Origin of the sequence: Pseudomonas sp. KCJK9016, assembly GCF_046231795.1 — a bacterium.
GTDB classification, from domain to species: Bacteria; Pseudomonadota; Gammaproteobacteria; order Pseudomonadales; family Pseudomonadaceae; genus Aquipseudomonas; species Aquipseudomonas bananamidigenes.
Genome location: NZ_JBJJMM010000019.1, coordinates 55493 through 113163, shown reverse-complemented (window position 1 = coordinate 113163; position 57671 = coordinate 55493). Strand labels below are relative to the sequence as shown.

49 protein-coding genes and 1 tRNA gene (1 of these 50 cut by a window edge) are annotated in these 57671 nt (G+C 61.5%); 18 read left to right on the top strand and 32 right to left on the bottom strand.

What is annotated here, in order from left to right:
- Positions 1–127 precede the first annotated feature (127 nt).
- Positions 128–1558, top strand: a complete 1431-nt coding sequence (ccoG, locus tag ACK6BI_RS19360; protein WP_409318324.1) for a cytochrome c oxidase accessory protein CcoG — start codon at positions 128–130, stop codon at positions 1556–1558.
- A gap of 131 nt (positions 1559–1689) precedes the next feature.
- Entirely contained in the window at positions 1690–3099 is a 1410-nt protein-coding gene (mapR, locus tag ACK6BI_RS19355; protein WP_409318323.1) for a GntR family transcriptional regulator MpaR, read from the top strand.
- A gap of 73 nt (positions 3100–3172) precedes the next feature.
- Here mapR and ACK6BI_RS19350 read toward each other — a convergent pair whose 3' ends face one another.
- The 8 genes from ACK6BI_RS19350 to ACK6BI_RS19315 all read right to left on the bottom strand — a co-directional run bounded on the left by ACK6BI_RS19350 (position 3173) and on the right by ACK6BI_RS19315 (position 16528).
- Complete coding sequence (locus ACK6BI_RS19350; protein ID WP_409318322.1) at positions 3173–3919, bottom strand: SDR family oxidoreductase; 747 nt, start codon at positions 3917–3919, stop codon at positions 3173–3175.
- 83 nt (positions 3920–4002) lie between these two features.
- Positions 4003–6084 (bottom strand): putative bifunctional diguanylate cyclase/phosphodiesterase, encoded by a 2082-nt coding sequence (locus ACK6BI_RS19345; RefSeq protein ID WP_409318321.1) that lies wholly within the window; start codon positions 6082–6084, stop codon positions 4003–4005.
- Between the two features lie 204 nt (positions 6085–6288).
- The gene (locus ACK6BI_RS19340; protein WP_409318320.1) at positions 6289–7758 is read right to left on the bottom strand and encodes an efflux transporter outer membrane subunit; all 1470 of its coding nucleotides are present in this window, start codon (positions 7756–7758) and stop codon (positions 6289–6291) included.
- Positions 7755–10862: an efflux RND transporter permease subunit gene (locus tag ACK6BI_RS19335; protein ID WP_409318319.1), complete on the bottom strand. Its 3108-nt coding sequence runs from the start codon at positions 10860–10862 to the stop codon at positions 7755–7757. The genes ACK6BI_RS19340 and ACK6BI_RS19335 overlap by 4 nt, the downstream gene beginning before the upstream one ends.
- Positions 10859–13963: an MdtB/MuxB family multidrug efflux RND transporter permease subunit gene (locus ACK6BI_RS19330; RefSeq protein WP_409318318.1), complete on the bottom strand. Its 3105-nt coding sequence runs from the start codon at positions 13961–13963 to the stop codon at positions 10859–10861. Before ACK6BI_RS19330 ends, ACK6BI_RS19335 begins: the two co-directional genes overlap by 4 nt.
- Entirely contained in the window at positions 13960–15276 is a 1317-nt protein-coding gene (locus ACK6BI_RS19325) for an MdtA/MuxA family multidrug efflux RND transporter periplasmic adaptor subunit (RefSeq protein ID WP_409318317.1), read from the bottom strand. The genes ACK6BI_RS19330 and ACK6BI_RS19325 overlap by 4 nt, the downstream gene beginning before the upstream one ends.
- 175 nt (positions 15277–15451) lie before the next feature.
- The gene (tpx, locus tag ACK6BI_RS19320; protein WP_409318316.1) at positions 15452–15952 is read right to left on the bottom strand and encodes a thiol peroxidase; all 501 of its coding nucleotides are present in this window, start codon (positions 15950–15952) and stop codon (positions 15452–15454) included.
- Between the two features lie 132 nt (positions 15953–16084).
- The gene (locus ACK6BI_RS19315; RefSeq protein ID WP_409318315.1) at positions 16085–16528 is read right to left on the bottom strand and encodes an SRPBCC family protein; all 444 of its coding nucleotides are present in this window, start codon (positions 16526–16528) and stop codon (positions 16085–16087) included.
- Positions 16529–16661: 133 nt separating this feature from the next.
- On the opposite strand from ACK6BI_RS19315, the gene ACK6BI_RS19310 reads away from it, so the two are divergent.
- On the top strand, positions 16662–17087 hold the full coding sequence (locus ACK6BI_RS19310) for a YciI family protein (protein WP_409318314.1): 426 nt from the start codon (positions 16662–16664) through the stop codon (positions 17085–17087).
- A gap of 60 nt (positions 17088–17147) precedes the next feature.
- Here ACK6BI_RS19310 and ACK6BI_RS19305 read toward each other — a convergent pair whose 3' ends face one another.
- The 4 genes from ACK6BI_RS19305 to ACK6BI_RS19290 form a co-directional block, all read right to left on the bottom strand.
- The gene (locus tag ACK6BI_RS19305) at positions 17148–17819 is read right to left on the bottom strand and encodes a DUF3313 domain-containing protein (RefSeq protein WP_409318313.1); all 672 of its coding nucleotides are present in this window, start codon (positions 17817–17819) and stop codon (positions 17148–17150) included.
- Positions 17820–17934: 115 nt separating this feature from the next.
- Positions 17935–18909 carry a hypothetical protein gene (locus tag ACK6BI_RS19300; RefSeq protein WP_409318312.1) on the bottom strand — a complete coding sequence of 325 codons (975 nt, stop codon included), beginning with the start codon at positions 18907–18909 and terminating at the stop codon, positions 17935–17937.
- A gap of 129 nt (positions 18910–19038) precedes the next feature.
- Positions 19039–19518, bottom strand: coding sequence for a DUF934 domain-containing protein (locus ACK6BI_RS19295; protein ID WP_409318311.1), 480 nt, complete (start codon positions 19516–19518; stop codon positions 19039–19041).
- The gene (locus ACK6BI_RS19290; RefSeq protein WP_409318310.1) at positions 19515–21188 is read right to left on the bottom strand and encodes a nitrite/sulfite reductase; all 1674 of its coding nucleotides are present in this window, start codon (positions 21186–21188) and stop codon (positions 19515–19517) included. Before ACK6BI_RS19290 ends, ACK6BI_RS19295 begins: the two co-directional genes overlap by 4 nt.
- Before the next feature lie 319 nt (positions 21189–21507).
- On the opposite strand from ACK6BI_RS19290, the gene ccoN reads away from it, so the two are divergent.
- A complete protein-coding gene (gene ccoN / locus ACK6BI_RS19285) occupies positions 21508–22935 on the top strand; it encodes a cytochrome-c oxidase, cbb3-type subunit I (RefSeq protein WP_409318309.1) in 1428 nt (475 codons plus the stop codon).
- 15 nt (positions 22936–22950) lie between these two features.
- Positions 22951–23172: a cbb3-type cytochrome c oxidase subunit 3 gene (locus tag ACK6BI_RS19280; protein WP_409318308.1), complete on the top strand. Its 222-nt coding sequence runs from the start codon at positions 22951–22953 to the stop codon at positions 23170–23172.
- Between the two features lie 83 nt (positions 23173–23255).
- Here ACK6BI_RS19280 and ACK6BI_RS19275 read toward each other — a convergent pair whose 3' ends face one another.
- The 13 genes from ACK6BI_RS19275 to ACK6BI_RS19215 all read right to left on the bottom strand — a co-directional run bounded on the left by ACK6BI_RS19275 (position 23256) and on the right by ACK6BI_RS19215 (position 36784).
- On the bottom strand, positions 23256–24233 hold the full coding sequence (locus ACK6BI_RS19275) for a LysR family transcriptional regulator (RefSeq protein WP_409318307.1): 978 nt from the start codon (positions 24231–24233) through the stop codon (positions 23256–23258).
- 159 nt (positions 24234–24392) lie between these two features.
- Positions 24393–25349, bottom strand: a complete 957-nt coding sequence (locus ACK6BI_RS19270) for a peptidylprolyl isomerase (protein ID WP_409318306.1) — start codon at positions 25347–25349, stop codon at positions 24393–24395.
- Positions 25346–25813 (bottom strand): YbjN domain-containing protein, encoded by a 468-nt coding sequence (locus tag ACK6BI_RS19265; RefSeq protein ID WP_409318305.1) that lies wholly within the window; start codon positions 25811–25813, stop codon positions 25346–25348. The genes ACK6BI_RS19270 and ACK6BI_RS19265 overlap by 4 nt, the downstream gene beginning before the upstream one ends.
- 17 nt (positions 25814–25830) lie before the next feature.
- Positions 25831–26460 (bottom strand): DNA repair protein, encoded by a 630-nt coding sequence (locus tag ACK6BI_RS19260; RefSeq protein WP_409318304.1) that lies wholly within the window; start codon positions 26458–26460, stop codon positions 25831–25833.
- Between the two features lie 17 nt (positions 26461–26477).
- Positions 26478–28175 carry a putative porin gene (locus ACK6BI_RS19255; protein WP_409318303.1) on the bottom strand — a complete coding sequence of 566 codons (1698 nt, stop codon included), beginning with the start codon at positions 28173–28175 and terminating at the stop codon, positions 26478–26480.
- Positions 28176–28214: 39 nt separating this feature from the next.
- Positions 28215–28919: an energy transducer TonB gene (locus ACK6BI_RS19250; protein ID WP_409318302.1), complete on the bottom strand. Its 705-nt coding sequence runs from the start codon at positions 28917–28919 to the stop codon at positions 28215–28217.
- Positions 28920–28922: 3 nt separating this feature from the next.
- Positions 28923–29348, bottom strand: coding sequence for a biopolymer transporter ExbD (locus ACK6BI_RS19245; protein WP_007955109.1), 426 nt, complete (start codon positions 29346–29348; stop codon positions 28923–28925).
- An 11-nt stretch (positions 29349–29359) separates the two neighbouring features.
- Complete coding sequence (locus ACK6BI_RS19240) at positions 29360–31159, bottom strand: DUF2341 domain-containing protein (RefSeq protein WP_409318301.1); 1800 nt, start codon at positions 31157–31159, stop codon at positions 29360–29362.
- Positions 31160–31172: 13 nt separating this feature from the next.
- Positions 31173–32768: a ShlB/FhaC/HecB family hemolysin secretion/activation protein gene (locus ACK6BI_RS19235; protein WP_409318300.1), complete on the bottom strand. Its 1596-nt coding sequence runs from the start codon at positions 32766–32768 to the stop codon at positions 31173–31175.
- A 73-nt stretch (positions 32769–32841) separates the two neighbouring features.
- Positions 32842–33453 (bottom strand): transposase, encoded by a 612-nt coding sequence (locus tag ACK6BI_RS19230; RefSeq protein ID WP_409318299.1) that lies wholly within the window; start codon positions 33451–33453, stop codon positions 32842–32844.
- Between the two features lie 289 nt (positions 33454–33742).
- On the bottom strand, positions 33743–34951 hold the full coding sequence (locus ACK6BI_RS19225; protein WP_409318339.1) for a DSD1 family PLP-dependent enzyme: 1209 nt from the start codon (positions 34949–34951) through the stop codon (positions 33743–33745).
- A gap of 74 nt (positions 34952–35025) precedes the next feature.
- Positions 35026–36354, bottom strand: a complete 1329-nt coding sequence (locus ACK6BI_RS19220) for a D-arabinono-1,4-lactone oxidase (protein ID WP_409318338.1) — start codon at positions 36352–36354, stop codon at positions 35026–35028.
- 76 nt (positions 36355–36430) lie between these two features.
- Complete coding sequence (locus ACK6BI_RS19215) at positions 36431–36784, bottom strand: c-type cytochrome (RefSeq protein WP_409318298.1); 354 nt, start codon at positions 36782–36784, stop codon at positions 36431–36433.
- A 265-nt stretch (positions 36785–37049) separates the two neighbouring features.
- Between ACK6BI_RS19215 and ACK6BI_RS19210 the strand changes: the two genes are divergently transcribed.
- On the top strand, positions 37050–38675 hold the full coding sequence (locus tag ACK6BI_RS19210) for an NADP-dependent glyceraldehyde-3-phosphate dehydrogenase (protein WP_409318297.1): 1626 nt from the start codon (positions 37050–37052) through the stop codon (positions 38673–38675).
- 49 nt (positions 38676–38724) lie between these two features.
- A complete protein-coding gene (locus ACK6BI_RS19205; RefSeq protein WP_409318296.1) occupies positions 38725–39762 on the top strand; it encodes an FUSC family protein in 1038 nt (345 codons plus the stop codon).
- A gap of 3 nt (positions 39763–39765) precedes the next feature.
- Here ACK6BI_RS19205 and ACK6BI_RS19200 read toward each other — a convergent pair whose 3' ends face one another.
- The gene (locus ACK6BI_RS19200; RefSeq protein WP_409318337.1) at positions 39766–40659 is read right to left on the bottom strand and encodes a DMT family transporter; all 894 of its coding nucleotides are present in this window, start codon (positions 40657–40659) and stop codon (positions 39766–39768) included.
- A gap of 139 nt (positions 40660–40798) precedes the next feature.
- Here ACK6BI_RS19200 and ACK6BI_RS19195 point away from each other — a divergent pair, with 139 nt between their 5' ends.
- Both ACK6BI_RS19195 and ACK6BI_RS19190 read left to right on the top strand, forming a co-directional pair.
- Positions 40799–41236 (top strand): Lrp/AsnC family transcriptional regulator, encoded by a 438-nt coding sequence (locus tag ACK6BI_RS19195; protein ID WP_064381847.1) that lies wholly within the window; start codon positions 40799–40801, stop codon positions 41234–41236.
- A 40-nt stretch (positions 41237–41276) separates the two neighbouring features.
- Positions 41277–41603: a YceK/YidQ family lipoprotein gene (locus ACK6BI_RS19190; RefSeq protein WP_409318295.1), complete on the top strand. Its 327-nt coding sequence runs from the start codon at positions 41277–41279 to the stop codon at positions 41601–41603.
- A gap of 64 nt (positions 41604–41667) precedes the next feature.
- Here ACK6BI_RS19190 and ACK6BI_RS19185 read toward each other — a convergent pair whose 3' ends face one another.
- A complete protein-coding gene (locus ACK6BI_RS19185; protein ID WP_027613775.1) occupies positions 41668–42339 on the bottom strand; it encodes a Bax inhibitor-1/YccA family protein in 672 nt (223 codons plus the stop codon).
- 123 nt (positions 42340–42462) lie between these two features.
- Between ACK6BI_RS19185 and ACK6BI_RS19180 the strand changes: the two genes are divergently transcribed.
- Positions 42463–42550: transfer RNA gene (locus ACK6BI_RS19180), tRNA-Ser, on the top strand.
- Positions 42551–42745: 195 nt separating this feature from the next.
- Here the strand turns inward: ACK6BI_RS19180 and ACK6BI_RS19175 are convergent.
- Positions 42746–43939 (bottom strand): MFS transporter, encoded by a 1194-nt coding sequence (locus tag ACK6BI_RS19175; protein WP_409318336.1) that lies wholly within the window; start codon positions 43937–43939, stop codon positions 42746–42748.
- A gap of 230 nt (positions 43940–44169) precedes the next feature.
- Here ACK6BI_RS19175 and ACK6BI_RS19170 point away from each other — a divergent pair, with 230 nt between their 5' ends.
- The 5 genes from ACK6BI_RS19170 to ACK6BI_RS19150 all read left to right on the top strand — a co-directional run bounded on the left by ACK6BI_RS19170 (position 44170) and on the right by ACK6BI_RS19150 (position 50319).
- Positions 44170–45102: an AraC family transcriptional regulator N-terminal domain-containing protein gene (locus ACK6BI_RS19170; RefSeq protein WP_409318294.1), complete on the top strand. Its 933-nt coding sequence runs from the start codon at positions 44170–44172 to the stop codon at positions 45100–45102.
- Positions 45103–45189: 87 nt separating this feature from the next.
- Positions 45190–45645 (top strand): (2Fe-2S)-binding protein, encoded by a 456-nt coding sequence (locus ACK6BI_RS19165; protein ID WP_409318293.1) that lies wholly within the window; start codon positions 45190–45192, stop codon positions 45643–45645.
- Positions 45645–47897, top strand: coding sequence for a molybdopterin cofactor-binding domain-containing protein (locus ACK6BI_RS19160; protein ID WP_409318335.1), 2253 nt, complete (start codon positions 45645–45647; stop codon positions 47895–47897). The genes ACK6BI_RS19165 and ACK6BI_RS19160 overlap by 1 nt, the downstream gene beginning before the upstream one ends.
- 17 nt (positions 47898–47914) lie before the next feature.
- A complete protein-coding gene (locus ACK6BI_RS19155; protein WP_409318292.1) occupies positions 47915–49267 on the top strand; it encodes a c-type cytochrome in 1353 nt (450 codons plus the stop codon).
- An 11-nt stretch (positions 49268–49278) separates the two neighbouring features.
- Entirely contained in the window at positions 49279–50319 is a 1041-nt protein-coding gene (locus tag ACK6BI_RS19150) for an XdhC family protein (protein ID WP_409318291.1), read from the top strand.
- Between the two features lie 38 nt (positions 50320–50357).
- Here the strand turns inward: ACK6BI_RS19150 and ACK6BI_RS19145 are convergent, their stop codons facing one another.
- Complete coding sequence (locus ACK6BI_RS19145) at positions 50358–50666, bottom strand: hypothetical protein (RefSeq protein WP_409318290.1); 309 nt, start codon at positions 50664–50666, stop codon at positions 50358–50360.
- Between the two features lie 150 nt (positions 50667–50816).
- The gene (locus ACK6BI_RS19140; protein WP_409318289.1) at positions 50817–51125 is read right to left on the bottom strand and encodes a hypothetical protein; all 309 of its coding nucleotides are present in this window, start codon (positions 51123–51125) and stop codon (positions 50817–50819) included.
- A 427-nt stretch (positions 51126–51552) separates the two neighbouring features.
- On the opposite strand from ACK6BI_RS19140, the gene ACK6BI_RS19135 reads away from it, so the two are divergent.
- The 3 genes from ACK6BI_RS19135 (at position 51553) to ACK6BI_RS19125 (ending at position 55778) form a co-directional block, all read left to right on the top strand.
- Positions 51553–53412 carry an ABC transporter ATP-binding protein gene (locus ACK6BI_RS19135; protein ID WP_409318288.1) on the top strand — a complete coding sequence of 620 codons (1860 nt, stop codon included), beginning with the start codon at positions 51553–51555 and terminating at the stop codon, positions 53410–53412.
- A gap of 254 nt (positions 53413–53666) precedes the next feature.
- Positions 53667–55160, top strand: coding sequence for a basic amino acid/polyamine antiporter (locus ACK6BI_RS19130; RefSeq protein WP_409318287.1), 1494 nt, complete (start codon positions 53667–53669; stop codon positions 55158–55160).
- Between the two features lie 75 nt (positions 55161–55235).
- Positions 55236–55778: an Hsp20 family protein gene (locus ACK6BI_RS19125; RefSeq protein ID WP_409318286.1), complete on the top strand. Its 543-nt coding sequence runs from the start codon at positions 55236–55238 to the stop codon at positions 55776–55778.
- 55 nt (positions 55779–55833) lie between these two features.
- Here the strand turns inward: ACK6BI_RS19125 and ACK6BI_RS19120 are convergent, their stop codons facing one another.
- Complete coding sequence (locus tag ACK6BI_RS19120) at positions 55834–56976, bottom strand: ABC transporter permease (protein ID WP_409318285.1); 1143 nt, start codon at positions 56974–56976, stop codon at positions 55834–55836.
- Positions 56973–57671 carry the final stretch of an efflux transporter outer membrane subunit gene (locus tag ACK6BI_RS19115; protein ID WP_409318284.1) on the bottom strand. Its footprint extends 786 nt past the window's final position, so only the last 699 of its 1485 coding nucleotides appear in the window; its start codon lies beyond the right edge, outside the window; the stop codon is at positions 56973–56975. Before ACK6BI_RS19115 ends, ACK6BI_RS19120 begins: the two co-directional genes overlap by 4 nt.

Sequence of the window (57671 nt, the reverse complement as noted above, 5' to 3'; positions counted from 1 at the left end):
CAAGTTGTCGCAGGGCCGGCTGAAAACGCCATCTGATACGCTTTTTATTGAAAGACCTGAGTCTGTTATGCAAACAGATCGGCGCTCATAGTTCACTGGCCTGATGGAGGCTGATGAGCGAACGACCATGAGCGAACGAATCCCCGTCCGAACCGTAGAAGCATCTCCCCGGATTAAAAAAGTACCGGCGCGCCCAATGAAGGCGAAACACGCCAGCAGCGATAACCAGATTTTCACCCGCAGCTTCACCGGCCTGTTCCGCACCTTGCGCATGAGCGGCGCGGGATTTCTGTTCCTGCTGTTTTTCGGCACGGTGTGGCTGAACTGGGGTGGCCGACAGGCGGTGCTCTGGGATCTTTCCGAAAGCAAATTCCACATCTTTGGCGCGACCTTCTGGCCGCAGGATTTCATCCTGCTGTCGGCGCTGCTGATCATTGCCGCGTTCGGCCTGTTCGCCATTACCGTGTTCGCCGGGCGGGTCTGGTGTGGTTATACCTGTCCGCAGAGTTCGTGGACCTGGATCTTCATGTGGTGCGAAAAAGTCACCGAGGGCGACCGTAACCAGCGCATCAAGCTGCAAGCGGCACCCTGGAGCCTGAACAAACTGGCGCGGCGTGCGGCCAAGCACACCCTATGGCTGGCGATCAGCGTGCTGACCGGCCTGACCTTCGTCGGCTACTTCACCCCGATCCGCCCGTTGGCCGAAGAACTGCTGACCCTGCAGATCGGAGGTGTCAGCCTTTTCTGGGTGCTGTTCTTCACCGCCGCCACCTATATCAACGCCGGCTGGTTGCGCGAGGCGGTGTGCATGCACATGTGCCCGTATGCGCGGTTTCAGAGCGTGATGTTCGACAAGGACACCCTGGCCATTTCCTACGACGCCGCCCGTGGCGAAAACCGTGGCCCGCGCAAGCGCGACGTGAAACCGGCCGACGCCGGTCTCGGCGATTGCATCGACTGTCAGTTGTGCGTACAGGTCTGCCCGACCGGTATCGACATCCGTGACGGCCTGCAAATGGAATGCATCGGCTGTGCGGCGTGCATCGACGCCTGCGATTCGATCATGGACAAGATGAACTATGCGCGGGGCCTGATCCGCTATACCTCGGAGCGTGAGTTGCAGGGAGGCAAGACGCATCTGCTGCGTCCGCGCCTGATCGGCTACGTCACGGTACTGCTCGTGATGATCGGCGCCCTCACCCTGGCCCTGATCGAACGGCCAATGGTGTCGCTGGACGTGACCAAGGACCGTGGCCTGTTCCGCGAGAACGGCCAGGGCCAGATCGAGAACATCTACACCCTCAAGGTCATCAACAAGACCCAGCAACGCCAGGACTACAACCTGAGCCTGGTGGACGGCGACGGCTTCCAACTGCAGGGCAAGACCGAGCTGAGCCTGGCGCCGGGCGAGATCGTCGATGTGCCGGTGTCCGTGGCCATGACCACCGAACGTGCAGCCAGCAGCTCGCAGACCTTGAGTTTCAAGATTGCCGACAGTAATGAGCCAGAGATTTACAGCGTGGCGAAGAGCCGGTTTGTTGCGCCGATGAATCGCTGATCCCTTAGACTGCGGCGCGGCCATTCGCGAGCAGGCTCGCTCCCACAGGGAATGCAGTCAACGGTGGGAGCAAGCCCGCTCGCGAATGAAGGCGACACGGTCTTTCAGAAAGAAATCAATCCGGACCCAAGATGAAACGCTACGAAAAATTCGCCGACGACATCGCTGAACTGATCCGCTCCGGCGTCCTCGGCCCCGGTCAGCGGGTGCCGTCAGTGCGCTACGCGAGCCAGACCTATGGCGTCAGCCCGTCCACGGTGTTCCAGGCTTATTACCTGCTGGAACGTCGCGGCCTGATCCGCGCCCGCCCGCGCTCCGGCTACTTCGTCAACACCCACGCTCCGAGTCCGTTCTCGGAGCCGGTGATCAGCACCCCGGTCAACGAATCCACCCGGGTCGACGTCAGCGAACTGGTGTTCTCGGTGCTGGAATCGATCAAGGACCCGAGCACCGTACCGTTCGGATCGGCGTTTCCCAGCCCCGAGTTGTTCCCGCTGCAACGCCTGTCGCGCTCGCTGGCCAGCGCGGCCCGGGAGATGGATCCGCGCATGGTGGTCACTGACATGTCGCCGGGCAATCCGCAACTGCGCCGCCAGATCGCCCTGCGCTACATGGTCGGCGGGCTGATGCTGCCGATGGAAGAACTGCTGATCACCAACGGCGCTCTGGAGGCGCTGAACCTGTGCCTGCAAGCAGTGACCGAACCCGGCGATCTGGTCGCCATCGAAGCCCCGGCGTTCTACGCCAGCCTGCAAGTGCTGGAGCGTTTGAAACTCAAAGCCGTGGAAATCCCCGTGCACCCGCGCGACGGCATCGATCTTGGCGTGCTCGCCCAAACGCTGGAGCGGCACCCGATAAAGGCCTGCTGGTGCATGACCAGTTTCCAGAACCCGATGGGCGCGACCATGCCCGAGGCCAGGAAACAGGAACTGGTGGAGTTGCTCAAACGGCATCAGGTGCCGCTGATCGAGGACGATGTCTACGCCGAACTCTATTACGGCCAACAGGCGCCGAAACCGGCCAAGGCCTTCGACACCGAAGGTCTGGTGATGCATTGCGGTTCGTTCGCCAAGAGCCTGGCCCCGGGTTATCGCATCGGCTGGGTCGCCGCCGGGCGTTACGCACAAAAGATCGAACGCCTGAAACTGATGACCTCGCTGTGCGCCTCGATGCCGGCTCAGGCAGCCATCGCCGACTACCTGCAACACGGCGGCTATGATCGCCATCTGCGCAAACTGCGCTACGCCCTCGAAGAACAGCAAAACGCCATGCTGGCGGCCATCGCCCGCTACTTCCCGGCGCAGACACGTGTGAGCCAACCGGCCGGCGGCTATTTCCTGTGGCTGGAACTGCCACCGCAGATGGATTCGTTGAAGTTGTTTCAAATGGCGCTGGCGCAAGGCATCAGCATTGCGCCGGGGCCGATCTTCTCGCCGACCCAGCGATTCAGGAACTGCATCCGCTTGAACTATGGCAGCCCGTGGACCGAAGCCTCGGAGAAAGCGATGGAGACGTTGGGGCGGATTGTGCGGTCGTTCTGAAGATTACTTCGTGATCGTTCCCACGCTCTGCGTGAGAACGATCACCCAGAACGGGCAACACAACTTTCAGGAATTAGCGACCGCCACCGAGATCGACGAAAGTCCCGGTAGCATACGAAGCCTTGTCCGACAGCAGCCAGACAATCGCCTCCGCCACTTCATCCGGCCGCCCGCCCCGGGCCATCGGAATCGCCGACTCCAGCTTGCTGACCCGGTCCGGATCGCCGCTCAACGCATGGAAATCGGTGTAGATATAACCCGGACGCACTGCATTGACCCGAATCCCCTCGCCTGCCACTTCCTTGGACAGCCCGATGGTGAAGGTGTCGAGTGCGCCTTTTGACGCGGCGTAATCGACGTACTCGTTGGGCGAACCCAGACGCGCGGCGACCGAGGAGACGTTGACGATGCTGCCACCCTGCCCGCCATGTCTGGGCGACATGCGCAGGATCGCATGCTTGGCGCAGAGGATCGGCGCCAGAACGTTGGTTTTCATGATTTTGAGGATGCGGAACTCCGACATTTCCTCGACCCGGGATTTGTGGCCGACGGTGCCGGCATTGTTCACCAGCGCGGTCACCCGGCCCAGCTCCGTGTCGACCCGGTGAAACAGGCCGATCACCTCGTCCTCGATGCTGACGTCGGCACGGACGGCGATGGCGGTGGCGCCACGCTCACGTACCTGATCGAGCACGTGGTGGGCGGCCTGTTCGTCCGTCTGGTAATTGATGCAGATCCGATAACCTTGCTCGGCAGCCAACAGCGCCGTGGCGGCCCCGATTCCGCGACCGCCACCGGTGATCACAATGACTTTATCCATGCTGGCCTTCCCCCGATGCACACGTAACAGTCGAGGCAAGAATAACCGCCATCGCGGGGTTTTGCATGGCCTGCGTCAGCGGTTCAGCTCACCGCCAGGGGGGTGTCCCGCGCAATGCCTTGCAGAAAGCGATCAGCCGGCATCGGGTGGCCGAGCAGATAGCCTTGCAGCGAATCGCAACCCAGTTGCGTCAGAAAGTCCTGTTGCACGCCGGTTTCGACACCTTCGGCGACGATGCGCAGCCCCAGCGCCTGACCCAGCGCGACAATCGCCGACACGATGGCCGCGTCATCGCTGTCATGCTCCAGATCGCGGACAAAACCTCGGTCGATCTTCAGTTCGTTGGCCGGCAGGCGCTTGAGGTACATCAGGCTCGAATAACCGGTGCCGAAATCGTCGATGGACAGGTCGACGCCCATGTCGGACAGCTCCTGCAGCACCGTCATGCTCGCGTCGGCGTCACTCATGGCGGTGGTTTCAGTGATTTCCAGCGTCAGACTGTTGGCCGGCAAGTGGTGTGTCGCCAGCGCCTTGGCCACGCTTTGCACCAGTCCGGCGTGGCAGAACTGCAAGGCCGACAGGTTGACCGCGATGCGCCAGTCGGTGTGGCCCAGCACATACCATTCGCGCATCTGTCGGCAGGCTTCGTTGAGCACCCATTCGCCAATCGGGATGATCAGCCCGGTTTTCTCCGCCAGTTCGATGAACTTGTCCGGCATCAGCATGCCGTGAGTCGGGTGCTCCCAACGCAGCAGCGCCTCGGCACCGACCGGGCGCCCGTCGACCGCGTGGAATTTGGGTTGGTAATGCAGACAGAATTGATTGTGCTCCAGCGCCGCGCGCAGATCCTGCAGCAACTGAAGTTGCTTGCGTGCGTTGCTGTTCATCGAGGCGTCGAAAAAGCTGTAGCCGTTCTTGCCGCCGCCCTTGGCGTGGTACATCGCTGCGTCGGCGTTCATCAGCAGTTCCTGGGCACTGTGGCCGTTGCCCGGATACACCGCAATGCCGACGCTGGCGGAAATCTGCAGTTCATGTTCTGCCACCCGGAACGACTGCGCGATCAGACCGACCTGGCGCGCTGCCAGCCCCAGTGCATCGTTGGGCTCAGTCAGGCGCACCAGCAGCACGAACTCGTCACCACCGATCCGTGCCAGGGTGTCGAGGCTGCGCAAATCTTCGCGCAGACGCACCGCCACCTCTTTGAGCAACTGATCGCCCATGTGATGGCCGAAGGCATCGTTCACCGGTTTGAAACCATCCAGATCGATGAACATCAGCGCGAAACAGCCGCCCTGCTCGTTGACCTTTTTCATGGCCTGATTGATCCGGTCATCCAGCAGCATGCGGTTCGGCAGACCGGTCAGCGTGTCGTGCAACGCCAGTTGAGTGAGTTCACGGTTGGCAACGGTCAACGAATGGGCCAGATCGGCAGTACGCGCCTCGAGGCGTGCGTCGAGAATCGAGGTCAACAGCGCAATGCTCAGCACCGCCAGCGTGGTGATCAGCACCAGATTGTCCAGGCCATTGCCGTTCAGACCATTGAGCGCCGCACCGCAGAAACTTCCCTCGGGAAAACGCGCCGCCGCCATGCCGGTGTAGTGCATGCCGACAATCGCGATGCCCATGACAATGGCGGCCCCGGCACGGAACAGGCGCACGTAAGGCGATTGCTGACGCAGGCGAAAGGCGATCCACAACGCCGCCGCCGAAGCGCCGACGGCAATCGCCAGCGATGCGCCGAACAGGGTCGGGTCGTAATCGATGCCCGGTTGCATGCGCATCGCGGCCATGCCGGTGTAATGCATGGCGCTGATGCCGGCGCCCATGATCAGTGCGCCGAAGGCCAGTTGCCAGACCGGCAGTTTCGGCTGGCTGACCAGCCACAGAGCGAAGCCGCAGGACAGTACCGCGATCAACAGCGAAAGTGCCGTGAGCGCAGTGTCATACCCCAGGCTGATCGGCAGCTTGAACGCCAGCATACCGATGAAATGCATCGACCAGACGCCGACCCCCATGGCGAACGCGCCACCGGCCGTCCACAAATGCACGGCGCGGCCCTTGGCAGTGGCGATGCGTCCGGTCAGGTCGAGCGCGGTGTATGAAGCCAGGATCGCCACACTCAGCGAAATGAAAACCAGGGTGAAGGAATAACTACCGATGAGCATGGGCATTCTCGCGACCACCCCACCGGACTGCGTCCGTTCGCGGCGGGGACAAATGCGGCGATTGTACTGATTGCGCAGAAGAACGCACTGACAAAGTAATCAAATGGCCATCAAGTCGATGAAACGCTTGTTTGATCACCTGACAAGGCTCTATGCCGGGGTCACGGCGCAGGTCATTCCCGCGCATTGAGCGGGAATCCGGCGTCAGGGATTCTGGCTGGTTTCCAGCTGCCCGTCCCAGCCACCACCCAGCGCCGCGATCAGCTGCACGCTGGCAAGCAGCCGGCTTTGCAGGATGTTGAGCACCGTACGCTCGTTGCTCAGTGCCGTGGCTTGCACCACGACCACGTCGATGTAGGCAATCAGTCCGGCCTTGTACTGGTTCTGGGTCAGACGCAGGGAGTCCCGCGCTGCATCCAGCGCTTCCTGGCGCACCGCCGCCTCGTCCTCGTACACCTTCAACTGCACCAGATAGTTTTCCACCTCGCGGAAGCCGTCGAGCACGGTCTGCCGGTACTTGGCTACAGTCTCGTCGTATTTCGCTTCGGTGCGGTCGACTTCCGCCGAGCGACGACCACCGTCGAACAGCGGCAGGCTCATCTTCGGCCCAACCGACCAGAAGCGGTTCGGCAGGCTGATCAGGTCACGGGAGGTACTGCTGCTGTAACCGCCGCTCATGCTCAGGGTGAAATCCGGGTAATACGCAGCCTTGGCAACACCGATGTTGGCGTTCGCTGCGATGACCGAGCGTTCTGCCGAGGCGATGTCAGGGCGACGTTCCAGCAGTTGCGACGGCAGGCTCAACGGAATCTGCGGCAGCTTCGGGATGTCCTGGGTTTCGGCGATCTTGAACTGCGCCGGTGGTTGACCGGTCAGCACGGCGATGGCGTTTTCGAACTGCGCCCGTTGCCAGATCAGGTCCACCAGATCGCCCTGGGTGGATTTGAGCTGGGTCTGTGCCTGCGCCACCGCATCGCGTCCGGAGATGCCGGCGTTGTACTGGTTACGGGTCATTTTCAGCGAACGCTCGTAAGCCTCCACCGTCGACTCCAGCAAGCGTTTCTGCTGATCGATCACGCGCAATTGCAGGTAGTTCTGCACCAGCTCCGATTGCTGGCTCAGGCGCATGGCCGCCAGATCGGCGTAGCTGGCCTGGGCGCTGGCCTCGTTCGCCTCCAGACCACGACGCAACTTGCCCCAGACATCGGCTTCCCAACTCACGCCCAGTTGCGCGTTGTAGGTATCGCGAATGCCGCTGGCGGAACTGCTCAGGCTCGAACTGCTGCTGCCGGTGCCCTGGCTGGAGCGGGTCTTGCCCGCGCTCAGGTCGAGCGTCGGGTAGAACGCGCCACGGGCATCACGCACCAAGGCCTGGGCCTGACGATACTGCGCCTCGGACTGGGCCACGGTCTGGTTGGAACTGTTGAGTTTTTCCACCAGTTCGTTGAGCTGGCGGTCGCCGTACAGTTCCCACCAGGCGCCGCGGGCCAGAGCGTCCGAAGGGCTGGCCTGACGCCAGCCTTCGGCCTCTTTGTATTGAGCGATTTCGGCAGTCTGCGGGCGCTGGTAGTCCGGGCCGACGGCGCACGCGCTGAGCATCGCCACGCACAGCGACAGGCTCAGCAAACGCGAGCCGCGGATACTGGCCAGTTGGATAAGCGAACGGTCATTCATAGCGGAGTTTCCAGGGCGGCATCGGTACGCACGCCACGCCACTTGTTGAAGCGATGGCGGGCCTTGTCGAGATAGAGGTAAACCACTGGTGTGGTGTAAAGGGTCAGGATCTGGCTGAAGATCAGCCCGCCGATGATGGTCAGGCCGAGTGGCTGGCGCATCTCCGCACCTTCGGCCCGGCTGAGCAGCAACGGCAAGGCGCCGAGGATCGCCGCCAGCGTGGTCATCAGAATCGGACGCAGTCGTTGCAGACAGGCGCTGCGGATCGATTCCAGCGGCGCCATGCCCTGGTGACGCTCCAGTTGCAGCGCCAGGTCGATCATCAGAATCGCGTTCTTCTTCACCACACCGATCAGCAGGAACAACCCGAGCAGCGAGATCAGGCTGAATTCGCCGCCCAGTACATAGATCGACAGCAGCGCACCGACCCCGGCCGACGGCAGTGTCGACAGAATGGTCAGCGGGTGAATGTAGCTTTCATACAGCACACCCAGCACCAGATACACCGCCAGCAGCGCGCCGAGAATCATGAACGGCTGGCTCTTCTGGGTGGCCGCGAAGGCATCGGCGGTGCCGGCCATTTTCGCGATCACTTCTTCGGGCAGGCCGACCTTGGCGATCGCTCGCTCGATGGCCGCGCTGCCCTTCTCCACCGTCACGCCTTCGGCCATGTCGAACGCGATGCTTTCGGAGGCGAACTGGCCTTCGTGGCTGACCCGATCGTCTTCCAGGCTGCTTTCGTAATGGGCAATGGTCGACAACGGAATCCGTGCGCCATCGGCAGTGATGACCTGCACCTGATTGAGAGTGACCGGATCCTGAGCGTATTTCGGATTGACCTCCATCACCACCTGATACTGGTTGAGGCTGTCGTAGATCGTGGAAATCTGCCGCTGGCTGTAGGCGTTGTTCAGCACGGCGGTAACCATGTTCATGTCCACGCCCAGACGCTTGGCCTGATCGCGGTCGACGATCAGCGTCACCTGCTGCGCACCGCGTCCTTCACGGGCGTCGATGGCCGTCAATTCCGGCAAGGCCCGCAACGCGGTCACCACTTTCGGGTACCACTCGCGCAAGGCGCCCAGATCGCCACTCTGTAGGATGTAGCTGTACTGCGACGTGGTCTGTTCACGACCGCCACCGAATTGCAGGTCCTGGTCGGCCATCAGCATCAATTGCGCGCCGGGCACCTTGGGCATTTCCTTGCGCAGACGCTCGATGACCTTCTGCGCCGAAATGTTGCGCTCCTTGATCGGCTTCAGGCGCACCAGCATGAAAGCATTGTTGGTGCCGTTGTTGCCGCCGATGAACCCGGCAACACTCTCGACGGCTTCATCCTTGAGCACGGCGCGGCGGAAGGTTTCCATTTTCGGCTGCATCACGCTGAACGACAGACCGTCGTCACCGCGCACGAAACCGATCAACTGGCCGGTGTCCTGTTGCGGCATGAACGTCTTCGGCACCACCACGTACAGCGCGACGTTGACCCCGACCGTGATGATCAGGCTCAGCAGCGTCAGACGTCGGTGACGCAACACCCAGTCGAGGCTGGTGGCGTATTTGCCCACCATCCAGTCGTTGGTACGCCGGCTCCAGCGTTGCAGTCGGTTTTCCTGCCCCTTTGTATGCGGTTTCAGCCAGCGGGCGCAAAGCATCGGCGTCAGGGTCAGCGACACCACCAGCGACACCACGATGGCCGCGGCCAAGGTGATGGAGAACTCACGGAACAGGCTCTCGATGATCCCGCCCATGAACAGGATCGACAGGAAGACCGCCACCAGCGACACGTTCATCGACAACAGTGTGAACCCGACTTCCCTGGCCCCCAGATACGCGGCCTTCATCGGTTTGACGCCTTCGTCGATGTGCCGGGAAATGTTCTCCAGCACCACGATGGCGTCGTCCACCACGAGCCCGGTGGCGAGAATCAGCGCCATCAGCGACAGGTTGTTCAGGGAAAACCCGTACAGGTACATCACCGCAAAGGTGCCGACCAGCGACACCGGCACCGCCAGTGTCGGAATCAGGGACGCCCGGAAATTGCCGAGGAACAGGAACACCACCAGGATCACCAGCGCCACGGCGATCAGCAGGGTCATCTCCGCTTCGTGCAGGGTAGCCTTGATCACCGGCGAACGGTCCATCGCCAGATTCAGTTTGACGCTGGCCGGGAGCACCGCCTGCAACGCCGGCAACTGGGCCTTGATCTCGTTGACCGTCTCGATGATGTTGGCGCCGGCCTGCCGGTTGATCACCAGCAGCACCGCCGCATCGTCGTTGAAGAAACCGCTGTTGTAACGGTCTTCCACGCCATCGCTGACCTTGGCCACATCCTTCAGACGCAGGGCCGCTCCACCGTTGTAGTGGATGATCAACGATTCATAGTCCTTGGCTTTCTCCAGCTGGTCGTTGGCCTGAATCTGCCACAACCGCTGGTCATCCTCGACCGAGCCCTTGGGCCGGCGGACGTTGGCGCCGGCGATGGTCTTGCGCACATCGTCCAGCGCCACGCCGTACTGGTTCAACGCCTGGGGTTCGAGTTCGATGCGCACCGCCGGCAGGGAGCTGCCACCGATCTGCACTTCGCCGACGCCCTGCACCTGGGACAGGCTCTGGGACAGGATGGTCGAAGCCAGGTCGTAGAGCTGGCCTTTCTCCAGTACATCCGAAGTCAGCGACAACACCATGATCGGTGCCTGCGACGGGTTGACCTTCTTGTAGGTCGGCATGCTGCGCATCCCGCTCGGCAACAGATTGCGCGAAGCGTTGATCGCCGCCTGCACCTCGCGCGCTGCGCCATTGATGTCGCGGTCGAGGTCGAACTGCAGAATGACCCGGGTCGAGCCCTGGCTGGAGCGGCTGCTCATGGTGTTGACGCCAGCGATGGCGCCGAACGAACGCTCCAGCGGCGTGGCCACGGTGGAGGCCATGACCTCCGGGCTCGCGCCGGGCAGGCTCGCCTGCACCACGATCACCGGGAAGTCCATTTGTGGCAGGGGCGACACCGGCAGCAGACCGAAGCTCACACCGCCCAGCAGCATGATCGCCAACGAAAGCAGCATGGTTGCCACGGGGCGTTTGATGAATGGACCGGACAGGTTCATGGCTGCTCTACCGGCTCCACGGCCGAAGGTGCACGGCCCCAGCGCCGACCGAAGCGGTCGAAGTACAGGTAGATCACCGGCGTGGTGAAGAGCGTCAGAATCTGGCTCACCAGCAAGCCGCCGACCATCACCAGACCCAGCGGTTGACGCAACTCAGCGCCGGACCCGGTGGCCAGCATCAGCGGCACCGCACCGAACAGCGCCGCCAGCGTGGTCATCAGGATCGGGCGGAAACGCAGCAGCGCCGCCTGATAGATCGCCTGCTCCGGCGCCATGCCCTGGTTGCGCTCGGCGTCGAGGGCGAAGTCGATCATCATGATCGCGTTCTTCTTCACGATACCGATCAGCAGGATGATGCCGATGATCGCGATCATGCCCAGGTCATTGCCGCTGAGCAGCAGCGCCAGCAACGCGCCGACCGCCGCCGAAGGCAAGGTCGAGAGAATGGTGATCGGGTGAATGTAGCTCTCGTAGAGCACGCCCAGCACGATGTACATGGTCACCACCGCCGCGAGTATCAGCAGCAAGGTGCTCGACAGCGAAGCCTGGAACGCTTCAGCCGCACCCTGGAACTGGGTCTGCACGCCGATCGGCATGCCGATGTCTTTCTGCACCTGCTCGATGATGTCTACCGCATGCCCCAGCGCCACGCCGTGCGCCAGGTTGAACGACATCATCACCGCCGGGAACTGGCCGATGTGGGTGATCGCCAGCTGTGCCTGACGCTCTTCGACATGGGCCAGGCTGGACAACCGCACCTGGCCGCCATCGGTGGTCTTGACGTGGATCTGGTCCAGCGCCTGCGGACCGATCTTCTCCCCGGCCTGAGCCTGCAGCACCACGCGGTACTGGCTGGCCTGGGTATAAATGGTCGAGATCTGCCGCTGGCCGAAGGCGTCGTAAAGCGCGTCGGTGATATTCGCCACCGAAACGCCAAGGCGCGAGGCCGCATCGCGGTCGATCACCAGGAACACCTGCAAACCCTTGTCCTGCAAATCACTGGCAACGTCAGTCAGCTCGGGACGCTGAGCCAGAGCCTCGACCAGACGCCCGCTCCACAGGCTGAGCAGTTCGGCGTCCGGCGAAGACATGCTGAACTGGTACTGGGTGCGGCTGACGCGGTCTTCGATGGTCAGGTCCTGCACCGGCTGCATGAACAGACGGATGCCCACCAGTTTGTCCAGCTGCGGTTGCAGGCGGGTGATCACCTCGGTAGCCGTCAGATCACGCTGGCCGTGAGGCTTGAGGTTGATCAGCAGGCGACCGCTGTTGAGCGTGGCGTTGTCGCCGTCGACGCCGATGTAGGACGACAGGCTTTCCACAGCAGGGTCTTCGAGTATCACCTTGGCCAGCGCCTGTTGACGCTCGCCCATGGCGGCAAAGGAAATCGACTGCGGCGCCTCGGAAATGCCCTGGATCACCCCGGTGTCCTGCACCGGGAAGAAGCCCTTGGGCACCACCATGTAAAGGAACACGGTCAGCGCCAGGGTGCCGATGGCCACCAGCAGCGTCAGCGGCTGGTGCTTGAGCACCCACTGCAGCTTGCGCCCGTAGGCGGCGATCATCCAGTCGATGAACGCGCCGCTGGCCCGGTAGAAACGGCCCTGCTCATGTTCCTCGGGCTCACGTTTGAGCAGACGTGCGCACATCATTGGCGTCAGGGTCAGCGAGACCACCAGGGAAATCAGGATCGCCACCGCGAGCGTGATGGCGAATTCGCGGAACAGGCGCCCCACCACGTCAGCCATGAACAGCAGCGGAATGAGTACCGCAATCAGCGACAGGGTGAGGGAAATCAGGGTGAAACCGATCTGCTTCGCGCCCTTGAGCGCGGCCTGCATCGGACTGTCGCCTTCCTCGATGAAACGGGCGATGTTTTCCAGCATCACGATCGCATCGTCGACCACGAAGCCGGTGGCGATGGTCAGTGCCATCAGCGTCAGGTTGTTGACCGAGAACCCGGCCAGGTACATCACGCCGAACGTACCGATCAGCGACAGCGGCACAGCCACTGACGGAATGATCGTGGCACTGGCGCGACGCAGGAACAGGAACGTCACCATCACCACCAGTGCGATGGCGATCAGCAGTTCATGTTGCACGTCGGTGACCGAGGCGCGGATGGTCTGGGTGCGGTCGGTCAGCACGGTCACGTCGAGGCCGGCCGGCAGGTTGTCGGTGATGCTCGGCAGCAGCGCCTTGATCCGGTCGACCACCTCGATCACGTTGGCGCCCGGCTGACGCTGAATGTTCAGCAGCACCGCCTGATTCTGGTTGGCCCACGCTGCCAGACGCTCGTTTTCGGCGCCATCGACGATCTGCGCGACATCCTTGAGTCGCAGCGGCGCACCGTTCTTGTAGGCCAGGATCAGGTTGGCGTAGTCATTGGGCGAAGTCAGCTGGTCGTTGGCATCGAGCATCGACACCCGGGTCGGGCCGTCGAAGTTGCCCTTGGGCTGGTTGACGTTGGACGCACCGATGAGCGTGCGCACATCCGACAGGTTCAGACCATTGGCGGCCAGCGCCTCCGGGTTGACCTTGATCCTGACCGCCTGCCGCTGACCGCCGGCGATGCTGACCATGCCGACGCCGCTGATCTGGGCGATCTTCTGCGCCATGCGCGTATCGACCAGATCGTTGAGTTTGGGCAGCAACATGGTTTTCGAGGTGATGGCCAGGGTCAGTACCGGGGTATCCGCCGGGTTGACCTTGTTGTAGACCGGCGGCGCCGGCAGATCCGTCGGCAGCAGGTTGGTCGCCGCATTGATCGCCGCCTGCACCTGCTGCTCGGCGACGTCCATGTTGATGTCGAGGCTGAAACGCAGGGTCAGCACCGAGGCACCGCCGGAACTGGTCGAGGCCATTTGCGTGAGGCCCGGCATCTGCCCGAACTGACGTTCGAGCGGCGCGGTGACGGCGCTGGTCATCACGTCCGGGCTGGCGCCCGGGTACAGGGTCATGACCCGGATGGTCGGATAGTCCACTTGCGGCAAAGCCGAAACCGGCAGCAGGCGATAGGCGATCAGACCGGCCAGCACGATGGCCAGCATGCTCAGCGTGGTGGCGACCGGACGGAGGATGAACAGACGCGAAATGTTCATGCGCCCTTCTTGGCCTTGTCGGTGACGGCAGCATCAGGTGCGCTGGCGGCGGATTTGCCTTGCAGGTGGCCGGTCGGGGTGGTCGGCACATCCTGACTGTCGTTGACCACTTCCACTTCACTGCCTTCCTTCAAACGGTCGGTGCCTTCCAGCACCACGCGGTCGCCGGCGGCCAGGCCCTCGGTGATCACGGTGTTCTGCCCGTCACTGGCGCCGATCTTCAACTGGCGGATGGTGACTTTCTTGTCGCCGTCCATCGCATAGACGAACGTACCGTTGGTGCCGAACTGGATCGCGGCCGACGGTGCCAGCACCACACCCTTGAGGGTGTCGGCCAGCAGGTGGACGTTGACGAACTGGTTGGGGAACAGGGTCTGGTCGCGGTTTTCGTAGCGCGCCTTGAACTTCAGGGTGCCGGTGGTCACGTCGATCTGGTTGTCGAGGCTTTGCAGTACACCGGTGGCCTGAATTTTCGTGTCGCCACGGTCCCAGGCTTCGGCCGGCAGTCTGGCACCGCTGTGGTAGCGGGTGAGCACGGTTTCGAGGAAGCTTTCCGGTAGCGTGAAGACCACGCTGATCGGCTGGGTCTGGGTGATGACGGCGAGGAACGTGGTGTCATTGGCCGCCACCAGGTTGCCGACGTCGAGCTGGCGCAGGCCGATGCGACCGGCAATCGGTGCGCGGATCTTGGTGAATTCGAGGTTGAGCCTGGCGTCGTTGACCGCCGCCTGATTGGTCTTCACGGTTCCGAGAAACTGGCCGACCTGGGCTTCGGCGGTGTCCAGCGTCTGCTTGGCGATGCTGTCTTCCTTATACAAGCCGCGATAACGCTCGACATCCACCTGAGCGTTTTTCAGCTGCGCCTGGTTCTGCAGCAAGGTGCCTTCGGCCTGGAGCAAGGCGTTCTGGTACGGACGTGGATCGATTTCCGCCAGCAGGTCGCCGGCCTTGACCATCTGCCCTTCTTCGAAATAGATCTTCACCAGCTCGCCGCCGACCCGACTGCGCACGTTGATGGTGTTGAGCGCGGTCACGGTGCCCAGTGCCTTGTAATACAGCGGGAAGTCACCGGTCACTGCCGGCGCCACGCGCACCGGGATCGGACCTGAAGCCCCGCCGAACCCCGGACGCATCATCCCCGAACGCCCGGTGTGGCCGGCCTGCGCCTTCTCGGCGCCCTCCTTGTGGGCCGATCCGGCGGGCCAGAATTTCCAGCACAGGCCGGCAATGACCAGCAGGACCAGCAGGACCAGCAGGCTGAGCAGCCAGCGACGAGAGTTTCGGGACGACGATTGCATGGAATGATTGACCATTGGACGCGTGGGTTTCTATGACGGGAGGCTGAACGATAAGCACTGGTGGGGGTAAAGCAAAGCAGCTTTACCGGCAATTTACCTTCAACTTACGTTTCAAGGTGTGAGCCAAAACACTGATACACAAATGAAAACGGCCTGGACAGGGCCAGGCCGTTAACAATTGTAAAAGCGCTTATTTCAATACGGCGAGGGCCGCGTCGTAGTTCGGCTCTTCAGCGATTTCCTTGACCAGTTCGCTGTGCAGCACAACGTCGTTTTCGTCCAGAACAACCACCGCACGGGCAGTCAGGCCTTTGAGCGGGCCGTCAGCAATGGCCACGCCGTAGTTCTGAATGAACTCGGCGCCACGCAGGGTCGACAGGTTCTGTACGTTTTCCAGGCCTTCTGCGCCGCAGAAACGCGCCTGGGCGAACGGCAGGTCAGCCGAGATGCACAGAACCACGGTGTTGGCCAGTTCGTTGGCCTGGGCATTGAATTTGCGCACGGAAGTCGCGCAGGTCGGGGTGTCGACGCTCGGGAAGATGTTCAACACTTTGCGCTTGCCGGCGAAGTCTTCCAGGGTGACGTCGGACAGATTGCCGGCTACCAGGGAAAAGGCTGGCGCCTTGAAACCGGTCTGTGGCAGTTGGCCGTTGACTTGAACCGGGTTGCCTTTGAGAGTGACTTGAGCCATGAACGGTGTCCTTCTTAACGTTGTTGGGAAAGCATGCAAGAGGCGGAAGTTAACCACGAAATTGTCCGACGACCTATGCCTGAACTGAAATTGTCATGGGTAACCCCGCAGGATTGGATACAACCCTGAGCCCTAACCGAGCAATTGCAGCATGTTGCGATGCCGGGCCTCGAAGATGTGGCGCATGTAACCGTTCACCAGCAGTCTTTCGCTGAACGCCCCGCCAATCGCCGAATAGGTGACGCGGTCGGTGTACAGGGTACCGCCCTCGCCCGCTGCCACCCGATGTTCATGACGAAAGGCACGCAAAGGTCCCTTGAGCATTTCATCGACGAAATGTGTGTCGCCGACTTCGCGGATCGTCACCGTCCAGTTCGACGGGATCAGGTTGAACATCCAGTGCCGGAAACGAAATTGCCGGCCGGCTTCGATGCGCAGATTGTTCAGGTCGATATCCCCCAGCGGCGTCACGCGCTCGGGGAAGATCTTCGGGAAATTGACGCCCTCCAGACAGAAATCGAGCACTTCTTTCGGGGTGCGATCGGGGATCAGCGTGGTGAGTTCCAGGGTGGGCATGGCGGACACATTCCGTATGAAAGGCGATGCTTGTTAAAACGCGAGTCTGCATCTTTTATTTAACGACCTGTCGATTCAAGCCCTGGTCGTTCGACAAAGCTGTGAATCCCCCTACTTCTCACGGAGAAACACCATGCGCTTCATGATCATTGTCAAAGCCAGCCAGGACTCCGAAGCCGGCGTGATGCCCAGCGAACAGTTGCTGACCGACATGGGCAACTACAACGAAGAATTGTCCAAGGCCGGCATCCTGGTTTCCGCCGATGGCCTGCACCCGAGCAGCAAGGGCGCCCGCGTACGTTTCAGCGGCGAGAAACGCAGTGTGATCGACGGTCCGTTCGCCGAAACCAAGGAGCTGATCGCCGGATACTGGATCTGGGACGTGAAATCGAAGGAAGAAGCCATCGAGTGGGTCAAGCGCTGTCCCAATCCGATGCCGGGCACCGAATCCGAGATCGAGATTCGCCAGGTTTTCAGCGCAGAAGACTTCGGTGCCGAGTTCACCCCGGAACTGCGCGAGCAGGAGGAGCGGATTCGCGAACAGGCCAAAAAGCACTGACAGCCCCGCTCTCGCCAACCGGCCTCCACGACTCACGCCGTGGAGGCCACCAGGCCCGTTTTATTTGGACTTCATTTTCAGATAGGACTGGTGCATGTCAGACGCCCAGCCATCGATCACGGCTTTCACGTCATCGGCTTTCATGACCTGAGAGTCGTTTTCCAGAGGCTTGCCGGTGCCCTTGCGCACGACCTGCGCCACCACCTTGTTGTTGCCACCATCGAGGAACACGGCTTCGGTGGCCAGGGTGGTTTCCTGATCGCGACTGCCGCTGGCGGTCGTGACCGCTGCCGCCACCAGGGCAATCGGGATCACTTCATAGGCATGCAGCCCCTCGGTCTTGCTGCTGACCGCCGTAATGGCCGCCCGCACCACGATCACACCCGGGCCAGGCCCGGCGGCCAGCGGCAAGGACTTGCCCACTTCGCGCTTTAGTGCCTGGTCGTAGTACGCCGTGATGCCATTGAGGGTCTGTTGCGGGATTTTTACCGTTGGCTGAGGCTTGGGATAGAGCTGGGTCGGTTCGATATAGACGCTGGTGAACTTGTTGATATCGAGCTTGGGATCGACCCAGCGCATGACCTCGGCACCGGACGGTGATTTGGCCTCCTTCAGCTGGCTATAGTCCTTGAGGAAGCCTGAATACTCATCCGGAGCGACGGTTTTGCTGGAGCAGCCCACGACTCCAAGCGTGGCAATGCACAGGGTGCTCATCATTACGGCTAGCTTCATGCTGTAACTCCTGTCAGAAGGCCTGATTTGTTGCATCGAGGAGTTACAGGTATAGCTAAATCCACAGGCTTTGCCCTGGCCGAAATCATAATTCACGCCAGGGTGCGGATCCGCCTCACCAGGTCGACGTCTCCCCGCTGCGCAACGCCATCTCCCGCCGGCTATTGAGCCGCATCGCCTTGACCAGCGAGACCGTACCCACCAGCAGAATCGCCGCGCCGAACAGAAAGTCGATGTTGTACAGCTGGAAATCCTGCACCGGCCCCACCAGCACCGTGCGCACCACGCCGATCCCCACCAGCGTGGCGAGGAAGTCGATGCCCGGCTCGTCGCGGTAGAACACCAGCAACAACGGCAGGCACAGCACCAGCAGCATCAGCAGCACCACAACCTTGAACGAGCCTTTGCGTTCGACACTGAACGCACATTCATGGGCGCCATACGCCTTGTAGTCTTCGTCGCGGACCACCGAGCCTTTCTCGTTGATGTAATCGGCGCGGTTGTACTTCTGGATCGGCGTGAAGGTATTGGACATCTCCATCAGCGTGGTGATGTTCTTGAAACGCAGGTCGATGCGCTCGTTACCCTTGAGGTAATACAGCACCGGTTTGTAGCCGTAGCGATAGGTGTCGAAAGGGAATTCGGTGACCTGGCCCTGAACGCCGATCGGTCGCGATTCGAGCTGGGCAAAGGCACTTTTATCCGTCGAGGCCAGGTTGCGGCTCAACGGCAGCACTTTCACCTGTTCCAGGAAGATCGGCGTGACGCCGTAGGACCACTGTAACGGTTCCAGGCGCAGACGCAATTCGTTGCGGCCCAGGTCATAGCGGTTGAAGGTGCGCTCTGAAACCACCACCGCACCGCTGAGCATGAACTCGCCGCGCAGGTTGTTGGTGATGCGCAGGGTCAGTTGATCCTTGCCCTGCAGCGCTGCATCCGGGGACGGCGGCGTGCCGCACCACGCGGTGCTTTCGCCGACACCGCCGAGCTGGCCACCGCGGTTTTCATTGAATACGTAGATGTAGCCGGCCCACAGCGTCAGCATCAACAGCAACGCGGTGAGGCCCAGAATCTTTTTGCCCGGACTCACTGATCAGACTCCCTTCTTCGTTCCGTCGTCCAGCCGAAAACCCGCTGGCGACGGGGACTCTACCAAAAGGCCAGCATCGACCCAAGGAAAAATCCCCGATTCATCAGGGTTCTAAGGGTTTCCCCTGCCTCACCTGCGCCGGAACAACGGCCGCGGCTCGATCACCGAGCGCCCGTACAACACGCTCATTCCCGCCAGCCCCTTGAGCGCATCCTCGGCGGATTTGTCCTCGCGCACGGCGAAGCTGTCGAACCCGCACTGGCGCATGTGGCTCAGTTGATCACGCAACACATCGCCAATGGCCCGCAACTCGCCTATCCAGCCGAAACGGCTGCGCAGCAGATAGGCCTGGCTGTAGGCACGGCCGTCGCGAAAGCTCGGGAAATCCAGGGCGATCAACGGCAGCGAGGCCAGCCATGGCAGCAGACTTTCGACGCTATCGTCGGGTCCCAGCCAGACTGCGTGGGTCGAGGGTGATTCGAGCCAGTGGGCCAGCGGCAGAATCAGCATCCCGGAACCGGACGCTGTTTCAGGTGAACGGATCAGCGTCCACGGATCGTCGAGCACGATCCGCGCCCCGCCCGCCTCCATCCGCAGCAGATTGTTCATGCCGACACCTCCAGGGCTTTCGGGTAGACCCGCTCCTTGAAAGGCTCCAGGCCGATGCGTGCCACGGTATCGACGAACAGTTCTTCGGCCTCGCGGTAACGGACGAAGGTGCCGATGATCCGTTCGATCACCTGCGGCACTTCGGCGGCGCTGAACGACGGGCCGATGACCTTGCCCAGCGCGCTGTTCTTGCCCTGTGCCCCGCCAAGCGTGATCTGATACCACTCGCTGCCGTTTTTATCGACGCCGAGAATTCCGATGTTGCCGATGTGGTGATGGCCGCAGGCGTTCATGCAGCCGGAGATGTTCAGGCTGATGTCACCGAGGTCATGCAGGTAATCGAGGTCGTCGAAGCGCGCCTGAATCGCCTGGGCGATGGGGATCGACTTGGCATTGGCCAGCGCACAGAAATCACCGCCGGGGCAGGCGATGATATCGGTCAGCAATCCGGCGTTGGCGGCGCCCAGCCCCTGTTCCTGCGCCAGTTGCCACAACGCATACAGCTCGGATTTTGGCACGTCGGGCAGCACGATGTTCTGTTCGTGGGCGATGCGGATTTCGCCGAAGCCGAAGCGCTCGGACCAGTCGGCCACGGCCAGCATCTGCAAACCCGTGACATCCCCCGGTGGCGAGGCCGGACCCGGCTTGGTCGACAACACCACGCTGGTGTAGCCCGAAACCTTGTGCGGTTGCACATTGCGCGCAACCCAACGGGCGAACGCCGGGTTGTCGGCCAGGTGCGTGCCAAACTCCAGGTCGGTCCCGGCCAGCGTGCGATAGTCCGGCGGCACAAAGGCGCCGGCGACCCGCCGGTATTCATCGTCGGTCAGTTGTGCCGGGCCGTCCCTGAGGTGTTGCCATTCTTCCTCGACCTCTTTGGCGAACGCCTCGATACCCAGCGCCTTGACCAGAATCTTGATCCGCGCCTTGTACTTGTTGTCGCGCCGGCCGTGACGGTTGTAGACCCGCAGCACCGCCTCGACGTAGGACAGCAGGTGTTGCCACGGCAAGCCGTCGCGGATCTGCAGACCGAGAATCGGCGTGCGCCCCAGACCGCCACCGACGATCACTCGCAACAGCATCTGCCCGTCGCGACCGGGGTAAAGGTACAAGCCGATGTCATGCATCATGATCGCCGCGCGATCCTGTTTCGCCGAGCAGATGGCGATCTTGAATTTGCGTGGCAGGAACAAAAACTCCGGGTTGATCGTCGACCACTGCCGCAGGATCTCCGCCAGCGGACGCGGATCGATCAACTCGTCCGCCGCGACCCCGGCGAAGGCTTCGGTGGTGATGTTGCGCACGCAGTTGCCCGAGGTCTGGATCGCATGCATGTTGACTTGCGCCAGGCGTTCGAGAATGTCCGGCACCTCGTGCAGTTCGATCCAGTTGAACTGCAGGTTCTGCCGCGTGGTGAAGTGGCCGTAGCCCCGGTCGTAGTCACTGGCGATGCTCGCCAACGTGCGCATCTGCCCGGCGCTCAGCGTGCCGTAAGGAATCGCCACCCGCAGCATGTAGGCGTGCTTTTGCATGTAGAGGCCGTTCTGCAGGCGCAGCGGCAGGAACTCTTCTTCGCTCAATTCCCCGGCCATGAAGCGCTCGACCTGGTCGCGAAACTGCGCAACTCGCTCGAACACCAGCGCCCGGTCGTAATCATCGTATTGATACATCGGCTACCTCATCAGCACTCAGCACAACTCCTGTGGGAACGAGGTATCTAGAGATTGCGCCAGATCGCGCAATCTCTAGATACCTCGTTCCCACAGATTCCTGAAAGCACTATGACGTTGCAGCGCAGCCCGTTACAGATTCACCTGAACGCATAAAAACCGTATCAGGGCGCGGCAGATGGCCGCAGGTAAAGCCTTGATCTGATCCGCATAAATGAACAATTCCTGAGCCTGTTTTGTTTCTGGCGGGGTTTCTACAGTGCAGCTCGTGCCAGACCGGGTGGCCTGGCAAGACTTTGCAACCGTGGAAGAATTGACCATGAGCACAGCAACAATCGGACAGGCTTATAACTACAAGGTCGTCCGCCAATTCGTTATCGCGACGGTTTTCTGGGGTGTGGTCGGGATGGCGATGGGGGTATGGATTGCCTCACAACTGGTATGGCCGGAGATGAATCTGGACTTGCCGTGGACCACCTTCGGGCGCTTGCGGCCGTTGCACACCAGCCTGGTGATTTTCGGTTTCGCCGGCAGCGCGCAATTCGCCGCCAGTTACTACGCGGTGCAACGTACCTGCCAGGTGCGACTGTACTCGGACAGACTCGCCGCGTTCACTTTCTGGGGCTGGCAAGCGGTGATCGTGATCATGCTGATCAGCCTGCCGATGGGCTACACCACCACCAAGGAATACGCCGAGATCGAATTCTCCGGCGCGGTGTGGATGGCCGTGGTCTGGGTGGCTTACGCCATCGTGTTCTTCACCACCGTGGTGCGGCGCAAGACCAAACACATCTACGTCGGCAACTGGTTCTTTGGTGCGTTCATCCTGGTGATCGCCATGCTGCACGTGGTCAATCACCTGTCGATCCCGGTGGACTGGTTCAAGTCCTATCCGGTGTATTCCGGCGCCACCGACGCCATGGTGCAGTGGTGGTACGGGCACAACGCGGTGGGCTTCTTCCTGACCACCGGGTTCCTCGGGATGATGTATTACTTCGTGCCGAAACAGGTCAATCGGCCGGTGTATTCGTACCGGTTGTCGATCGTGCATTTCTGGGCGCTGATCACCCTGTACATCTGGGCCGGCCCCCACCATTTGCACTACACCGCGCTGCCGGACTGGGCGCAATCCCTCGGCATGGCGATGTCGCTGATTCTGCTGGCACCGAGCTGGGGTGGCATGATCAACGGGATGATGACGCTGTCCGGCGCCTGGCATCAGTTGCGCACCGACCCGATCCTGCGTTTCCTCGTTCTGTCGCTGGCGTTCTACGGCATGTCGACTTTCGAAGGTCCGATGATGGCGATCAAGACCGTCAACGCCCTCTCCCACTACACCGACTGGACCATCGGCCACGTACACGCCGGTGCCCTCGGCTGGGTGGCGATGATCACCTTCGGTGCGACCTATCACATGGTGCCCAAAGTCTTCGGTCGCGAGCGCATGCACAGCACACCGCTGATCAACCTGCACTTCTGGCTGGCGACCATCGGCACCGTGTTGTACATCGCCTCGATGTGGGTCAACGGCATCACCCAGGGCCTGATGTGGCGGGCGATCAACGAGGACGGCACGCTGACCTACTCGTTCGTCGAAGCGCTGCAGGCCAGTCATCCGGGGTTCGTCGTACGGTTTGCCGGCGGGGTGTTTTTCCTGACGGGCATGTTGCTGATGGCCTACAACGTGTGGCGCACGGTGCGGGTTGCGGATGTTGCGATTGCCCACCGGCAAGCGCAGATCGCCTGATCAGGGGAGCCGGTCATGTTCGAGGTTTTTTTGAATGTGTTGGGCGTGCTGTTTCTGTGGCTGTCGGTGGAGTACTGCTTGCGCCATGAAACGGCTGAAAGCCTGGATGATGCGAGTCTGACGCCGTTTGCCGATGATCCGGAGGTGGCGCGGCGAGTGGAGCTGGCCACCGGCAAGACCGTGAAAGCGGTGGCGCCGGAGGTGGCCAGACCGGGGTGGATCAATCTCGAAATGTGATTGTATCTGGGACAGCTCCATCACCCTTGATCGTTCCCACGTCGAGGCGTCGAACCGTCTGCGTGGGAACGATCGAAGAAAAACTACTCAAACCACTCCTGTCGCTCATTGAACGTGCGTTGAATCAACTCCACCAAGGTCTGCACCTCCCCGACCTCCTGCGATTCACTGTTCACCGCCAACCACGCCTGCAACCGCATCGCCTCGTCAAACACCCCCGGCAACGCCACCAAACCGCGATCAAACCGGCTCATGTACATCGGCAACAACCCGATGCACGCACTGCAACGAATCATCTCCAGCATCAGTTCATAAGACTGCATCTGCACCACGCCAGCCAAGCGCTGTTCGACCAGTTCATTCCACGGCCGGAAGCTGTCGATCTGTCGGTCATGCTGCCATTGCACCAGCATGAAATCGGCAAGGTCGTCCGGGCTTTCGGGGCGTGCAGTTACGCGGGAGTAACGTTTGGCAATGTGCGGCTGGTATTCCAGTTGCGCCAGACGTTGCGGTTCGCTGGTGGCGAAGGTCGGGCCGGGATGCGGGGTTTCGCCATGGGCGAGCCACAACACGATGTCCGCACTGACGGCGCGCAGGGCCAATTCGCTGTCGAGGGCGATGATTTCGAGACGAACGCTGGCGTTGCGGCGCAGCAGTGCGATGAGGTCGCGGCCGAGGATGTCGTGCAGGATCGATTCGGCGACGGCCAACCTGATCAGGGGTTGCTCGATCACCGGCAATTTGCGTTCGTGGGCCAGCGCGACCAGTTGCGCCTGCAATTGCTGGCCTTCGCGGGTCAGGGTCAAGGCGCTGCCCTGGAAGCTGAACAGCGCGCATTGCAGTTGCTGTTCAAGCTGCGCCAGCTGTTTGCGCAACAGGGTCGAACGCACGTTGAGGCTGCGGGCGGCCTGCATGAAGCAGCCGCAACGGGCGCTGACCAGAAAGTATTGCGCGATGTCGCCCTCGATTTTCGCGACCTGCGCCAGCCAGGGTTCGGCCTTTTCCTGCGGCCAGCGAAAATCGGGACTGCCCTGTCGTCCTGCGGGTTCGGTGAATGACATCGATGACTCCCTGTCGATCTTTGTTTGTTCGAATCCATCACTCAGTGGTGAGTTTCATCGTGGCGAGGGAGCTTGCTCCCGCCGGTGCGCGCAGCGGCCCCCAAGGAAGGCCTGCTTCGCAGACCAGCGGGAGCAAGCTCCCTCGCCACTACGCCCTCATCACTGCGGTATCTGCTTGCCTTCCAGCACCTTGTTGAGTTCGGCCCCGTCGATGCTCAGCGTCGCGGTATTGAGCATGCCGTCCAGATACGCCTGGGCGATCTGTTCCTGACGCTGCGCACGCAAGGCCTGGGTCAGTTGATCACGCAGTTCATCAAGGGTCGCGGTGCGGGCCGGTTGTTGTTCGGTGAGTTTGATCACGTGAAACCCGGCGCTGCTTTGCACCGGCTCGGAGACCGCGCCGACCTTGAGTCGCGCCACGGCACCACGGACTTCCGGCACCAGTTGCTGCAACGGTTGCAGACCGGTATCGCCGCCGCGTTCGGCAGTGAGCCTATCCTGGGAAAATTCCTTGGCCAGTGCCGCGAACTCCGCCGGGGTTGCCTGGGCTTTCTTGCTCAACTCCACCGCCTGCTTGCGCACGGCCTCAAGATTCTGCGGCTCGTTCACCCCGAGGAAAATCTGGCTGACCCGATACAGCGCCGGTGTCTGCCAGTTGGCCTTGCCTGCGTCATAGGCCTGCTGCAACTCGGCGGCGCTGGGGTAATCCGCCGGGACTTTACTCACCGACTGCAAATAGTCGCGAAACACTATTTGCTCAGTGGCGGCACGAGTCTGCCGAACCACGTCCGGACGCTGCGCCCAGCCCTGGGCATCGGCCTGTTCCAGCACGGCTTTTTCAGCCAGACGTGAACGTATCCAGCGCTCCAGCGCCTCGCGATTGCCGCGCAGTTGCTCGCGAGTCTGCGGTGGAACAGCCGCCAGCAACGCCTGCAATTCCTCCGGCGTGACCTGCTGATTGCCCAGTCGCGCCACCGCCGGCCCGGCACTGGCGCCCACGACCGGCGCCGGTTGCTGGGCGGCGACCGGGTCATTGCCCGGCCGCACCACCAGCGCCACGGCCACCACCAACAGCGCCACCGCAGCGGCGCTGATCACCATGGCAGGTCTGGTCACAGCGCAACTTCCTCTGACTCGGCTACTTTGGCGGCTTGCGCGTTGCTGTTCTGAGTGAAGTCACGCAGATACACGATGAACTCCTGCAACAGGCGATCCCACAGTTCCAGATTGCCGCGCAGGTAATCGCTGCTGACGCCAGCGGCCACCACCACGTCCATTTCCATCACCAGAAACTCGCCCTGCAACGACAACCGGGCAAAGCGGCGGGTCGCGTTCCACTGCTCGGCCACACCCGCCGGCAGCTCACCCTGTACGCGCAATGCGCAGCTGAAGGTGAAGTCGACGTAGCTGCCCTGCTCCACCACCGCCGGGTTGCCGAAACGCACGGCGTAACCGATGCCCTGGCTGGCGCTGAGCAACTGGACGATGCCGTTCTGTTCGGTCTGGTTGACGCGATAACCGGCGGTTTGCAGCACTTCGGTCAGGGATTGCGGGGATACGTGACTGATCAATTGAGTCATGACTTCTTCCTTGTTCATCAGTGTGCGAGCGCCGCTTGTGGCGCATCGAATTGGGTCTTGTACAGTTCATCGCCAAAGCCCTGGGCCAGTTCATCGAACTTGACCCGGGCACTGCCGGCAAAGGGCTGGCGGATCTTCATCACCTCGGCCACATCGATGTTTTCGTAGGCGGTGAGGATCTGCTTGGCCACGCCGTACATTTGCTGATTCTTGACCGAACATTGCTGCACTTGTGTGTCACGTTCGGCCAATTGCGCCTGAAGCTTAGACCGTTCTGCCTCTTTGGCACGGGCCATGACCAACAGCTCGTCATAGGCCTTCTTGAACTTGCCGACCTGCTCGTTGCTGGCCGCCACCTGGGCCCGGGCCTGACTGTGCAGGCTTTGCTGCTGCCCCGCCAGTTGCTCGGCGAGGCCTTTGGCCTTGGCCAGTTCGGCGGTCAATTGCTTGATTTGCGCCTGCGCTGCCTTGGCTTCGTTCTGCGCTGCCAGTTGCGCGGCGCTGGCCTGTGCCTGCTGGCTTTGCAGGGTTTGCAGTTGCTGGGTGGTACTGCGCAACTGGGTGCGCAGGCGCTCTTCCATGCCTTCGGCGCTCGCCCCGGCGGCAATCAACATCCCCAGTCCAAGCCATAAAAAGCGGATTTTCATAACCCTCTCCCGGCGCCCTAGAAGCGCGTGTTGATCTCGAGCTGCAGGACGTCGATGTCGAACGGCGCGCCATACACCGCCTCGGTGCTCATCCAGCGACCGGTGGCGTAAACGTTCTTCGCCAGACCGTAGTTGCCGCCGAGGATGTAGCCCTTGGCGTTGGTGCCGCCGAGGTGGAACGACGAGTCGTTGAAACCGTCCGGCAAGGCATCCGGCTGGATGTACTTGTAGCCGGCGAATAGGTTCCAGTCGCCCTGCTTCTTCAGGTCCAGCGCGTTGCCCAGGGTGAACTGCACCATCCACGCATTGGCGCCACTCTCGATGTTGCCGTTGCTGTCGAGGTTGTTGACCAGTTGCCCCGCCGAGCGCTTGCGCATGTCGCCTTCGTCGTAACCAAGGTTGTGGATGTAGTTGCCCTGGCTGCGCAGTTTGAAGTCGGCAGGCAGGTCGGCGTCCCAGACCAGGTTCAGGTCCAGCAGGTTGAACTCCGAGGCCAGACCGACGAATTGCGGCTGCGGCGTGGTGGTCGGGTTGAGCGGATTCGGCGTGATGTCACGCAGCAGGAATACGCTGTTGCCCTTCTGCATGAACGCCGCACGGGTGCCGTCACTGTCGCAGCCCGGCGCTCCGGCCCAGGGTTCGCAAGGGCTGGAGCGCTGGCCTTCGATGTCATCGAAACGGTAATAGGCCAGCGCGCCTTTCAAGCGGTGGTTGCTGTTGATCGCCCACTTGGCGCCGATCTGCGCGCCGTACAGCCACTTGTTGTCGCTTTCTTCCTTGTCGAAGCCGTTGCTGGTGGTGGTGTCGTTGGTGTAGTCCACCGGGAATGCGCCGACGGTGCCGAACACACTCCAGTCGCGGCTGAGCTTGTGGTCGAAAATCGCCGCCACACCGTCGAAGTTCAGGTCGTTGGAATACAGCATGTCGGTGGACATGAACGGGTTGGCGAAGCGGCCACCGGTCAGGGTCAGTTGATCCGACGGCTTCCAGGTCAGGTAACCCTGATCGAGCCAGATGTCCTTTTTGGCAAAACCGCCGCCGAGGTTCTGGGTGGTCGACACCGGGTTGTTGTCGGATCCTGTGCCGATGCGGATGCCGGCGGTCCATTGCGGCGAAATCTCCGCTTTCATGCCCAGACGCGCACGCAGGCGGAACACGTTGGTACGGTCTTCACGGGTATTGAGCAACGGCGGCAACGCGGTGCTGCTGTTGGGGTTCACGTCGTACGGGCCGTTGTTGTTGAGCTTGGCGAAGTCGACGATTTCGTTGCTGTTGCTGCCCGAGTAATAGCGCGATTCGTCCCGCAGACGAATGTCGCCGTCGAAGCTGATGCGTGATGCCCAGTCCGGAAACGTGTTGGGCGCCGCCCAGTTTTCCTGCCTGGCGGTGGCCATGACTTCAGCCTTGACCTGATCGCGGATCTGCTCGCGCACCGCCGCCGGCACGTATTGCACCCGCACATCGCCCGGTGCGGCGACCGGCCCGGCTGCCACGGCAGTAGACGCCGCAGCCTGTCTGGCCTGGGCCGCTTCGTTCTGGGCCTGGGCGATCAGCGCGTCGGCCTTGTCCTGTTTCAGAATGCCCTGCTCGACCAGCAAGCGGATCAGATTGATCGTGGCGTTCTCCGAGGGCGCAGGCGCTGCCGCGGCCTGACCGACCAGGGTCGCGATGACCATGCCGACCGCCAGGGACAATCGATTCACGTTGGAAATCATCTGCACACAACTCCTTTTCATACAGCTTTATGAATTCGGTTAACCCGGACGTCGCCCTTGCAGGGACATGCGCACGGGCAAGGTGATGGAGGCCGGTGGCCGTTCGCTCAAAGCAGGCGCATTGCGCAGCGCGGCCAGAACCTGCGTATCGATGTCCGGATGGCCGCTGGACTTGACCAGTTCGACCCGGGTGATTTCACCCACGCTGCTGAGCCACACATCGGCCTGCAGCGAAAACGCGAGGCTGCGCAGGTCCGGGTTCTCCCGCAGCAGCTTCTGAAAGGTGAACGCGAGGAACTGGCTGTAGGTGCCGTTGCCCACACGTCCACCACCCGCACCGGCCATGCCGCCGCCCTTGCCCGCGCCGATGTTGAAAGCGTCGTTGCCACTCTGGGCGTCGCCGTCCATTTGCATCGGGTTGGCCAGGTCGTCCGCCGGCGATGGCGGCGCTTCTTCTTCGGGTTTCACTTCCTGTGGCTCGGGCGTCGGTTCGGGCTCGACGACTTTTTCTTCCACCGGGGTTTCCGGCTCCGGCGGTTTCTCCGGCGGCGGAGGTGGCGGTGGCGGCAACGGAATGATCGTCGGCACCTTCGGCGCTTCGCGGCGGATGCCGCTCATGTCGTTGGCCCACTGCCACAGGAACCACGCAGCGAGTGCGCCGAGGATCAACCCGGCGCCCCACTTCAGGTAGCGCACGGGCGATTTCTTCACCGGCAGCGGTTCGATCGGCATCTGTGCAGTCATGACTCAGCCCTGCGTCGGTTTGCCGGTGACGAGACCGACCTGGGACAGTTCGAGCCGGCGCAGCAGATCCAGCACTTCGATGACTTTCTGGTATTGCACCGTGGCATCGCCACGCACGATCACCGGAAAGTCCGGGTTTTGCGCCTTCTCGATGCGCAGGCGTTCTTCCAGCTCCGGCAGTGTCACCGGGTAGGCGTCGAGGAACACCTGGCCGCCGTCGTTGACCGAAATCGCCTTGGTCTTGGCCTCGGACAGCGACACCGCGGCGCTGGCCTTGGGCAGGTTGATCTGGATCCCGGAGACCTGCGCGGTGGCGGTGAGGATGAACATCACCAGCACCACCATCAGCACGTCCACCAGCGGGGTGATGTTGATGCTGTCCACCGCTGCATCTTCATCATCGTCGTGGGAGGCATTTACGGACGCCATGTCAGTGCTCCTCAGGCCGGTACGGAGTGGTTGACGTGATGGCCGCGCTGATGCGCTGCTTCACTGGACTGACCTTCGCCGTGCATCTCCGCCAGGCGGGTGATGAACTCGTCGACGAACACCCGCATGTCGGCGCTGACTTCCTTGTTGCGGGTGATCAGGCGGTTGTAGCCAAACAGCGCCGGGATCGCGACGAACAGTCCCATGGCCGTGGCGAGCAACGCAGCCGCCATACCCGGCGCGATGGCGTTGATGTTGACGTCACCGGCCATGGCCGTGCCGAGAAACACCACCATGATCCCCAGCACGGTGCCGAGCAGACCGATGTACGGGCCGCCGGCGATGGCGTTGGACAGGGTCGAGAGTTTCGAACTCAGTTGCTGGTTTTCCCGGGTGCGCACACCGTCCATGGAGCAGCGGATGGCTTCGATGGTCGCCGCCGAAACCGACGAGGTATCGGCGCCTTGCTCGCGGCGGGTGCGGATTTCTTTCACCGCCACCTGATACAGGCGCCACAGCGGCGAGTGCTGCAAGCGCTGGGCGAGTTGCGCGTCGTCGGCGAACATTTCCAGGCGCGTGCCGACCTTGGCGAATTGCTCGCGAAACGCTTCGTTGGCGGCGGTGACACGGCTGAGGGTGCGGTTCTTGCGCAGCATGATGAACCACGACTGGAACATCATCAGTACCAGCACCGCGATGATCACCCACGCATCCACCGGCACGGCATTGAGCAGGAAACCGAGGCTGCCGAAACCGAAGCCGGACTGTTCTTCATCGACCCCGTAGGCCACCAGTTTCGACTCGGCGCCCTGGGAAGTGGCGTCGGCCAGCAACAATGGCGCCGGACGGGCGACTTTCGACAGGCGCAGTTCATCGATGGCGCCCACGAACGGCTGGAACGCGCCCGGTGAAAGGTCCGCACCAATGGCCATGACCGAATTGAACGCCGGCATCGCTTGAGCGAGCGCTGCGCTTTCGCGGCCGTTGATGTACAGCGTCACTTTCGAACCTTCGGCGGTCAGCGCGACATGCTGCCATTGACCGGGATTCAGCGGTTGCGTGGCGACAGCCCGCTGACCACTGATCTCAACGAACGGCACACCCTGATTCACACCGATCAGCAGGCTGTTGACGCCTTCGCGACGGGCCAGGATCAGTTGCTCGCCACTGGCCTGATCCAGACGCAGCCACGCGCTGAAGGTGAAGGCGCTACCGGCGTTGTGCTGCAGCGACGGACTGGCCGGCAGCAACAACGGTTGGCCGCTGAACTGCAAGGCCCGCCCCACTACGCCGTCGATGGCGGCGCCGGTCGCGCTCTGCGCGGTGTTGCCGTAAGCAGTGGTGTCTTTGGCCGGGGTGCCGGTGGCGCCGTCGAAGTGATAGAGCGCGGTGTAATTCGGATCGAATGTCAGTTGGCCGTTGCCGGTGGCCGGGGCTTTCGGGTTGCCGTAGTACATCCAGATGTCCTGGCGCTGACCGCCCTCGACATTCGGCACATCGACCCAGATCAGCGCCATGCCCATCAGCGCGTCGAAGCTTTCGATCTGGTGGTTGAGCACGGTCTTGTCGTCGGCTGCGACAAAACGCAGGTCCGAGCCGTCCTCTTTCACGCCATCAAAGGTGAAGTTGCCGGTGTGCAGGCGCACCAGCAGCGCGGTGCGGCCCAGGGCCTGATTGATCCCGGCACCTTGTGGCGTGGTGTCGACGGCGATCTGTTTACGGTAATGCCAGTCGTCCTGCCACCAGGCCTGAGCCGTGGCCGGGAGCACGAAGCCCAGGCAGATCAACAACGAAAGAATGAGGCGCTGCATGGAACGTGCTCCTTTAGAAAGTGGCTTGAAGGTTGAAGTGCAGGCGCGATTCCTGTTTCGAGGTGTTCGGCCCTTCGAGTAGCGGATAGCCCCAGTCGACGCTGCCGGACAGCCATTTGCTCAGGCTGGCGCGGGTGCCGAGGCCGACACTGGCCAGGGCGTAACTGGCGTCCTGATCCGGCAATTCGTCGCGCAGATACAGTTGCGCGCCTTCGGCGAAGGCGTAGAAGCGCCAGTCCTGCATCCAGTTGCCGGCGTACCTGGCCAGCGAAGGCGTGCGGACTTCCTGACTGAGCAACACGCCGTCATCGCCAGTGCGTTCGGCAGCCAGATAACCGCGTACCGAGGTCGCGCCGCCAGCGGAGAATTGTTCGTTGGAAACCAGTGGGCCCGACGCCAGCTGGAACGCGGCTTTGCTCGCGCTTTGCCAGTCGTTGTCGAAGGTCCAGGTGAAACTGGTGTCGCCCTTGAGCACGGCAAAACTCGGCTTGGCGCGGTAGCGCTTGTAGTCGAACTCTTCGTCGGAGCTGCCGTAGCCGAAAATGCTGCGGGTAGCCGCAACGAGGCTCAGGCCGAGACCCAGCTGGCTCTTTTCGGTGTAGCGGTAGCCGTTGTAGGCGAAGGTGAACGGCGCGTATTTCAGCGGCACCTTGTCGCTCTCGCCGGACAGGGTCAGGCGTTCGTCGAAGTCCTTGAAGTCGATGCCGGCCGACAGCGAGTTCGACCAGCTGCCGCTGGACGGAATCGTGTAGATCGCCGACACGCCGTAGGAATGGCCCTTGCCGAGCACATTGCTGCCGCCGATGGTGGCGACGTTACTGTCGGACTGGTAACCGGAGAACTGCACGCTCCAGCGGTCGGTCAGCGGCGCGGTGTACGAGCCGGACCAGACCTTGGCGTTGTCGGTGTCCTGCGGTGCGGTGAAGTAAGTCAGGTTGAGGCTGTGGCCGAGTTGCCAGAGGTTGTTGTAGCCGAGGCTGGTCACGGCGCGGAGCTTTTCGGTGTCGGCGCTGTAGTCGTTGTTCAGCCCCACGCTGGCGGTCCACGGGTTCTGGTCTTCGACCTGCAGATCGACGTCCATGGTGCCGGGGCGCTGACCTTCGCGAACCAGCGGCATCACCTGCCGGCCCGGGGTCTTGTTGAGTTGCGCCAGTTCGCCCTGGACCTTGGCGAAGTCCGGCACCTCGCCTTCCTTCAGCGCCGGGACGTTGTCGCGGATGTCCAGCGGCGAATAGTGTTTGGCGCCGACCACCCGCACCCGGCCGACCTTGGTTTCGCTGACTTGCAGGTAGACGATGCCGTCGGCCACCGCCTGCTCCGGCAGTTCGACGAACACCGATTGGTAGCCGCGTTCCTGATAGACCTTCTGCAAGGCATCCCGCGCGCCTTCGATGTCACTCAGGGCTTTTTGCGGGCCGAGGAACGGGTACACCGCTTCTTCGATGGCCCGGGCATCGAGCACGGTGTTGCCGCGCACGAAGTATTCGTTGACGTCCACCAGACGCTGCGCACCTGCGTTTGCGGCCTCCTCGGCGAACGCCGGCTGCACGCCGGCCGTCACCAGCAGCCAGCTCCACAGCGCCAGCCGTGACGTGAAAATCTGCTCCACACTACCCCCTGAAATTCGCGATGACCTGTTGGCGTCTCGGCGCCCTGTGTATTGCGTCGGTTGCTGGCCGCCGTCAGTTGCTGACGTGCGGGGCGCAGGCGTGCTTGCCCAGCCAGGTGTGCAGCAGCGCGAAATTCAAGGAGAACTCGGGCATTTGCAGCAAGGCACCGCAGAACACTTCGCCGATGATTTTCTGAATGAGCAGCACCGCACGGGGCTCGTTGAGCAGCGTGGCGATGTCGCGACTGAGGACGTTGTAGCTCCAGACTTTCTGGTTCAGGCCCAGGCCGACGAACCAGCGAAACAGCAGGTTGTAATTGAGTTGCTCGAACAGCTGCTGCTCGCTCGGCACCGAATACAACAGTTGCAGGAGCAGGATGTGCATGACCGTTTGCGCCGGGATCAGCATGCCGGGCTGGGCGTTGAGTTCGTGCAGAAGATCGGCGTGGGCGTCGAACAGGTCGTCGATCTGCGGGCGCAGCAGCACCAGCGAATGCCCCGACGGAATGTAGCTGGAAACCTCTTTCAAGGCGCCCTGCCAGTCATCCTGCGACACGATCCAGACCCACGGCGCGCCGTAGCGATACACCGAAACCGGCTTCTTGCGCGCCGCTTCGACGATCTTCGACAGGCGTTGATCGAGTTCCTGCATGCCCACTTTCGAGTAGCGTTCCATAGTCCCCATTGCCTCACTCCCGGCGTCCCGCCTCGGCTTGTGAAAAGTGCCCCAAGGGCCCCTCAAGCGCGTTACATAGGCATGACCGGACTGGCGATGTGCTACCGAACTTTTGTCATAAAAGCTTCATTACAGAAATCAATCGGGATTTGGCAGACAACACAAAATCCTGTGGGAGCGAGCCTGCTCGCGAATGCGGTGTGCCAGTCGAATAGATGCTGACTGACAGGACGCCTTCGTCGGAACGCCGCCCGGAGCAAGCTCGCTCCCACAGGGGGGGATTTGTGGTGGTTTTGAGTCAGGTGTAGACGGGCCAGGTCTCGACGATCTTGCCGCCACGCATCGCCAGCAAGTCACCGAATTGCAGAAGGACAGCCTCGGTCTGCGTCGGCCGCAGAAAGACCTGATCCTCCACCGTCAGCCCCACAGCATTCGAACCATTGACCATCTCCTGATTCGAGCTGCGACCGTAAACACCATTGCTCTGAAGCCCCGGCGGCGATTCGAACTCGGCCATCCAGTTACCGCCGTAAATGAAGAAAGTCTGGCGCTGGTTGGTGTCCCACCACGAAAACAGCTTCGACTTGTCGTCCAGCGCCGGAATATTCACCGCCCCGGTGCTTTTCAGCACCGGCGTGGCGATGTACGCGGCGGGTTCGTGTTCAACCAGTGACGGCAGATCGTAATGAGTCGGCTTGAGCATCGCCGTCCCCACCGACACTTCACTGCTCAGGGTTTCGTTTTCATGCATGCGATAACTCGGGCTGCCGGCGGTGTTCAGGCACAGGCCGTCATGCCACAGCGCCGCATATTGCTGCCGGGTAAAGTCCACGCAGCGCTGATAAATCACCATCACCTTGGCGAACAGTTCTTCGGGCGACCCGAGAATCCCCGGCACGCCCATGCCCACGAACGGGTCGTAGCCCATGAACCCCGCGAATTCCAGATGCTGCGGGTTGGCGGCGATCAGCGCGAGCATCTGCCCGAGCACGTTCAGATCGCTGACGCCGCCCCGGTGCAGGCCGACGTCCAGCTCGATGTTGATCCGCATCCGCGTGCCAAGACCTTGAGCCAGTGCGAGGTATTGCTGCAGACGTTCGGGGTTGTCGAGCAGCCATTGCAGCTGCTTCGCCGGGTCGAACGGGCCTTTGTGGGTCTGATAGAACAACTCGGCCGAGCGCACCGGCAGTGGCTTGCCGAGCAGAATGTCGGAGTGCGGGTAAACCTGCGCGTCGTGATTGAGAAACGGCTGATGAAACGACATCAATCGCTGCGTCCCGGCCCGTTGCCCGATGTAGCTGAGCAGTCCCGGCGACGGTAACGATTTCTCTACCAGTCGCAGGTGCTTGCCGCTGCGTTTGACCGAGCCCATGACCACGTCAATGTTGTGATCGAGGCGATCCAGATCGATCAACAACACAGGGCGCATCGGGCCTTTTGCTTTCAGCTCGTTGTTCAGTGCGCGGAAATACTCGCTGTAAGGGCCGCCGCGATCCCCCGGCCGCAGCCACGCACCCACACCCAGCAGCAGAGCGCCGACACCCAGGGTGCCGAGCACGAAATTACGTCGATTGACCGCCATCAGCTCACCCCCAGAATCGACGACAGATGCGCGTTGAGGAACTTGCCGCTCGGGTCCAGCGCCTCGCGCACCTGAATGAATTCCCTCCAGCGCGGGTACAGCGCCTGCAAGGTCCGGGCGTTGAGCGTGTGCAACTTGCCCCAGTGCGGGCGGCCGTTGTACCTCCAGAAGATCGGCTCTATGGCGGCGAAGAAGTTGTGGTGGTCCATCTGGTAGTGCTGGTGGACCGAGATCGAACAGCTGTCGCGCCCCTCGAACATGCTCAGCGGTATGTCGTCGGCCTTGACGTAGCGGTACTCGATGGGAAACCAGGTGCGCAGATCCTTGTCGCGGATCAGCTTGAGAATCTCGCGCAGGCACGCCGGGCCGTGTTCGGCGGGCACCGAATACTCCATCTCGTTGAAACGCACGATGCGCACGTTGGCGTAGATGTCGAACGAGTCGCCGACCCGATCCTCGAAACTCGCCAGATGTCGCATGCTGTTGAGCAGCGAAGTGCGCAGGCCCGGGAAATCGCTGCCGTACTTGTCGAGCTTCTCGATCAGGGTCACGAACTCGTTGCCGCCCTCCTCTTCAGGGGGAGTCGGTGGCGTGGCCGGGTCAGTGGTTTCGTTGAGGGCAATCGACAAGGCGTAGTCGGAGTGAGTGACGACGAGCATTTCCCAATGCTGGTTTTCGCTTGTGTTCTTGTCGAGGTCTTCCAGCAGCTCTTCGGTTTTGGCGATCCACTGACGTTCGCGCAGGCGATAGGCCGGGCGGTTTTGCAGGCGGATCTTCGTCGCCACGCCCAGCGCACCGAGGGACACCCGCGCAGCATTGAACACCTCGGGATGACGCTGGCTGTCGCAGTCCAGCACCTCGCCGCTGGCCGTCACCAGTTGCAGGCCGCAGACCTGGGCGGAATAGGACTGGAAAGTCTTGCCGGTGCCGTGGGTCGACGTGGAGATGGCCCCGGCGAGGGTCTGATAGTCGATGTCGGCCATGTTCTTCAGGGCCTGACCGACGTCCTTGAGCGGCACGCCCATGCGCGACATCGGCGTGCCGGCGGCGAACTCCGCTTGCAGGGTCTTCGGGTCGTGATCAAGCAGACCGTTGAAATAACTCAACGAAAGCAGCGTGCCGTCGGTAGGCACCAGCGCGCTGAAGGAATGCGCCGAGCCGACCGGGCGGATCTTGCCCGGTGCCTGCTGGATCACCGCCATCAGTTCATCCAGATTCTTTGGCGCCACTCGTGCCGCCGGCAGGCAACTCTGCCCGCCCGACCAGTTGCGCCACGGGATCAACCGGGGCGCGCGCATCAATTGGCCCAAGGCCGGATTCGTCGCCAGCGCACTGAACGCGCCGACGATGCTTGCCCGTTGCAACAGCTGACGTCGAGTCAGATCCATCGTCATGCTCGCACCTTTATTGTGGCAGCGGCTGATCGGCCATGAAGCCGATCAACTGGAGGAATTGTTCTTCTGAGCATTCGACGCACTGGCCCATCGGCGGCATGCCGTTGTAGCCGTTTATCGCGTGGTCGAGCAGCGTGTCGGCACCTTGCTGGATGCGTGGTTCCCAAGCCTTGCGGTCACCGGTCAGCGGCGCGTTGGCGGCGGGGTTGGCGTGACAGAGCTGGCAGCTGTTGGCGTAGATCTGCGCCAGCGCCGGATCTTTGGGAATGGCGTTATTCGTGCTGACCGGGGGTTTGGGGTCTTCGCCGCAGCCGACCAGAGCAGCGACCAGCATCAGCAGCAACATGATTCGGGATGCCCGCATAACGATCCTCGCGTGGGGTGTCACTTATTGTTGTGATCACACCTTAAGGCCGCGGCGACAAGGCGTTGAGGGCATTGCGGGCCAGTGAAGGGGGCAAACGGGGACAGCCGGAATGCGGCTCGGTATCGGCTAAACGACGGGCGTCTTGCCGAGCCCTCTGCCTTGCACCTCTGCGTGACATTCGCGTGACATTTGCGGGTTTAAATTTCGGCGCATTCAGGCGTATAACCGTTACAGACTTTTTCAATGACACGCGGGTAGCGACATGACCACAGCAAACATCCTTGGCAATCTGTTCCCTTCTGTCAGCGACATCCCGGAAAAATACCGCCTCGACGGCCAGGTCGAACAACGCGAATACCTGGTCGACGGCCAGTTGCGCCGCTGGGACGGCCCGCTCGCCACCGTGCGCAGCCCGGTCTATCTGCAAGGCGACAACGGCGACGAACAAGTGATCCTCGGCAGCACACCGCTGCTGGACGCCGACACCGCCCTCACCGCCCTCGACGCTGCGGTACGCGCCTACGACCGTGGTCAGGGCCTGTGGCCGACCCTGCGCGTAGCGGAACGCATCCAGCACGTCGAAGCCTTTCTCGGGCGCATGCGCCAGCAGCGCGACGCCGTGGTGAAACTGCTGATGTGGGAAATCGGCAAGAACCTCAAGGACTCGGAAAAAGAGTTCGACCGCACCTGCGACTACATCGTCGACACCATCAATGCCCTGAAAGAACTCGACCGTCGCTCCAGCCGTTTTGAACTGGAACAGGACACCCTCGGCCAGATCCGCCGCGTTCCGCTTGGCGTGGCGCTATGCATGGGCCCTTACAACTATCCGCTGAACGAGACGTTCACCACGCTGATTCCGGCGTTGATCATGGGCAACACCGTGGTGTTCAAACCTGCCAAGCTCGGCGTGCTGCTGATCCGTCCGCTGCTCGAAGCCTTCCGCGACAGTTTCCCGACCGGCGTGATCAACGTGATCTACGGCAGCGGCCGCGAGACCGTCAGTGCGCTGATGGCCAGCGGCAAGATCGACATCTTCGCGTTCATCGGCACCAACAAGGCCGCCAGCGACCTGAAGAAGCTGCACCCGAAACCGCACCGTTTGCGCGCCGCGCTGGGGCTGGATGCGAAGAACCCCGGCATCGTCCTGCCGGAAGTCGATCTGGATAACGCGGTGAGTGAAGCGGTTACCGGCTCACTGTCGTTCAACGGGCAGCGCTGCACCGCACTGAAAATCCTGTTTGTGCATGAGGATGTGGTCGAAAGCTTCATCGAAAAATTCAACGCCAAACTGGCCAGCCTCAAACCGGGCATGCCGTGGGACAGCGGCGTATCACTGACCCCGCTGCCGGAGTCGGGCAAAGTCGATTACCTGCACGGGCTGGTGGCCGATGCGAAAAGCAAAGGTGCGAAGGTGGTCAACCCGAATGGCGGCGAATCGCGGGAATCGTTCTTCCATCCGGCGGTGCTGTACCCGGTGACGCCGCAGATGCGCGTGTATCAGGAAGAACAGTTCGGCCCGGTGGTGCCGATCGTGCCGTATCGCCATCTCGATACCGTGATCGACTATGTTCTGGAATCGGACTTCGGCCAGCAACTGAGCATCTTCGGCACCAACCCGGTGGCGGTCGGTCGCCTGGTGGACACCTTCGCCAACCAGGTCGGACGGATCAACCTCAATGCCCAGTGCCAGCGCGGCCCGGACACCTACCCGTTCAACGGGCGCAAGAACTCCGCCGAAGGCACGCTGTCGGTACACGATGCGTTGCGGGTGTTTTCGATCCGGACGCTGGTGGCGACCAAGTTCCAGGAGCCCAACAAGGATCTGATCAGCGAAATCATTCGCGGGCGGGATTCGAATTTCATCGCCACCGATTACATCTTCTGAGGAGGGATCACCGCTGAGCACTTTCAGCCCCCACCGCTGGCCGCCGCTATTGCGGCGGATCCTGCGGCCGCTGCTGGATCCGTACCGTCGCTACCGGCATGCGCGGTTGATTCATGCGGTGCGGGTAGCACTGGGACTGCTCGCGACGATCCTGCTGACCACCGGCATCAACCTGCCCCACGGCGAGTGGGCGTCGGTGACCATGCTGGTGGTGATCGGAGGTTTGCAGCACCACGGCAACATCGGCAAGAAAGCCGCCGAACGCGCCACCGGCACCTTGATCGGTGCCGGCGTCGGTCTGTTATTAGTGGCGCAACAGGCCTGGCTGGGGGTGCCGTGGCTGACTTATTTTGCGATGGCGGTGGTGTGCGGATTCTTCTCGTATCACGCCATCGGCAAGGGCGGCTACACCGCCCTGCTCTCGGCCATCACCGTTTTCATTGTCGCCGGGCATGGCGACAACCCGATCACCGACGGGCTGTGGCGCGGGGTCGATATCCTGATCGGTATCGCTCTGGCCCTGGCCTTTTCCTTCGCCCTGCCGCTGTACGCGGTGTATTCGTGGCGCTACAACCTGGCCGACGCGTTGCGCGATTGCGCCACGGTGTACGGGCGGATCATCGGCGGCGAGCCGATTTCCGCCGACGAACACCTGAAACTGATGGGCCGGCTGAACACGGTGATGGTACAACTGCGCTCGTTGATGCCGTCGGTGTCCAAGGAAGTGAAGGTCTCGATGACCGAACTGGATGCGATCCAGCGCAACCTGCGCATGTGCATCAGCACCCTGGAAATCCTCGGCAACACCCGTCCTGACTCCAATGACCCTGAAGCCATGGCGCACCTGCAATCGGCGTTGAAGGCCGAGCACCGGCAGATCCGCGTTCAACTGATCGGCATGGCCCGAGCCCTGAAAACCGGTGCGACCCAGCGCCTTGGGCGTCCGCTGGATTTGCCGGACGCCAGCCTCGACGCGCCGGTCTACAGCCCGCTGGACGGTTATCGTCTGCTGACCCGGCAACTGGCGTTCAACATCGGCGAGATGCGCCAGCGCCTGGCGAAAACCGCGCCGCGCTGGAACATCTGAGGATTACTGCGCCGCCAGACGCCGCGACCTGAAGCCCCAGCCCTGTTGCATGCCGGCAGCGGCCAGCAGAATCGCCGCCACGCCGATCCATTGCAGGATCTGCAACTGATGCCCGAAGGCAAACCAGTCGACGAAAATCGCCGCGATCGGATAGATGAACGACAGTGCGCCAGTCAGTGCCGTCGGCAATTTCTGGATCGCGCCGTAAAGCAGCACATACATCAAACCGGTGTGTACGATGCCCAGCGTCACCAGACTGGCCCAGGCACTCGGCGCCTGCGGCAGCGCTGAAAGATGCGCGAACGGTGCGAGCAGCAGCACACCGGTGCAGACCTGGATCAGCGCAATCAGGTGCGGCGGCGTGCCGGTCAGGCGCTTGATGATCAACGCGGCGATGGCGTACAGAAACGCGGCCCCCAGCGCCAGTGCGATTCCCATCAGGTAATCATTGCCGCCCTCGCCCTGCCCGCCGTGGGCACTGACGATGGCCAGCATCCCCATAAATGAAATCGCCAGCCAGAACAGCTTTTGCAGGGTGATCTTCTCGCCCAGAAACAGCGCCGCCAATCCCACCAGCATGAACGGCTGCACGTTGTACACCGCCGTGCCGATGGCAATCGAGGCCCGTGAATACGAAGCGAACAGCAATACCCAGTTGCCGACGATTGCCACACCGCTGAGCACCGCCAACAGGAATGTGGTGCGGGTCAGAATGCCAGGGCGCAGAAAACCGAAAGCGGCGCAAATCAGCAAGAGCGTTCCGGAGCCGAATACGCAGCGCCAGAACACCACGTCGAGCACCGGCTGCCCGGACACCAGCACAAACCAGCCGATCGTCCCGGATATCAGCATGGCGGCGGTCATTTCAAATGAGCCGCGACGGATTGTTTTGTCCATCATCAATCTCCTTAATGTGTGGCAAAAGTATGCCAAGCGAGACCAAGGCTTCTCCAGCGCAAAAAGCAGGCTAAACTCGATTTCTGCCTTTTTTATCATGGGTGGTTTGCGTCATTCACCTAATGCGGGAGTTATTTATATGACCGATGATATAGACCAGATCCTGATCGGGGCCTTGATGGAAGACTCCCGGCGTTCGCTCAAGGCCCTGGCACAAATCAGCGGGTTGTCATCACCGAGCGTGGCCGAGCGCTTGCGCCGCCTGGAAGAACGCGGTGTGCTCAAGGGCTACACCGTGGAGATCGACCCGAAGTGCTTCGGTTATCAGTTGCAGGCGATTGTCCGTGTACGGCCATTGCCGGGGCAGTTGCAGGAGGTGGAGCGGCAGATCCTGTCGATTCCCGAATTCACCGAGTGTGACAAGGTTACTGGCGAGGATTGTTTTATCGCTCGACTGCATGTGCGTTCGATGGAGCAGCTCGACACCCTGCTCGACCGATTGAATACGCTGGCGGAAACCAATACCGCCATCGTCAAGAAGACCCCGGTCAAGCGGCGATTGCCGCCGATGGCGTGAGCGGCGTAGATTGGAGCTTTTCCGGCGAAGGATTCGCGGCATGAAAATTCAGGCGGTGATACTGGCGGCATTGATGCTGGCGGGTTGCGGGACCATACAGACCGTAGCGCTCAACGATAAAACGAACGTCGATCAGTTGAAGGCGAAAAAAACCTACTGCGGCGCCGTACCGCGCATCTACAGCGGCGTGACGTACGACTTCTGCATGCTGCACGCCGAAAAACCGGATGACGTCGATGCGTTCAACTACAAGAACCCGTCCCTCGGTCTGGTGGTTGACGGAGCCGTTTCCGGGGTGCTGGATACGTTTCTGCTGCCCTACACGATTTACAAGCAGCACGCCGACGGCAGCATGATCATCAACTGATCACGTTTTTGCAGACAACAAAAAACCCGCTCTCGCGGGTTTCTTGTTTATAGCGGTGTAGCGATCAGTCATCGCGGCTCATGATGCCGAAGATCTGCAACAGGCTGATGAACAGGTTGTAGATCGATACATACAGGCTGATGGTCGCCATGATGTAGTTGCGCTCGCCGCCGTGGATGATGGCGCTGGTCTGGAACAGGATGCAGACCGACGAGAACAGTACGAAACCTGCGCTGATTGCCAGTTGCAGGCCGCTGATCTGGAAGAACATGCTCGCCAGCGTTGCACCCAGCAACACGAAGAAACCGGCGGTGATGAAACCACCGAGGAAGCTCATGTCCTTGCGGGTGATCAGCACGTAGGCCGACAGACCACCGAACACCAGTGCGGTCATCGCGAACGCGGAGCTGACCACTTCAGCACCGCCCTGCATGCCCAGGTAACGGTTGAGGATCGGGCCGAGCAGGAAGCCCATGAAACCGGTCAGGGCAAATGCCGACACCAGGCCCCAGGCAGAATCACGAAGCTTGTTGGTAAGGAAGAACAGCCCGTAGAAGCCGATCAGCACCACGAAAATGTTCGGGTAGCCGACGCGCATCTGCTGGGCCACGAAAGCCATCACACCGCTGAATGCGAGGGTGAGCGCCAGCAAGCCGTATGTGTTGCGCAGGACGCGGCTAACCTCTAGCTGCTCTGCCTGCACGCTGTTGTGAACTGCGTAATCCTGTTCGCGCATGGCGACACTCCTGTTGGTTTGAAACGTTCAGTCGCAAAGATCATAACAGACGCTCTGTAACAAGCCATGCACAGAGTTTGACAGTGTGTTTCATTCAGGTATTATGGCGCCCGCAACGCAAACGGAGGTGTGGCCGAGTGGTTTAAGGCAACGGTCTTGAAAACCGTCGACTGTAACAGGTCCATGAGTTCGAATCCCATCGCCTCCGCCATCTTATGTACGACAAAGCCCTGATATTCAGGGCTTTGTCGTTTCTGGCGTTCTGAAAAATCTTCGCACCTAAGGATGCGTTCCATAACTAACCTCTTTTCATCCCCTCCCCGCCGTTCTGCCAATCAAACAGCAATCCAAAATCCTGCGACGCGCCGCCACCTGGTGGCTAATCGTCGTCAAACTCCTGATTTCGTCAGACAGCCACGTTCGATTCGGATAGATGAACGTCAACGACACTGCGGCCTGCCAGCGAGGCCAGCACGGACGCGACGACCAACACGGCGGCGCTGAGCCCGAAGGTGGCTTTGTAACCGCTCAGGTCCAAGGCCAAACCGCCCGTGACAGCGCCTGCGGCAATCGCCAGTTGAACAATTGCTACCAGCAAGCCGCCTCCCGCTTCCGCATCTTCCGGGAGCGTGCGCGCCAGCCATGTCCACCAGCCGACCGGCGCGGCCGTGGCAACCAGCCCCCAAAGTCCGAGCAACACCGCAGTCAGCGTCGGTGATCGACCGAAGCTGACCAGTGCCAGCGCGATAGCCGCCATGATCAGCGGGATGACGGTCAACGTGCGGTAGAGACCACCGCCAATAAACCTTTCAATCACAAAGGTGCCGATAAAACCTGCCACTCCCAGCCCAAGCAGCATGAAGGACAAGGTTGAAACACCGACGCCGGTCACCCCCTCAAGAAAGGGTCGCAGGTAGGTGAACAGCATGAACTGGCCCATGAAAAACAGGCTGACAGCAAGCATGCCCAATGCCACTGGCAAGCGTTTCATCAGACGAAGGACGTTGCCATTACCCGCTTGACGCTCGATCTTGAAGGACGGAAGGCTGATCAGCAGCCACACGGCTGCCAGCGCTGCGACGGGTACCACACAGAAGAATGCCCCGCGCCAGCCGATCAGCGAGCCAAGAAGGCTTCCCGCCGGGGCGGCGATGACCGTCGCCAGAGCGTTACCACCATTGACGATGGCCAGCGCTCGGGAAACCTGATCAGGTTGTACCAGGCGCATTGCAGTCGCTGCCGACAACGACCAGAAACCGCCGATCGCAATCCCGATCAAGGCACGTCCAAACATGAATGACGGATAGCCGGGGGCGAACGCGACGACCGTACCGGAGACGATCATCAGCAAGGTCAGGCCCAACAACAATTTTTTCCGTTCGATGCGAGCGGCGACCGAAGCAATCAGCAGGCTGGTGATCAATGCAAAGGTACCGGATACGGAGATGCCCTGGCCTGCCTGGCCTTCGGTGATGTGCAAGTCTGCGGCGATGGGTGTCAGCAGGCTGACGGGCATGAACTCTGAAGCGACCAGAGCGAATGCGGCCAACGACATGGCCAGCACTGCGCTCCAGCCACGTTTTGTAGAAAGCAAGGTCATGAAAAGTACCTGTGATGCGAAAGACGTGTGGAGGTGAGGCGCAGGGATATGCAGCTTTTCTCGCCTCCGGGCACCGCCCCCTGTAACAGATAGACACATTCTCCCGGTCAATCCGGCCCTTCCCTAGTGCATTCCTCTTGAATGCTTGCCTGATCCTCTGAGGATGCAGGGTGACGGATAGGAAACGTCTCGGGCGCGGATTAGAGTCAGGTCAACAGGAGTAAGCCCACATGACCCTTATCCCCTTGCCCCAGGAATCGTCCTGGGCATCGAGTGTTGACCCGCGAGTGAGCGCACCGGGAGATTTCTCCACGGCCATACCCGGCCTGTCGCTGTTTCGTCGCGATCATCCGGCGCCACCCGTCGTATGCATGATTGAGCCAAGCCTGATTCTGGTGGGGCGCGGCGAGAAGCGTTTGTGGGTCGGTGGTGAGGGCTACAGCTATGACCCTTCGCGTTTTCTGGTCACATCACTGGACCTGCCCGCCAACTCTGAAGTGGTCCACGCCAGTGCCGAACAGCCTTGTGTCGGCGTGGTACTGAAGCTGGATATCAGCATGCTTGCCGAAGTCATCTCCAGGAGCGGCTTGCCCACAAAACGCCAGCCATCAATGGGTACGGGCGCCGCGATCGGCAGCCTGTCGCCTGCCCTGGAAGACGCGCTCGCTCGCCTGCTGGCATTGCTGGACGAACCCGAGGCGATCCAGGTGCTGGCACCGCTGATCCTGCGTGAAATCCACTATCGGCTGCTGCATACCGACCAGGGGGCCCGCCTGCGGCAGATCACTGCCGTCGATGGCCAGGGTTATCGCATCGCCAAGGCCATCGACTGGCTCAAGGTCAATTACACCGAGGTTCTGCGCATTGACGACCTGGCCGCGCGGGTGCAGATGAGTGCTCCGACCTTTCACCATCATTTCCGCCAACTCACCGGCATGAGTCCGCTGCAGTACCAGAAATGGTTGCGGCTCAACGAGGCCCGGCGGCTGATGCTGGTAGAACGTCTCGATGTGTCACGCGCAGCGTTTGCGGTCGGCTATGAAAGTCCTTCGCAATTCAGCCGCGAATACGGCCGGCTGTTCGGCACCGCGCCAAGTCGGGACATGGCCCTTCTGCGCGGACAACCGTTCGAGACAGAAGCGCTCGGCAGCGTAGCGAACTGAACCAACAACCGGCTTCACCGGTGATGCGCCTTGCCGCGTGTCACCGCTCATAACAATGCACGTCAACCGATGATCAGCGGGTGAACCATGGAACTACGAATCAACCATAAGACCTATCAGGTCGATGCCGACGCCGATACGCCCTTGCTATGGGTGATCCGCGATGATCTGGGCATGACCGGGACCAAGTACGGCTGCGGACTGGCGCAGTGCGGCGCCTGTTCGGTGCTGGTGGACGGCAATGTGGTGCGCTCCTGCGTCACGCCGGTCGCCGGGGTCGTCGGTCGCGAGGTCACCACCATTGAAGCCATAGAAACCGATGAAGTGGGCAAGCGGGTTGTTTCGACCTGGGTCGATCTGCAGGTCGCCCAGTGCGGCTACTGTCAGTCCGGGCAGGTGATGGCCGCCACCGCGCTGCTCAAACAAAACCCCAGGCCGAGTGATGCGCAGATTGAGGCCGCAATGGTCAACCTGTGCCGCTGCGGTACTTACAACGCCATTCATGCCGCCGTGCATGAGCTTGCCGGCAAGGGGGAAGCATGATGAACGTTCGAATCGACCCTGCCCTGCAAGCCTCGGCACCGGACCTGCACGAACCGATCAATGTTTCGCGCAGACGTTTTCTCACCGGCACCGCTGTCGGCGCACTGGTCCTCGGCTTTGGCCTGCCGCTGGGTGTGACACGCGTACAAGCGGCTGCAGCAACCGCAACCGCCGAGCGTGGCACGCAGGTGCCGGCGTTCCTCGAGATCCGCCCGGACAACCGCGTGCGTCTGCTTTGCCCGTTCATGGAAGGCGGGCAAGGAACGTTTACCGCCATGGCACAGATCATCGGTGAAGAACTGGATGCCGACCCGGCGACGTTCATGGTCGAAGCGGCGCCGCCCGGCGAAGCCTATGTGGTGATGGAAAACGACATGCGCATCACCGGCGGCAGTATGTCGGTGCGCATGAGTTACCCGGTCATGCGCCGCCTCGGCGCCCTCGCCCGCGCCATGCTGCTGCAAGCGGGCGCGCAACAGCTTGGAGTACCGGAGAGCGAGTTGAGTACTGAGCCCGGCAAGGTCGTGCATGCCAAATCCGGGCGTTCGCTGGCCTACGGTGAACTGGCCGGACGCGCAATGGATCTGCCGGTTCCCGATCCGGCCTCCGTGCAACTGCGTGATCCGGGCCGGTTCCGCTGGATCGGCAAACCGGTGAAGCGCCTCGATGCCTATGACAAGTCCACGGGCAAGGCGCTGTACAGCATCGATCTGAAGGTCGACGACATGCTCCATGCCGCGGTTCAACATGCCCCGCGCCTGGGGATGACAGTGGGCAACCTGCGCAACGAAGACCAGGTCAAGGCGATGAAAGGCGTGCATTCCGTGCACCGCCTACCGGGCGCCGTGGCCATGGTCGCCGAGCGCTGGTGGCACGCCAGACGGGCCGTCGAGGCGATTCAGGTCAACTGGCAAGAGCCGACAGCCGACAGCAACGTGCGGCCGATGCCCGCCGACTTTTCCAGCGATGCCTGGCTCAAGCGCCTCGCTGAAGACAGAGGCCCCGCCCGGGATGATGAACTTGAAGGCGATGTGGCTTCGATTCTCGCGGGGAGCAAGACCCGGATCGAGGCCACTTACCACAACCAATACCTGAATCACGGGCAACTGGAGCCGCCTTCGGCACTGGCCAGATTCAATGCCGACGGTTCGCTGGACGTCTGGCTGCCCAATCAGGCGCCGGATATGTTCCGTGCCGACATCGCCAAACGCACAGGACTGGATCCGTCGCGCATCAACTTGCATTCGCCGCTGCTGGGCGGCTTCTTCGGCCGGCATTTCCTCTACGATTCGGCCAACCCCTACCCTCAGGCAATCGCGCTGTCCAAGGCGGTTGGCCGGCCGGTCAAACTGATCTGGAGTCGCGAGGAAGAGTTCCTGCGCGATGTGCTGCGCCCGGTTGCCGCCGTGAATTTCCGTGCGGCACTGGACGAAGACGGCTGGCCACTGGCAATCGAAGCGATCAGTGCCACCGAAGGGCCCACCGAGGCACTCGCCGGCAAGCAGGGTGAGAAGCTCGATCCGACAGCGCTCGAAGGGTTGTCCGGCAAATCCTATGCGATTCCCAACAAACGCATCGCGCAGATTTACGTCAAAGGCCCGGCAATGCTGGGTTACTGGCGCTCGGTAGGCAATTCACTCAACGATTTTTTCTATGAATCGTTCCTCGATGAACTGGCCGACAAGGGCGGCAAGGACCCGTTCGACCTGCGCCTGCACTTGCTGCGCGACAACAAACGGTTGACCACACTGCTGCAGGCCGCGGGTGAGCTGTCGGGTGGCTGGAAGCGCGGCCCGTTCACCGCCGAAGACGGCAGCCGACGTGCGCGCGGAGTGGCCATGGCGTCGCCGTTCGGTACGCAGACGGCGGTGATCGCCGAGGTATCCATCGAAAACGGCCAGGTCAAGGTACATGACATCTGGCAAGCGATAGACCCCGGCAACATCGTCAATCCGGCGATTGTCGAGGCTCAGGTGAATGGCGCGGTGGCGTTGGGACTGTCGCAGACACTGGTGGAAGAGTCCGTCTGGGTGGACGGCAGGCCTCGAGCGCGCAACTACGATTTGTACCCGATCCTGCCGCCTGCACGAATGGCCCGGGTCCACGTGCGAGTGGTCGAGAGCGGGGAAAAAATGGGTGGCATCGGTGAGCCGCCATTGCCCGCCGTCGCGCCCGCCGTCGTCAATGCGGTGGCTGCGCTGACCGGGCAGCGGATACGCAGCCTGCCCCTGAGCCGACACACCTTCACCTGATCAGCACCGGAGCGTTCATGAATAACAGCCGATTCGCAAGAACCGCTGGCTGGCTGGCCGTGCCGTGCCTGGTCGCGGCAGGCCTGCTGGCCTGGTATGTCACCCGCGAGCCCGTCTCGCGCCTGGAAAACCATCAGATCGCCGAGGCCGACATCGGCCCGGCATTGGTCGCTCGGGGCGAATACGTCGCCAGGCTGAGTGATTGCGTGGCCTGTCACAGCGTGCCGGGCGGTGCACCGTTCGCCGGTGGGCTGGAAATGGCCACACCGCTGGGCGCAATCCACGCAACCAATATCACTCCGGACATGGAAACCGGTATCGGCCACTACAGTCTGACCGACTTCGACCGCGCCGTACGCCACGGCGTGGCTCCCGGAAGTCGCCGGTTATACCCGGCGATGCCCTACCCGTCCTACGCCAAGCTCAGTGACGATGACGTGCGTGCGCTGTATGCGTTCTTCATGAAAGACGTGGCGCCGGTCAAACAGGCGAACATCCCGAGTGCGATTCCATTTCCGCTGAACCTGCGCTGGCCGATTGCATTGTGGAACGGTGTGTTCGTCGACTCCGGTCCTTATGTGGCCAGACCGTCGCAGGATGAACAATGGAACCGTGGCGCGTATCTCGTTCAGGGCGCCGGGCACTGTGGCAGTTGCCACACACCGCGTGGTCTGGCGTTCAACGAGAAAGCACTGGATGAATCCGGCGCGCCGTTCCTCGCCGGCGCGTTGCTCGATGGCTGGTATGCACCGAGCCTGCGCGATGATCACAACACAGGTCTGGGCCGTTGGAGCGAGTCTGAAATCGTGCAGTTCCTCAAGACCGGACGCAACCAACATGCGGTGGTCTATGGCTCGATGACCGAGGCGTTCAACAACTCCACGCAGTTCATGAGCGATGACGATCTGACGGCCATTGCCCGTTATCTGAAGTCGTTGCCTGGCGACCGCCACCGCGACGGGCAACCCTGGCAGTATCAACCGGTTTCGGCAGCGCAACGTCCGGACTCCCCGGGTGCTCACACCTATGTGACGCGCTGCGCGTCGTGCCACGGTCTGGACGGCAAGGGTCAATCGCAATGGATGCCGCCGCTGGCCGGCGCCACCTCGGCGCTGGCCGGGGAAAGCGCCTCGGCGATCAACATCACCTTGAATGGTTCACAGCGCGTCGTGGCAGCCGGCGTACCGGATGCCTATCGCATGCCGGCCTTCCGCGAGCAGTTGTCGGATCAGCAGGTTGCCGAGGTGCTGACCTTCATGCGCAGCACCTGGGGCAATCAGGGCACTGCCGTTGATGCGCAGACGGTGGCCAAACTGCGTGAACACACGGATCCGGCCAGCAGCAGCCCGATTATCCTGCACATGCGCTAGAGGAGAATCTGATGGAAAGCATCGACGTGCTGGTCTTGCGCACCGCACGGGACTGGCTCGCCACCGGCGAGCGTGTGCTGCTCGCCACGGTGGCGCGCACCTGGGGTTCATCACCGCGCCCGACGGGTTCGATGATGGCCCTGCGTGACGATGGTCGCGTGGTGGGCAGCGTCTCCGGCGGCTGCATCGAAGACGATCTGATCCATCGCTATACCACGGCGCATGGCGGCAGTGCTTTTAACGACAGCACCCCGCAAGTGGTGCGCTATGGCGTCAGCGCCGATGAGGCCCATCGCTTCGGCTTGCCTTGCGGTGGCACGCTTGAGTTGATCCTGGAATTCAACCCGGCATGGCAGTCACTTGACGAGTTGCTGGTGCAACTGGACGCCGGACGACTGGTGAATCGTCGCCTGACGCTGGAGTCCGGTGAGGTCATGCTCGAAGCGACCGCGATGCCGGAACGATTCCGCTTCGATGGCGCGCAGATGGTCAACACCCTGGGGCCGGGTTATCGGATGCTGATGATCGGTGCCGGTGCGCTGGCCGAGTATCTGGCCACCATGGCGTTGTTCAACGGTTTCAAGGTGGCGGTGTGCGATCCGCGTCCCGAGTACATCGAGACCTGGGCGGTGGATGGCGTGGAGCGGATCGTCGGCATGCCGGACGACGTGGTCCGCGACTTCGCGGTCGACCTGCGCACCTGTATCGTCGCCCTGAGTCATGACCCCAGACTCGACGATCTGGCCCTGCTCGAAGCGCTTCACAGTCCGGCGTTTTACATCGGCGCCATCGGCTCGCGGCGCAACAGCCAGCGGCGTCGCGAACGCCTGATCGAGCATTTCGGTGAGACCACGGCGTCGCTTGAGCGCCTGCACGGACCGATCGGCCTTTACATTGGCAGCAAGACACCCGCCGAAATCGCCGTCAGCGTCATGGCCGAGATCCTGGCGGCCAAGAATGGTGCGAGCCTGCCGGGCAGGCTCAGCATCGCCCAGGCTAAACAGTCGATTGAAGATGACCGTTTGCTACAGGCCAACACCGTCGCCCGGTAACGGCGGACGGCTGTCGGTGAGTCGCTGTCCCGGCCGCTTCAGGCTCCCGATTCAGGATCGCTGGCAGGCATGCCGCGAGGCTCTTTTACATCGACGTCCTGGCTGTAAGACGCGTCAGACTCCCCAGGCTTGCGGGCTCTTTCCCCGCTTCCGGGCTCCGGGTGTTCTGTAGAGACAGCGTTCGTCGCTGCCACGTCCGTCATGTCTTCATCAAGCGGTGCTTCATCATCGGGCGGCAACGGCACTTCGGCCTTTTTGTACCTGGGGTCATGCCCGGTTTCGTTGTCGGTGGTGCGTGTCACGGCCTGCTGCGACTGGTTGCCTGGTGCATTTTCGTCAATGTCCATGATGCCTCTCCGTGTCGGTGCGCGCGATTGCGTGCGTGAACGTGAGAGAACCTGAGTACCTGTGAGTGCCTTCCATTGGACGAATGGCAGGCAATAAAGAACCCGGCTCTTCGGCCGGGTTTCGTTTATCACGCCTGTATACGTAAAAATTTACGCAGCCGCCCGCTCATGCTCGCTCTCATGGACGTAGATCCACGAAATACCCGATGGGGAATGTTCATCAAGACGCATGAGGGCCGAATCGACCTTCTTCTTGGTGATTCCGTCCTTGACCAGATCGAAAACCGTCAGGAAAAAACCGCCCGGAAGCGGCGTGATCGAGAGATTGGTGATGTGCGATTCCGGGCTTCCGGCACGCTGGCCGTGCAGTCCCCAAAGTCGCTCCCAGTAGTCCGCCCGTCCCATGATCTGACCGTTCGTGAGTACCACCCGGAAATCTTCCGCCAGTGCATCGTACAAGGGTTTTATGGCGCCCTCGGATTGAGAAGCGACGCCACGGGACCAGGGAAAAAAGAGGTTGTACCAACGGTCACCTCGGCTTCGACAAGCGCAGTATCAGCCGATGTTGCGAGTCCTTCGCTGACCATCTGTGTTCTCCTTCACAAGAAAAAAGGCGCATGTGCTCCGTTATGCATCGTACGGACGATGCTCCACGCCTTGATCAAGATCCATCCTGAAATCCGGGTGACCGGGGTTTGCTCAACTGATCGATTGTGAAAAACGCGGGTCAATTGGCAGACACGGTCACGACAAGTGGGTTCTGACCTGACGGATAGTATTGAGAACGGCCACAGGGTCAAACGTGTCGAGCGATCGTTGTCCTCCTATCCGGGGGCAACGGTGAAAATGGCATACTCCCCCTGACCAGATCATTTCGGAGACCACTATGCTTCGCGTGTTCGAACGCAGGCTCGACCCTTTTCCGCCTGATGAAGCGCCGCCCCCGCCCGTGGGACTGATGCGTTTTCTGTGGGCCTGCACCCGCGGTGCACGCGGTTATGTCCTCGCTCTGGCGCTGCTCAGTGCCAGTGTGTCGATCTACGAGGCCTGGCTGTTTTCGTTTCTCGGGCAAGTGGTGGACCTGCTCTCGACCTGGCAGGCCGGCGGCGCCGTGAGCGGTCAGGAAAGTCGCGTGCTGTGGGGCATCGCCATCGTCTTGCTCACCAGCGTCGGTCTTGTGGCGTTACGCACGATGGTCCAGCACCAGATTCTGGCGATCAATCTGCCGCTGCGCCTGCGCTGGGACTTCCATCGCCTGATGCTGCGGCAAAGTCTTTCGTTCTTTTCCGACGAATTCTCCGGACGCGTCACGACCAAAGTGATGCAGACCGCGCTGGCGGTCCGCGAAGTGCTGTTCACCGTCATCGAGATCGCCCCCGGCATCGGCGTTTACTTCATTGCGATCATCGCATTGGCCGGAGGCTTTGCCCTGAAACTGATGCTGCCGTTCGTGGCCTGGGTCGCGTTGTTCGGGCTGGCGATGCTGTATTTCGTGCCGCGTCTGGGGCAGGTCGGGCAGGAACAGGCCCATGCCCGGTCGTCGATGACAGGGCGAATTTCCGACGCCTACACCAACATCACCACAGTCAAACTGTTCTCGCACTCCAACCGCGAGGCGCACTTCGCACGCGCGGCAATGGAGGATTTCAAGCAGACCGGTTTTCGCCAGATGCGTCTGGTCAGCCAGTTCGAGATCGTCAATCAGGCGCTGGTAGTCGGGCTGATTCTTGGCGCCGGCGGCTACGCCCTGTGGCTCTGGCATCAGGGTCAGGTCGGCGCGGGTGCGGTGGCTGCGATCACGGCCATGGCGCTGCGGATCAACGGCATGTCCCACTGGATCATGTGGCAAATGACATCGCTGTTCGAAAACATCGGCACCGTTCAGGACGGCATGGCGACCCTGACCCGGGGCCCCAAAGTACAAGACGCGCCGAACGCCGGGGTGCTGGTGCCTTGCGGTGGCGCCGTGACCTTCGACAACGTGCATTTCAATTACAACGGTGAGCGCCAGGTACTCGATGGCCTGAGCCTGCACATACGCGCCGGAGAAAAAATCGGCCTGGTGGGTCGCTCCGGTGCCGGCAAATCGACGCTGATCAATCTGCTGCTGCGTTTCTATGACGTCGACAGCGGCAAAATCTGCATCGATGGGCAGAACATCGCGCAGGTGACGCAGGACAGTCTGCGCAGCGCCATCGGCATGGTCACTCAGGATACGTCGCTGCTGCACCGCTCGATCCGCGACAACATTGCCTACGGACGCCCGGACGCCACCGACGCGCAGGTTCACCGCGCCGCGATCAACGCCCAGGCCGACGGTTTCATCAGCCAACTGAGCGACCGCCAGGGCAATACCGGCTATGACACGCTGGTGGGCGAACGTGGCATCAAGCTGTCCGGTGGTCAGCGCCAACGCATCGCCATTGCCCGGGTCATGCTCAAGAACGCACCGATCCTGCTGCTCGACGAGGCCACCAGTGCGCTGGATTCGGAGGTTGAAGTCGCCATTCAGGAAAGCCTGGATGAAATGATGCAAGGCAAGACCGTCATCGCGATTGCGCATCGATTGTCGACGATTGCCGCCATGGACCGGCTGATTGTCATGGATGAGGGCCGCATCATCGAACAAGGCACCCACGCCGAACTGCTGGAACGAAACGGCACCTATGCGCGACTCTGGCAGCATCAGAGCGGCGGGTTTCTCGGTGAAGATCAGGGGCTGGACGAGGCGCTGGACCGGGCATAGGCCCTTGCGTTGTCTTTGTCCTTGCACTACTGGCGCTCGAACCACAGGCCAATCACCGGGTGGTGAAGAGCGTCAGGATCCAAGGGGTGGCAGCATCGCGTCCCGTTTCCCTGCGTGCGTTCACCCGAACGCGTTTTTCTCTCAGTTGATTTTAATCAAACACGCCTGAGCGCTTCTCGACGAGATTGATCCTCGAAGTCCGCATGACCGTGTCCGCGGCCAATGCCGACCATCCTGTCTCGTGGAGGCGCGTCATGGCTACTCAACTGCAAGACATTCAACCGGGCACTACCCCTGCCCAGCATCCGCCACTGACTGGCAGTTTGCGCAAGAGCGAACCCAGGCGTCTGACCCTGAGCCTGCTGGTGGCGCTGGTGGTGGGTTCGATGATCGGCAGTGGCATTTTCAGCCTGCCACAGAACATGGCCGCCAGCGCCGGGGCCGGGGCGATCCTGATCGGCTGGCTGATCACCGGGGTCGGCATGCTGTCCCTGGCACTGGTCTATCAGAGTTTGTCCAATCGCCAGCCGGCGCTGGACAACGGGGTGTTCGCCTATGCCCGGGCACTGGGCGGTGATTTTCTCAGCTTCAACTCTGCCTGGGGTTACTGGATCAGTGCGTGGATCGGCAATGTCAGTTACCTGGTGATTCTGTTTGCCGCGCTGAGTTACTTTTTTCCGGCATTTGGCGACGGCAATAACAAGGCAGCGATTGTCGGGGCGTCGGTCGTTCTCTGGTCCTTGCACTGGATGATCCTGCGGGGCATGCGCACGGCAGCTCGTGCCAACGCCTTGAGTACGGCGGCCAAGATCGTGCCACTGTTGCTGTTCATCGGTTTCGTGATCGCGGCATTCCGGCGCGACACGTTCGCCGTGGACTTTTGGGGCGCACCGGCGCTGGGCAGCACCCTCGACCAGGTCAAAAGCACGATGCTGGTGACGGTCTGGGTGTTTATCGGCATCGAAGGCGCCAATGTGTTTTCTGCCCGCGCCGCAGAACGCGCCGATGTCGGACGCGCCACGGTCATCGGTTTTGTCATCACCCTGTTGCTGCTGATCGCGGTTTCCCTGTTGTCACTGGGCATTCTCAAACAACCGGAACTGGCCGCCCTGAAAAACCCCTCGATGGCCGGAGTACTGCAGGCTGCCGCCGGGCCATGGGGCGCCGTGCTGATCAGCATCGGCCTGATTGTTTCGGTCGGTGGTGCCCTGCTCGCCTGGACCCTGCTGGCGGCCGAATCGGTGTTCACACCGGCGAAGGAAAAGGTCATGCCACCGTCGCTCGGCGTGGAGACCACCCGTGGCGTACCGGCCCATGCCTTGTGGCTGACCAACGGATGCATCCAGCTGTTTCTGCTGCTGACGCTGTACTCGAACGCCAGTTACCTGGCACTGATTTCCCTTGCCACCTCGATGATTCTGCTGCCCTACCTGCTCAGCAGTCTGTATGCACTGAAAATGACCTGGCAGGGCGAAACCTACGCCGGTCATCGCGCCCTGCAAGTGCGAGACCTGGCCATCGCGCTGGTCGCCACGCTCTATTGCGTCTGGCTGCTGTATGCCGCCGGCCCCAAATACATGCTGCTCAGCGCGCTGCTCTACGCCCCCGGCTCTCTGATCTACCTCGGCACACTGAAGGCCCGTGAGGCACAGCCTCTCGACGGGCCGGACACCGGCCTGTTGATCATCATTTGGGCAGCCGCGGCCTATGCCGGCTGGATGCTGTGGTCCGGAGCGTTGACGCTTTAAGGAGTTCGTTCAGTCCGCGCGGATCGCCGGCAGGACGTCCGGCACTGCGCATTCCATCCGAGAGGAGTACCGAAAATGAGCAATTCCGTGGAAAAAATGCAGGAACATACGGACGCAAAATCGAACCAGGTGCCCGTGACGACCGAGCTCTGGCGCCCACTGGAAAAGCTGCGGCAACAGGTTGACCACCTGTTCGAGGATTTCCACCGCGGGTCATTGATGTCGCCCTTCAGTCGCGGGCTGTTCGATGTAGAACCGTTCTTCTCGCGTGATTTGTTCACCCGCAGCATGCCCGCCGTGGACATCACCGAAAAGGATAAAAGCTACGAGATCACTGCCGAACTGCCCGGCATGGATCAGAAGAACATCGAGATCAAACTGTCCAACGGCAGCCTGATCATCAAGGGCGAGAAGAAGGAGGACAAGGAAGAAAAACGCAAGGGCTATTACTTGAGCGAGCGGCACTACGGTTCCTTCGAGCGGGTGTTCAACCTGCCCAAAGGGGTTGACGCCGAGAAGATCGATGCGCACTTCAGCAAAGGCGTATTGAGCATCTCGCTACCGAAAAAGCCCGAAGCGATGAAAGCGGACAAGGTCGTGCCGATCAAGGGCGAATGAATCGGCAGGCGTATGCCCCTTGCCGGGAAACCGGCAAGGGTTTTTTTCATGGGCCTCAGCCTCTGAAAATGTCGAACGGCTCGATCTTGAGCACCTTGCGAATGCCCAGGTAGCTTGAAAACCCGGCAATCAACAGTACCAGACCAAACGCCAGGCCCAGATTCCAGAACGTGACAATCGCCGCATAGTTCGGCAGCCAGGTTCTCGCGATGACGATCATCAGGGTTACCAGGCCGATTCCCAGACCATAACCGGTCATCGCGGTGAACATGGCCATGAAGAAGATCATGTAGACCATCTCCCGGCTCTTGGCGCCGATGGCTTTCAGCGCGGCGAACTTGTCGAGGTTTTCCAGAATGAAGCTGTAGAACGTCTGACCGGAAATCGACAGGCCGACCAGAAAACTGATGACTGTCATCATCAGAATATTGGTACCGACCCCCGTCTGATAAATGTAGAAGTCGGCAATGCGCCGGTTGAACTCGTCCCTGGTCAGAGCGATGTAGCCCAAACGCGCCACTTGCTGCTTGATGGCCGCTTCACCTTGCCGGCTTCTGGGCTTGAGCAGAATGTAAGACACGGTGAAGCGTGTCGTGGGAATGTACTCGATGGCGCGCCGATAAGTAGTGTAAAGCGTCGGCACTCCGGTCAAACCGCCGACCAGCACCCTGGCAATGCCGACGAAGGTACCCCGGTGGTCGTTGAGTTCGAACGAGGTACCGATCCCGGGGTTGCCCAGCTTCGCGAACTCGGCATCGTGAACCACGATGAACGCGTTTTCGGCGTAGATATCCTCGATGGCGCCCTGCTCCAGGGCCGGACGACCGAACAGGCTGGTGTCGTCCAGACCAATCACACTGACCCCTTGATAGGTACCATTTGCCAGACGCACCTGGGCGCTGCCAATGAATACCGGGACGGCGTATTCCACCTCCTGCATGCTGCGCACTGCGTCCAGCAAATAGTCCGGCAACGGAATGGCAATCGTAGGGGTGTTGACCGCCGGATCGATGATCCACATCGGTGCACCGATATTGGTGACCGTCGAATAGGCGCGGTTCAGGATACCGGCGAACATGGCAGTCATTTGCATCATCAGAAACACCGAGAAGGTAATGCCCACCAGTAACGCGGAGAATTTGGCGCGATCATTGACCAAAAGCCTGTACCCGATGCGCAGGATCCCGGTGTACTTCATGGCGAAGTTCCGCCGCTGCCGGTATCGGGCCGATTCCACCAGCCGCCGCCCAGCGCCACGAACAACGCGACCGTGTCCTGATGTCGCTGCGCCAATGCTTGAAGGTAAGCGATATCAACCTGATGCAACTGCACATCGGTCACCAGCAGATCCAGATAGGTCACCAACCCCGAGCGATAATTGGCCTGCAGTAACCTCAAGGCTTCTCGGGCAGTGGCCTGCGCCTCGGCCTGCTTCTGCAACGCTTGTGCATCGAGTTCAAGCGCCTTGAGCACATTCGCCACCTGCGCGAAGGACTCCAGCACCACTTGTCGGTAGTTCGCCGCCGCTTGTTGATAGGCGTCAATGGCCGCCTGGCGCCCGAACCACAGGCGTCCCCCCTGAAACAGCGGAATATCGATCGTCGGCCCTACGCTCCAGAATCGGCCGGTACCGGCAAACAACGACCCCAGGGACGATCCCGCCGCACCGTAGGTAGCGCTCAGGCTGAAGCCGGGAAACATCGCCGCCGTGGTGACACCGATTTGCGCGCTGGCCTGATGCAATTGCGCCTCGGCGGCGAGGATGTCCGGACGCTGGCGCACCAGAGCGGAAGGCAGACTGACCGGCAAATCGTGGGGCAACGAAAGTGCCGTCAGGCGAATGTCGGGAAGTTGTAGGTCTGCGGGCAGCACGCCTTCGAGCGTGGCCAGCAA

Excerpts from the sequence above, each read along its gene's own strand:
- ccoG (WP_409318324.1), top strand. The coding sequence starts at position 128 with ATGAGCGAACGAATCCCCGTCCGAACCGTAGAAGCATCTCCCCGGATT.
- mapR (WP_409318323.1), top strand. The coding sequence starts at position 1,690 with ATGAAACGCTACGAAAAATTCGCCGACGACATCGCTGAACTGATCCGC.
- ACK6BI_RS19350 (WP_409318322.1), bottom strand. The coding sequence starts at position 3,919 with ATGGATAAAGTCATTGTGATCACCGGTGGCGGTCGCGGAATCGGGGCC.
- ACK6BI_RS19345 (WP_409318321.1), bottom strand. The coding sequence starts at position 6,084 with ATGCTCATCGGTAGTTATTCCTTCACCCTGGTTTTCATTTCGCTGAGT.
- ACK6BI_RS19340 (WP_409318320.1), bottom strand. The coding sequence starts at position 7,758 with ATGAATGACCGTTCGCTTATCCAACTGGCCAGTATCCGCGGCTCGCGT.
- ACK6BI_RS19335 (WP_409318319.1), bottom strand. The coding sequence starts at position 10,862 with ATGAACCTGTCCGGTCCATTCATCAAACGCCCCGTGGCAACCATGCTG.
- ACK6BI_RS19330 (WP_409318318.1), bottom strand. The coding sequence starts at position 13,963 with ATGAACATTTCGCGTCTGTTCATCCTCCGTCCGGTCGCCACCACGCTG.
- ACK6BI_RS19325 (WP_409318317.1), bottom strand. The coding sequence starts at position 15,276 with ATGGTCAATCATTCCATGCAATCGTCGTCCCGAAACTCTCGTCGCTGG.
- tpx (WP_409318316.1), bottom strand. The coding sequence starts at position 15,952 with ATGGCTCAAGTCACTCTCAAAGGCAACCCGGTTCAAGTCAACGGCCAA.
- ACK6BI_RS19315 (WP_409318315.1), bottom strand. The coding sequence starts at position 16,528 with ATGCCCACCCTGGAACTCACCACGCTGATCCCCGATCGCACCCCGAAA.
- ACK6BI_RS19310 (WP_409318314.1), top strand. The coding sequence starts at position 16,662 with ATGCGCTTCATGATCATTGTCAAAGCCAGCCAGGACTCCGAAGCCGGC.
- ACK6BI_RS19305 (WP_409318313.1), bottom strand. The coding sequence starts at position 17,819 with ATGAAGCTAGCCGTAATGATGAGCACCCTGTGCATTGCCACGCTTGGA.
- ACK6BI_RS19295 (WP_409318311.1), bottom strand. The coding sequence starts at position 19,518 with ATGAACAATCTGCTGCGGATGGAGGCGGGCGGGGCGCGGATCGTGCTC.
- ACK6BI_RS19290 (WP_409318310.1), bottom strand. The coding sequence starts at position 21,188 with ATGTATCAATACGATGATTACGACCGGGCGCTGGTGTTCGAGCGAGTT.
- ccoN (WP_409318309.1), top strand. The coding sequence starts at position 21,508 with ATGAGCACAGCAACAATCGGACAGGCTTATAACTACAAGGTCGTCCGC.
- ACK6BI_RS19280 (WP_409318308.1), top strand. The coding sequence starts at position 22,951 with ATGTTCGAGGTTTTTTTGAATGTGTTGGGCGTGCTGTTTCTGTGGCTG.
- ACK6BI_RS19275 (WP_409318307.1), bottom strand. The coding sequence starts at position 24,233 with ATGTCATTCACCGAACCCGCAGGACGACAGGGCAGTCCCGATTTTCGC.
- ACK6BI_RS19265 (WP_409318305.1), bottom strand. The coding sequence starts at position 25,813 with ATGACTCAATTGATCAGTCACGTATCCCCGCAATCCCTGACCGAAGTG.
- ACK6BI_RS19260 (WP_409318304.1), bottom strand. The coding sequence starts at position 26,460 with ATGAAAATCCGCTTTTTATGGCTTGGACTGGGGATGTTGATTGCCGCC.
- ACK6BI_RS19255 (WP_409318303.1), bottom strand. The coding sequence starts at position 28,175 with ATGATTTCCAACGTGAATCGATTGTCCCTGGCGGTCGGCATGGTCATC.
- ACK6BI_RS19250 (WP_409318302.1), bottom strand. The coding sequence starts at position 28,919 with ATGACTGCACAGATGCCGATCGAACCGCTGCCGGTGAAGAAATCGCCC.
- ACK6BI_RS19245 (WP_007955109.1), bottom strand. The coding sequence starts at position 29,348 with ATGGCGTCCGTAAATGCCTCCCACGACGATGATGAAGATGCAGCGGTG.
- ACK6BI_RS19240 (WP_409318301.1), bottom strand. The coding sequence starts at position 31,159 with ATGCAGCGCCTCATTCTTTCGTTGTTGATCTGCCTGGGCTTCGTGCTC.
- ACK6BI_RS19230 (WP_409318299.1), bottom strand. The coding sequence starts at position 33,453 with ATGGGGACTATGGAACGCTACTCGAAAGTGGGCATGCAGGAACTCGAT.
- ACK6BI_RS19215 (WP_409318298.1), bottom strand. The coding sequence starts at position 36,784 with ATGCGGGCATCCCGAATCATGTTGCTGCTGATGCTGGTCGCTGCTCTG.
- ACK6BI_RS19210 (WP_409318297.1), top strand. The coding sequence starts at position 37,050 with ATGACCACAGCAAACATCCTTGGCAATCTGTTCCCTTCTGTCAGCGAC.
- ACK6BI_RS19200 (WP_409318337.1), bottom strand. The coding sequence starts at position 40,659 with ATGGACAAAACAATCCGTCGCGGCTCATTTGAAATGACCGCCGCCATG.
- ACK6BI_RS19195 (WP_064381847.1), top strand. The coding sequence starts at position 40,799 with ATGACCGATGATATAGACCAGATCCTGATCGGGGCCTTGATGGAAGAC.
- ACK6BI_RS19190 (WP_409318295.1), top strand. The coding sequence starts at position 41,277 with ATGAAAATTCAGGCGGTGATACTGGCGGCATTGATGCTGGCGGGTTGC.
- ACK6BI_RS19185 (WP_027613775.1), bottom strand. The coding sequence starts at position 42,339 with ATGCGCGAACAGGATTACGCAGTTCACAACAGCGTGCAGGCAGAGCAG.
- ACK6BI_RS19175 (WP_409318336.1), bottom strand. The coding sequence starts at position 43,939 with ATGACCTTGCTTTCTACAAAACGTGGCTGGAGCGCAGTGCTGGCCATG.
- ACK6BI_RS19170 (WP_409318294.1), top strand. The coding sequence starts at position 44,170 with ATGACCCTTATCCCCTTGCCCCAGGAATCGTCCTGGGCATCGAGTGTT.
- ACK6BI_RS19165 (WP_409318293.1), top strand. The coding sequence starts at position 45,190 with ATGGAACTACGAATCAACCATAAGACCTATCAGGTCGATGCCGACGCC.
- ACK6BI_RS19160 (WP_409318335.1), top strand. The coding sequence starts at position 45,645 with ATGAACGTTCGAATCGACCCTGCCCTGCAAGCCTCGGCACCGGACCTG.
- ACK6BI_RS19155 (WP_409318292.1), top strand. The coding sequence starts at position 47,915 with ATGAATAACAGCCGATTCGCAAGAACCGCTGGCTGGCTGGCCGTGCCG.
- ACK6BI_RS19150 (WP_409318291.1), top strand. The coding sequence starts at position 49,279 with ATGGAAAGCATCGACGTGCTGGTCTTGCGCACCGCACGGGACTGGCTC.
- ACK6BI_RS19145 (WP_409318290.1), bottom strand. The coding sequence starts at position 50,666 with ATGGACATTGACGAAAATGCACCAGGCAACCAGTCGCAGCAGGCCGTG.
- ACK6BI_RS19135 (WP_409318288.1), top strand. The coding sequence starts at position 51,553 with ATGCTTCGCGTGTTCGAACGCAGGCTCGACCCTTTTCCGCCTGATGAA.
- ACK6BI_RS19130 (WP_409318287.1), top strand. The coding sequence starts at position 53,667 with ATGGCTACTCAACTGCAAGACATTCAACCGGGCACTACCCCTGCCCAG.
- ACK6BI_RS19125 (WP_409318286.1), top strand. The coding sequence starts at position 55,236 with ATGAGCAATTCCGTGGAAAAAATGCAGGAACATACGGACGCAAAATCG.
- ACK6BI_RS19120 (WP_409318285.1), bottom strand. The coding sequence starts at position 56,976 with ATGAAGTACACCGGGATCCTGCGCATCGGGTACAGGCTTTTGGTCAAT.